56 protein-coding genes and 1 pseudogene (2 of these 57 cut by a window edge) are annotated in these 56,599 nt (G+C 69.5%); 14 read left to right on the top strand and 43 right to left on the bottom strand.

Features of this window, described 5'->3' with window-relative positions:
• The 13 genes from QM721_RS03705 to QM721_RS03645 all read right to left on the bottom strand — a co-directional run.
• Window positions 1–325: the 5' portion of a cytochrome c biogenesis protein ResB gene (locus QM721_RS03705; RefSeq protein WP_415119105.1), read on the bottom strand. It extends 1,283 nt beyond the left edge of the window; the window shows 325 of its 1,608 coding nt (coding positions 1–325); it begins with the start codon at window positions 323–325; the stop codon falls past the left edge of the window.
• Entirely contained in the window at window positions 325–1,035 is a 711-nt protein-coding gene (locus QM721_RS03700; protein WP_415120102.1) for a cytochrome c biogenesis CcdA family protein, read from the bottom strand. Before QM721_RS03700 ends, QM721_RS03705 begins: the two co-directional genes overlap by 1 nt.
• Before the next feature lie 50 nt (window positions 1,036–1,085).
• The gene (locus QM721_RS03695) at window positions 1,086–1,640 is read right to left on the bottom strand and encodes a TlpA family protein disulfide reductase (RefSeq protein ID WP_415119103.1); all 555 of its coding nucleotides are present in this window, start codon (window positions 1,638–1,640) and stop codon (window positions 1,086–1,088) included.
• On the bottom strand, window positions 1,640–2,290 hold the full coding sequence (locus QM721_RS03690; RefSeq protein ID WP_415119101.1) for a histidine phosphatase family protein: 651 nt from the start codon (window positions 2,288–2,290) through the stop codon (window positions 1,640–1,642). The genes QM721_RS03695 and QM721_RS03690 overlap by 1 nt, the downstream gene beginning before the upstream one ends.
• Window positions 2,291–2,346: 56 nt before the next feature.
• Window positions 2,347–2,586 (bottom strand): glutaredoxin family protein, encoded by a 240-nt coding sequence (locus tag QM721_RS03685; protein ID WP_415119099.1) that lies wholly within the window; start codon window positions 2,584–2,586, stop codon window positions 2,347–2,349.
• Window positions 2,587–2,595: 9 nt separating this feature from the next.
• The gene (locus QM721_RS03680) at window positions 2,596–2,697 is read right to left on the bottom strand and encodes a 30S ribosomal protein bS22 (protein ID WP_002550589.1); all 102 of its coding nucleotides are present in this window, start codon (window positions 2,695–2,697) and stop codon (window positions 2,596–2,598) included.
• A gap of 163 nt (window positions 2,698–2,860) precedes the next feature.
• Window positions 2,861–3,679, bottom strand: coding sequence for an ABC transporter ATP-binding protein (locus QM721_RS03675; protein ID WP_415119097.1), 819 nt, complete (start codon window positions 3,677–3,679; stop codon window positions 2,861–2,863).
• Window positions 3,676–4,752: a FecCD family ABC transporter permease gene (locus tag QM721_RS03670; protein WP_415119095.1), complete on the bottom strand. Its 1,077-nt coding sequence runs from the start codon at window positions 4,750–4,752 to the stop codon at window positions 3,676–3,678. Before QM721_RS03670 ends, QM721_RS03675 begins: the two co-directional genes overlap by 4 nt.
• Window positions 4,749–5,801, bottom strand: a complete 1,053-nt coding sequence (locus tag QM721_RS03665; protein WP_415119093.1) for a FecCD family ABC transporter permease — start codon at window positions 5,799–5,801, stop codon at window positions 4,749–4,751. Before QM721_RS03665 ends, QM721_RS03670 begins: the two co-directional genes overlap by 4 nt.
• A 6-nt stretch (window positions 5,802–5,807) precedes the next feature.
• Window positions 5,808–6,893: an ABC transporter substrate-binding protein gene (locus tag QM721_RS03660; protein ID WP_415119091.1), complete on the bottom strand. Its 1,086-nt coding sequence runs from the start codon at window positions 6,891–6,893 to the stop codon at window positions 5,808–5,810.
• Between the two features lie 156 nt (window positions 6,894–7,049).
• Window positions 7,050–7,262: a helix-turn-helix domain-containing protein gene (locus QM721_RS03655; protein WP_415119089.1), complete on the bottom strand. Its 213-nt coding sequence runs from the start codon at window positions 7,260–7,262 to the stop codon at window positions 7,050–7,052.
• 118 nt (window positions 7,263–7,380) lie between these two features.
• Entirely contained in the window at window positions 7,381–8,187 is an 807-nt protein-coding gene (gene proC, locus QM721_RS03650; protein ID WP_415119087.1) for a pyrroline-5-carboxylate reductase, read from the bottom strand.
• Complete coding sequence (locus tag QM721_RS03645) at window positions 8,184–9,218, bottom strand: aspartate-semialdehyde dehydrogenase (protein ID WP_415120100.1); 1,035 nt, start codon at window positions 9,216–9,218, stop codon at window positions 8,184–8,186. The genes proC and QM721_RS03645 overlap by 4 nt, the downstream gene beginning before the upstream one ends.
• A gap of 68 nt (window positions 9,219–9,286) precedes the next feature.
• Here QM721_RS03645 and QM721_RS03640 point away from each other — a divergent pair, with 68 nt between their 5' ends.
• Window positions 9,287–9,928 (top strand): peptidoglycan DD-metalloendopeptidase family protein, encoded by a 642-nt coding sequence (locus tag QM721_RS03640; RefSeq protein WP_415119085.1) that lies wholly within the window; start codon window positions 9,287–9,289, stop codon window positions 9,926–9,928.
• Here QM721_RS03640 and QM721_RS03635 read toward each other — a convergent pair.
• Window positions 9,910–10,674 carry a CPBP family intramembrane glutamic endopeptidase gene (locus tag QM721_RS03635; protein WP_415119083.1) on the bottom strand — a complete coding sequence of 255 codons (765 nt, stop codon included), beginning with the start codon at window positions 10,672–10,674 and terminating at the stop codon, window positions 9,910–9,912. The genes QM721_RS03640 and QM721_RS03635 overlap by 19 nt on opposite strands.
• Window positions 10,671–11,477, bottom strand: coding sequence for a sugar phosphate isomerase/epimerase family protein (locus QM721_RS03630; protein WP_415119081.1), 807 nt, complete (start codon window positions 11,475–11,477; stop codon window positions 10,671–10,673). Before QM721_RS03630 ends, QM721_RS03635 begins: the two co-directional genes overlap by 4 nt.
• A gap of 84 nt (window positions 11,478–11,561) precedes the next feature.
• Here QM721_RS03630 and QM721_RS03625 point away from each other — a divergent pair, with 84 nt between their 5' ends.
• The 3 genes from QM721_RS03625 (at window position 11,562) to disA (ending at window position 15,081) form a co-directional block, all read left to right on the top strand.
• A complete protein-coding gene (locus tag QM721_RS03625; protein ID WP_415119079.1) occupies window positions 11,562–12,197 on the top strand; it encodes a VOC family protein in 636 nt (211 codons plus the stop codon).
• Window positions 12,198–12,559: 362 nt separating this feature from the next.
• Complete coding sequence (gene radA, locus QM721_RS03620) at window positions 12,560–13,963, top strand: DNA repair protein RadA (protein ID WP_415119077.1); 1,404 nt, start codon at window positions 12,560–12,562, stop codon at window positions 13,961–13,963.
• 68 nt (window positions 13,964–14,031) lie between these two features.
• Window positions 14,032–15,081, top strand: a complete 1,050-nt coding sequence (disA, locus tag QM721_RS03615; protein WP_415119075.1) for a DNA integrity scanning diadenylate cyclase DisA — start codon at window positions 14,032–14,034, stop codon at window positions 15,079–15,081.
• A 19-nt stretch (window positions 15,082–15,100) separates the two neighbouring features.
• Here the strand turns inward: disA and QM721_RS03610 are convergent, their stop codons facing one another.
• Window positions 15,101–15,745, bottom strand: a complete 645-nt coding sequence (locus QM721_RS03610) for a hypothetical protein (protein ID WP_415119073.1) — start codon at window positions 15,743–15,745, stop codon at window positions 15,101–15,103.
• A gap of 67 nt (window positions 15,746–15,812) precedes the next feature.
• Between QM721_RS03610 and QM721_RS03605 the strand changes: the two genes are divergently transcribed.
• Both QM721_RS03605 and QM721_RS03600 read left to right on the top strand, forming a co-directional pair.
• Complete coding sequence (locus QM721_RS03605) at window positions 15,813–16,673, top strand: A/G-specific adenine glycosylase (RefSeq protein ID WP_415119071.1); 861 nt, start codon at window positions 15,813–15,815, stop codon at window positions 16,671–16,673.
• A gap of 58 nt (window positions 16,674–16,731) precedes the next feature.
• Window positions 16,732–17,241 carry a hypothetical protein gene (locus QM721_RS03600; protein ID WP_415119069.1) on the top strand — a complete coding sequence of 170 codons (510 nt, stop codon included), beginning with the start codon at window positions 16,732–16,734 and terminating at the stop codon, window positions 17,239–17,241.
• Between the two features lie 60 nt (window positions 17,242–17,301).
• On the opposite strand, the gene QM721_RS03595 is transcribed toward QM721_RS03600, so the two are convergent.
• The 13 genes from QM721_RS03595 to dacB all read right to left on the bottom strand — a co-directional run bounded on the left by QM721_RS03595 (window position 17,302) and on the right by dacB (window position 30,075).
• Complete coding sequence (locus tag QM721_RS03595; RefSeq protein WP_415119067.1) at window positions 17,302–19,794, bottom strand: ATP-dependent Clp protease ATP-binding subunit; 2,493 nt, start codon at window positions 19,792–19,794, stop codon at window positions 17,302–17,304.
• Window positions 19,795–19,970: 176 nt separating this feature from the next.
• Window positions 19,971–20,294 (bottom strand): histone-like nucleoid-structuring protein Lsr2, encoded by a 324-nt coding sequence (locus tag QM721_RS03590; RefSeq protein ID WP_415119065.1) that lies wholly within the window; start codon window positions 20,292–20,294, stop codon window positions 19,971–19,973.
• 185 nt (window positions 20,295–20,479) lie between these two features.
• Window positions 20,480–21,028 carry a hypothetical protein gene (locus QM721_RS03585; protein WP_415119063.1) on the bottom strand — a complete coding sequence of 183 codons (549 nt, stop codon included), beginning with the start codon at window positions 21,026–21,028 and terminating at the stop codon, window positions 20,480–20,482.
• A gap of 9 nt (window positions 21,029–21,037) precedes the next feature.
• A complete protein-coding gene (locus QM721_RS03580; RefSeq protein ID WP_415119061.1) occupies window positions 21,038–21,550 on the bottom strand; it encodes a DUF3180 domain-containing protein in 513 nt (170 codons plus the stop codon).
• On the bottom strand, window positions 21,550–22,122 hold the full coding sequence (gene folK, locus QM721_RS03575; protein WP_415119059.1) for a 2-amino-4-hydroxy-6-hydroxymethyldihydropteridine diphosphokinase: 573 nt from the start codon (window positions 22,120–22,122) through the stop codon (window positions 21,550–21,552). Before folK ends, QM721_RS03580 begins: the two co-directional genes overlap by 1 nt.
• Window positions 22,119–22,487 (bottom strand): dihydroneopterin aldolase, encoded by a 369-nt coding sequence (gene folB / locus QM721_RS03570; protein WP_415119057.1) that lies wholly within the window; start codon window positions 22,485–22,487, stop codon window positions 22,119–22,121. The genes folK and folB overlap by 4 nt, the downstream gene beginning before the upstream one ends.
• Window positions 22,488–22,508: 21 nt before the next feature.
• Window positions 22,509–23,306, bottom strand: a complete 798-nt coding sequence (gene folP / locus QM721_RS03565; RefSeq protein WP_415120098.1) for a dihydropteroate synthase — start codon at window positions 23,304–23,306, stop codon at window positions 22,509–22,511.
• Between the two features lie 66 nt (window positions 23,307–23,372).
• The gene (folE, locus tag QM721_RS03560; protein ID WP_415119055.1) at window positions 23,373–23,936 is read right to left on the bottom strand and encodes a GTP cyclohydrolase I FolE; all 564 of its coding nucleotides are present in this window, start codon (window positions 23,934–23,936) and stop codon (window positions 23,373–23,375) included.
• A 1-nt stretch (window position 23,937) separates the two neighbouring features.
• Window positions 23,938–26,070 carry an ATP-dependent zinc metalloprotease FtsH gene (gene ftsH / locus QM721_RS03555; RefSeq protein WP_415119053.1) on the bottom strand — a complete coding sequence of 711 codons (2,133 nt, stop codon included), beginning with the start codon at window positions 26,068–26,070 and terminating at the stop codon, window positions 23,938–23,940.
• 66 nt (window positions 26,071–26,136) lie between these two features.
• On the bottom strand, window positions 26,137–26,688 hold the full coding sequence (gene hpt, locus QM721_RS03550; protein WP_415119051.1) for a hypoxanthine phosphoribosyltransferase: 552 nt from the start codon (window positions 26,686–26,688) through the stop codon (window positions 26,137–26,139).
• 33 nt (window positions 26,689–26,721) lie between these two features.
• Window positions 26,722–27,678, bottom strand: a complete 957-nt coding sequence (tilS, locus tag QM721_RS03545) for a tRNA lysidine(34) synthetase TilS (RefSeq protein ID WP_415119049.1) — start codon at window positions 27,676–27,678, stop codon at window positions 26,722–26,724.
• Window positions 27,678–28,607 (bottom strand): zinc-dependent metalloprotease, encoded by a 930-nt coding sequence (locus QM721_RS03540; protein WP_415119047.1) that lies wholly within the window; start codon window positions 28,605–28,607, stop codon window positions 27,678–27,680. Before QM721_RS03540 ends, tilS begins: the two co-directional genes overlap by 1 nt.
• A 43-nt stretch (window positions 28,608–28,650) precedes the next feature.
• Complete coding sequence (gene dacB / locus QM721_RS03535) at window positions 28,651–30,075, bottom strand: D-alanyl-D-alanine carboxypeptidase/D-alanyl-D-alanine-endopeptidase (RefSeq protein WP_415119045.1); 1,425 nt, start codon at window positions 30,073–30,075, stop codon at window positions 28,651–28,653.
• 33 nt (window positions 30,076–30,108) lie between these two features.
• Here dacB and QM721_RS03530 point away from each other — a divergent pair, with 33 nt between their 5' ends.
• Window positions 30,109–30,657 carry an inorganic diphosphatase gene (locus tag QM721_RS03530; RefSeq protein ID WP_415119043.1) on the top strand — a complete coding sequence of 183 codons (549 nt, stop codon included), beginning with the start codon at window positions 30,109–30,111 and terminating at the stop codon, window positions 30,655–30,657.
• Window positions 30,654–31,148 carry a SixA phosphatase family protein gene (locus tag QM721_RS03525; protein ID WP_415119041.1) on the top strand — a complete coding sequence of 165 codons (495 nt, stop codon included), beginning with the start codon at window positions 30,654–30,656 and terminating at the stop codon, window positions 31,146–31,148. Before QM721_RS03530 ends, QM721_RS03525 begins: the two co-directional genes overlap by 4 nt.
• Before the next feature lie 15 nt (window positions 31,149–31,163).
• Here the strand turns inward: QM721_RS03525 and QM721_RS03520 are convergent, their stop codons facing one another.
• From QM721_RS03520 to QM721_RS03485, 8 genes and pseudogenes are all read right to left on the bottom strand, one after another.
• The gene (locus tag QM721_RS03520; RefSeq protein ID WP_415119039.1) at window positions 31,164–31,730 is read right to left on the bottom strand and encodes a hypothetical protein; all 567 of its coding nucleotides are present in this window, start codon (window positions 31,728–31,730) and stop codon (window positions 31,164–31,166) included.
• Window positions 31,731–31,836: 106 nt separating this feature from the next.
• Window positions 31,837–32,853, bottom strand: a complete 1,017-nt coding sequence (locus QM721_RS03515) for a zinc-dependent alcohol dehydrogenase family protein (RefSeq protein WP_415119037.1) — start codon at window positions 32,851–32,853, stop codon at window positions 31,837–31,839.
• 542 nt (window positions 32,854–33,395) lie between these two features.
• A complete protein-coding gene (yaaA, locus tag QM721_RS03510) occupies window positions 33,396–34,199 on the bottom strand; it encodes a peroxide stress protein YaaA (RefSeq protein WP_415119035.1) in 804 nt (267 codons plus the stop codon).
• Window positions 34,200–34,265: 66 nt separating this feature from the next.
• Entirely contained in the window at window positions 34,266–35,216 is a 951-nt protein-coding gene (locus QM721_RS03505) for an aldose epimerase family protein (protein ID WP_415119033.1), read from the bottom strand.
• A gap of 141 nt (window positions 35,217–35,357) precedes the next feature.
• Entirely contained in the window at window positions 35,358–35,525 is a 168-nt protein-coding gene (locus QM721_RS03500; protein WP_415119031.1) for a hypothetical protein, read from the bottom strand.
• A gap of 2 nt (window positions 35,526–35,527) precedes the next feature.
• Complete coding sequence (locus tag QM721_RS03495) at window positions 35,528–35,935, bottom strand: carboxyl transferase domain-containing protein (protein ID WP_415119029.1); 408 nt, start codon at window positions 35,933–35,935, stop codon at window positions 35,528–35,530.
• 143 nt (window positions 35,936–36,078) lie between these two features.
• Window positions 36,079–40,809, bottom strand: a pseudogene (locus tag QM721_RS03490) (biotin carboxylase N-terminal domain-containing protein); the annotation flags it as partial.
• Between the two features lie 266 nt (window positions 40,810–41,075).
• Window positions 41,076–43,286, bottom strand: a complete 2,211-nt coding sequence (locus tag QM721_RS03485) for a hypothetical protein (RefSeq protein ID WP_415119027.1) — start codon at window positions 43,284–43,286, stop codon at window positions 41,076–41,078.
• Window positions 43,287–43,560: 274 nt separating this feature from the next.
• On the opposite strand from QM721_RS03485, the gene QM721_RS03480 reads away from it, so the two are divergent.
• Window positions 43,561–46,752 (top strand): S8 family serine peptidase, encoded by a 3,192-nt coding sequence (locus tag QM721_RS03480; protein WP_415119025.1) that lies wholly within the window; start codon window positions 43,561–43,563, stop codon window positions 46,750–46,752.
• A 69-nt stretch (window positions 46,753–46,821) separates the two neighbouring features.
• Here the strand turns inward: QM721_RS03480 and QM721_RS03475 are convergent, their stop codons facing one another.
• Window positions 46,822–47,244 carry a hypothetical protein gene (locus QM721_RS03475; protein ID WP_415119023.1) on the bottom strand — a complete coding sequence of 141 codons (423 nt, stop codon included), beginning with the start codon at window positions 47,242–47,244 and terminating at the stop codon, window positions 46,822–46,824.
• A gap of 71 nt (window positions 47,245–47,315) precedes the next feature.
• Complete coding sequence (locus QM721_RS03470) at window positions 47,316–48,977, bottom strand: hypothetical protein (RefSeq protein ID WP_415119021.1); 1,662 nt, start codon at window positions 48,975–48,977, stop codon at window positions 47,316–47,318.
• A 206-nt stretch (window positions 48,978–49,183) separates the two neighbouring features.
• Between QM721_RS03470 and QM721_RS03465 the strand changes: the two genes are divergently transcribed.
• Both QM721_RS03465 and QM721_RS03460 read left to right on the top strand, forming a co-directional pair.
• The gene (locus tag QM721_RS03465) at window positions 49,184–49,504 is read left to right on the top strand and encodes a hypothetical protein (RefSeq protein ID WP_415119019.1); all 321 of its coding nucleotides are present in this window, start codon (window positions 49,184–49,186) and stop codon (window positions 49,502–49,504) included.
• Window positions 49,501–50,661: a hypothetical protein gene (locus QM721_RS03460; protein WP_415119017.1), complete on the top strand. Its 1,161-nt coding sequence runs from the start codon at window positions 49,501–49,503 to the stop codon at window positions 50,659–50,661. The genes QM721_RS03465 and QM721_RS03460 overlap by 4 nt, the downstream gene beginning before the upstream one ends.
• A gap of 20 nt (window positions 50,662–50,681) precedes the next feature.
• Here QM721_RS03460 and QM721_RS03455 read toward each other — a convergent pair whose 3' ends face one another.
• Window positions 50,682–51,668 (bottom strand): LacI family DNA-binding transcriptional regulator, encoded by a 987-nt coding sequence (locus QM721_RS03455; RefSeq protein WP_415119015.1) that lies wholly within the window; start codon window positions 51,666–51,668, stop codon window positions 50,682–50,684.
• Window positions 51,669–51,745: 77 nt separating this feature from the next.
• Here QM721_RS03455 and QM721_RS03450 point away from each other — a divergent pair, with 77 nt between their 5' ends.
• Window positions 51,746–53,401: a glycoside hydrolase family 13 protein gene (locus QM721_RS03450; RefSeq protein WP_415119013.1), complete on the top strand. Its 1,656-nt coding sequence runs from the start codon at window positions 51,746–51,748 to the stop codon at window positions 53,399–53,401.
• A gap of 338 nt (window positions 53,402–53,739) precedes the next feature.
• A complete protein-coding gene (locus QM721_RS03445; protein WP_415119011.1) occupies window positions 53,740–54,042 on the top strand; it encodes a SelT/SelW/SelH family protein in 303 nt (100 codons plus the stop codon).
• Between the two features lie 19 nt (window positions 54,043–54,061).
• Here the strand turns inward: QM721_RS03445 and QM721_RS03440 are convergent, their stop codons facing one another.
• On the bottom strand, window positions 54,062–54,475 hold the full coding sequence (locus QM721_RS03440; protein ID WP_415119009.1) for a hypothetical protein: 414 nt from the start codon (window positions 54,473–54,475) through the stop codon (window positions 54,062–54,064).
• A gap of 197 nt (window positions 54,476–54,672) precedes the next feature.
• Between QM721_RS03440 and ald the strand changes: the two genes are divergently transcribed.
• A complete protein-coding gene (gene ald, locus QM721_RS03435) occupies window positions 54,673–55,791 on the top strand; it encodes an alanine dehydrogenase (RefSeq protein WP_415119007.1) in 1,119 nt (372 codons plus the stop codon).
• A gap of 12 nt (window positions 55,792–55,803) precedes the next feature.
• Here the strand turns inward: ald and QM721_RS03430 are convergent, their stop codons facing one another.
• Window positions 55,804–56,304 carry a putative immunity protein gene (locus tag QM721_RS03430; protein WP_415119005.1) on the bottom strand — a complete coding sequence of 167 codons (501 nt, stop codon included), beginning with the start codon at window positions 56,302–56,304 and terminating at the stop codon, window positions 55,804–55,806.
• A gap of 33 nt (window positions 56,305–56,337) precedes the next feature.
• On the bottom strand, window positions 56,338–56,599 hold the 3' portion of the coding sequence (gene dcd, locus QM721_RS03425; protein ID WP_415119003.1) for a dCTP deaminase. It continues 314 nt past the right edge of the window; the window shows 262 of its 576 coding nt (coding positions 315–576); its start codon lies beyond the right edge, outside the window; the stop codon is at window positions 56,338–56,340.

Raw genomic sequence — 56,599 nt, 5'->3', positions numbered from 1 at the left:
GGTAGATGGCCGCGAACCAGGGCGAGGCGTACACGTCGAACAGGCCGATCGCGTCATAGAAGCCGCCCAACTGCGGGTTGTTGGCGATGAACTCACTCACCCGCACCGGCGAAGTCGGACGCTGCGGCAGCAGCGAACCGGGAATGGCCCCGAGCGCCAGCGCGAACAACAGCACCAGCGCGGTGCGCATCGAGGTGAGTTGGGTCCACAGCCAGCGCAGGGTCTCCGACCAACGCAGCCCGCCCGCCCGCCGCTGCGGGGGGACCTCGGCCCCGGTCTCGGCGTCCGCGGTCTCAGCGTCGATCAGGTACTTATCGGCAGGCATCAGATCACCGTTCCGAAGGAGGCGGCCCACTGCCGCAGCGAGGCCATCAGGGCATCCCAGCCACCGGTGATCAGCAGCACCCCGACGGCGATCATCATCAAGCCGCCGGCCACCTGCAACGTCCGGTGATGCCGGCGCACGAACGCCACGGTGCCGCCGAACCGGTCGAGCGCCAGCCCGGCCACCAGAAACGGCAGGCCCAGGCCCAGTGCGTAGGCCAGCGCCAGCACCGCGCCGCGCAGCGCAGTGGCCTCGTTGAGGGCCAGAGTGAGCACCACCTGCAGCGCAGGCCCGATGCAGGGCGTCCAGCCGAGCGCGAACACCACCCCCAGCAGAGGTGCCGCGGCCAGGCCCACCCGCGGCCGCAGGTTGAGCCGCACGGTGCTGTTCAGAAACGGCACCCAGCCGGCGAACACCAGGCCCAGCGCGATGGCCAGCACGCCGCCGATCAGGTTCAGGGTGCCGCGCCACCGCATGAGGGTGGTGCCCAGCGTGCCGAACAGCACCCCGCCCGACACGAAGACGATCGCGAAGCCGGCCACGAACAGCATGGTGCCGGCCAGCACCCGGCCGCGCTGCTGCCCCGACTGCAACTGGGCGGCGCTGAGCCCGCTGGCGTAGCTCAGGTAGCCGGGCAGCAGCGGCAGCACGCAGGGCGAGAAGAACGACACCAGGCCGGCCAGCACGGCCACGGGGACGGCCAGCGCCATTGATCCGCCGATGGCTTCGCGGGCCCAGTCGCCGATCTCAAAAGCGATCATCAGCGGCCCGCCGCCACGTCTTCGATCAGCCCGACCAGGGTGGACTCGGTGGTCTCGCCGAGCACCCGGGCGGCGATGCGGCCCTGGGCGTCGACGATCAGCGTGCTCGGAATCGAGCTGGGCGGCAGTTCGCCGGCGAACCGCAGCACCAGCTCGCCGGCCGGGTCGAACAGGTTCGGGTAGGGCACCTCGAACTCGCGGACGAAGGCCTGCGCCTGCGGCTTGCCGCTGTCGCGGGTGTTCAGCCCGACGAACTGGGCGGTCTGCGCGGTGCGGTTCGCTGCCCGCACCAGCGCGGGCGCCTCCTTGATGCAGGGTGGGCACCACGAGCCCCACACGTTGTAGACGATCACCTTGCCGCTGACCGAGGTGCTGCTCCACGGCTCGCCCTCAAGGGTGGTGCCGTCGATCTGCGGTGCCGCCACCCGCTGCTCCACCGCAATGGTGCTGATCGTGCCGTCGCCGCTGACGAAGCCGCCGTCGCTGCTCACCGACCCGGTGCACCCGCTCAGCGCGAGCACCGCGACGACGAGCAGGACGGCCAGCCGGCGCATCACGAACCGGGGCGGAACAGCACCGCCGACTTGGCCGGCACCAGGTCGGCGGCCGGCTCGGCGTAGTCGACGGCGACGATGCGGTCGTCGATCAGGGTGAACGAGGTGACGCTGGCCAGTCGGCATTCGCGCTTGCGCGGATCGTGCACCAGCGATCGTCCCTCGGCCGCGAGCCGCGAGATCCAGATCGGCAGCTCGTGCATCACGACCACCGCCTGGCCGCCGTCACCGGCGGCCACCGCCGCATCGGTCATCGCGGCCCGCACCCGGGCGACGATCGACGGGTACGGCTCGCCCCACGAGGGCCGCAGTGGGTTGCGCAATTGCCACAGGTTCTTCGGCAACAGCAGCTTCTCGTTGTACCTGCCGAAGTTCGTGCCCTCGAAGTAGTTGGCGGCCTCGATCACCCGCTCGTCGGTCACCACCTCGATATCGGGGTGGTTGGCGGCGATCGGGGCCATCGTCTCGCGGGCCCGCTGCAGCGGCGAGCAGCGCAGGTGGGTGAGCGGAACCTCGGCGAAGTGCTCGCCCAGGCGCTGCGCCATGGCCCGGCCGACCTCGCTCAGCCCGAAGCCGGGCAGCCGTCCGTACAGGATTCCGTCAGGATTGTGCACCTTGCCGTGGCGTACCAGATGAACGACGGATTGCATGGTGTCGGGTCGGCCTTTCGCTTGCTCGGCCTCCAACAATACGGGACGCCCCCGGCTCAGCCGGCCAGCGCGGCCCGTAACTGCTGCTCGTCGAGAAACCAGATGGCGAGCCGGCGATCGTCCACGAACGTCACCGGCACATGATCGGCGTGTTGGGCCAGCGCCGGGTCGGCATCGACGTCGCGAACGGCCAGGCCAGCACCCAGATCGGCGCAGACCCGCCTCGCCAGCGCCACGGCATCGTCGCACAGGTGACAACCGTCGCGCACGACGATCGTCACCCGCGGGCCGGGCATCGGCCGGTTTTACTTGCCGGCGCGGCGACGCTGAATGCGCGTCTTCTTCAGCAGCTTGCGGTGCTTCTTCTTCGCCATCCGCTTGCGGCGCTTCTTGATGACCGAACCCACGCTCTGACCTCTCGATGTCGGCCCACGGCGGGCCGGGTATACCTCGTTGCTGTGCGGGGCACGCCGCCCCGGTAGATCTGGCTGGGCATCCAGCCAACCCCGAAAGCTTACCGAGTGGTGGTTGGGCTTGTCGAAACCGCGCCATGACCCGCGCGCGGTCGGCTCAACCCGGATGCAGCGGTGCCGAGCGCGGATCGAGCGGAACCACCAGCGGCGTCGCGGTGACCGGGTCGTCGATCACCAGCGCCCGCAGGCCGAAGACCTCCTCGATGCACTCCACGGTGATTACCTGGTGCGGACTTCCTGCCGCAACCACCGTGCCGTCCTTCATCACGATCAGGTGCGAGGCGTAGCGGGCCGCCTGGTTCAGGTCGTGCAGCACCGCGACGACGGTCTTGCCCGAATCGTGGAAGGTGCGCAACAACTCCATCAGCTCGAACTGGTGGGCGATGTCGAGAAAGGTGGTCGGTTCGTCGAGCAGCATCACCGGCGTCTGCTGAGCCAGCAGCATGGCCACCCAGACCCGTTGCCGCTGCCCCCCGGAAAGCTCCTCGACCAGCCGTCCGGACAGTTCGGTCAGCCGGGTGACGGCCAGGGCATCGCGGACGGCGGCCTCATCGGCCTGGGTCCAGTGCTGGAACATCGAGTGGTACGGGGCGCGCCCGCGGGCGACCAGGTCGGCCACCCGAATGCCGTCGGGCGCCAGGGAGCTCTGCGGCAGCAGGCCGAGCTCGCGGGCCAGTTCCTTTGACCGGATGGCCTGCAGCGAGGTCCCGTCCAGCAGCACCTGCCCGGCAGCGGGCGCCAGCACTCGGGCGAAGGCGCGCAGCAGGGTGGACTTGCCGCAGCCGTTGGGGCCGATGATCGCGGTGAACGAGCCGTCGGGAATGCCGACGGTCAGGTTCTGCGAAACGATCGCCCGGTCATAGCCGATCGTCGCCTCCCGGGCGAGCAATCGAGGGGTGCTGGCCGAATCTGTCACCGTGGCACTCCTGCCTGAATGCGGGCTTCGCGGATGAGCAGCCAGATCAGGTAGATCCCGCCCACGCAGACCGTGAGCAGCCCGACCGGGATCGACCGATAGACCGACGAGATGTACTGGGCGAGCAGGTGTGCCGCACTGAGCAGCATCGCCCCCATGGCCGCCGCGGTCAGCAGGCTGACGCCGGGCGTCCGGGCGATCCGGCGGGCGAGTTGAGGTGCGACCAGGGCGATGAAGCCGATCGGGCCGGCCGCCGCCGTGACCAGGGCGGTGGTGGCGACCCCCACGACCAACAGTGCCAGGCGGGTACGCCCCACAGCGACGCCCTGGGTGGCCGCCGCGTCGTCACCCAGTTCGAGCGTGCGCAGCCCCGCCGCCAGCAGCCCGCAGCCGGCGACGATCGCCGCTGCCACCGCCAGCGAAGGCATCAGGCTCGACCAGGAAACTCTGCTGAGCGAACCCGCACCCCAAAAGCCCACCTGCAGGGCGTCGCGAATATCGGCTCGGGTGATCAGGTAGGTGTTGACCGAACCGAGTATCGACGCAACGGCAATGCCGACGATGATCAGCCGGAAGCCCTGCAGGCCGCGCCGGTACGCGAGCAGATAGACCGCCAGCGCGGTGAGCAGGCCGCCGAGCATCGAGGCGACCGCGATCGTCCAATGGCTCTGGGCCCGGAACACCAGCATCATCACGACCACGGCGGTGTACGAACCGGAATCGAAGCCGATCACGTCCGGCGATCCCAATGGGTTGCGGGTCAACGACTGGAAGATGGCACCGCCGATGCCGAGCATCGCGCCGAAGAACACGGCCGCGATCACGATCGGCAGCCGCCACTCGACGACCACCTTGGCTGCGAAACCTCCGCGGCGGCCGAGCAGGGCGTTTGCGACGTCGGCAACGGTGAGCGGGTAGTCCCCGAAGAACACCGCCCCTAGTGCCAGCAGCACCGCCGTGCCGAACAGAGCCAGCGTGGTGAGCGCCGAGCGCAACCCGATGCGCCCCGAGACCGCGGGGTTTCGCAGGGTGATGGCGCGGTAGCCGAAGTTCACCGCGGCGCGTCCAGTCACAGTCCGCTCGCCTTCCGGCGCCGGACCAGCGCGATCAGCACCGGCCCGCCGACCACCGCCGTCACGATGCCGACCTCCATCTCGCCGGGCCGGGCGATGATCCGCCCCACCACGTCGGAGACCAATACCAGCACGGGCGCGGCGACCGCGCTGCAGGCGACGATCCAGCGCTGGTCGGGGCCGACGAACCAGCGCACCACGTGCGGAACCATCAAACCGACGAACACGATGCCGGGAGCCAACGCGGCCGCAACCCCGGCGAGCAGGGTGACCGAGACCAGTCCGAGCAACCGGGTGCGAACCACGTTGGCACCCAGCGCCGTGGCGAGATCGTCGCCCAGCGCCAAGGAGTTGAGTGCAGTGGACAGCAGCAGAGCTAGGGCCAGTCCGGCGAGCAGAAAGGGCAACACGGTGGCGATGTCGTCGAGGCCGGCGCGGGTGATGGAGCCGGCCCCCCAACTGTTCACTGCCCGGAAGGTCTCTTGGTCGATCAGGGCGAGAAACGTCGACGCCCCGCCCAGTACCGCGCTGAGCGCGACACCGGCGAGCACCAGGGTGATCGCCGAGACGCCACGTCCGGCCGAACCGATGACGTAGACCAGCACCGTTGCGGCGGCGGCACCGGCGAACGATAGCCAGATGAACCGGTCGATGCTGGTCACTCCAAACAACCCGATGCCGACGGTGATCGCGAAACCGGCACCGGCGTCGACACCGAGAATGCCCGGGTCGGCCAACGGGTTACGGGTCAGCGCCTGGATCAGCGCGCCCGAGACGCCGAGCGCGGCACCGACGACGATGCCAACGACCGTCCGCGGAATGCGCTGGGTCCAGACGATGATCGAAGCGTCGGCTTCGCTTGGGTGGACGAGCCCTCGCCACACCTCGGCCGGTGGCAGCAGGTTGGCCCCCACCGCGAGGCTCACAGCGATGGCCCCCACCAGGGCGACCCCCAAAACGGCGAGTCCGACCGTGCGCCGAGCCGGCAGACCGGGCATCGCGGGCGATGCCGGCCCGTTCGGGGCGAGCACGGTCGGACTCGTTGTCATGGACGCTCAGGCGGCGAGGGTCGCCTTCAGCGCGGGAGCGAGCTTGCTCGCTGCCCACGTGCCCGACAGCGGGCCGCTGCGCGCCAGCGCCCACGGCAGGTTGCCGTCGTAGCTGACCCCGTCGATCACGAAGGTGTTGCTCTTTGACTGGTTGTCGATCAGGATCAGGTGATCGGCCTGCACCGCCTTCAGCTTCTTGAACAGCGGCTGCTTGGTGAGTTTGGCGTGCTTACCGCCGGAGTTGTCGGAGAAGATGATGACGTCGGCGTCGATCGTGGCCAGGAGTTCTTGGCTGACCTCTTGGCGGTACTTGAATGTGGCGGCGTTCGGGTTCTGGGCCAGCCCCATCCGCTCCAGCACCGACTCTGCCGGGCTGCCGACACTGGAGTGGAACTGCAGGCCTCCGCTGTCGCCGTAGTAGACGACATAGCTGGCGGTCAGCCCTGCGAGATCGGGATTCTCGGTGCGGAAGTTCGCAAAGAAGGCTTCCTCGTCATCGAGCACCTTCTGCGCGGCGGCCTGCAGGTCGAGCACCTCGCCGATCCGCCGGATGTTGGCCTCCCAGTCATTGGCCACGGTGCCTTCGGTGCCGGCCGACTGGTTGATCGCGAGAACCGGAGCGACTGTCGAGAGCTTCGCAAAGTCGTCGGTGAGGTCGGTGTTGAGCACGACGATGAGATCGGGCTCGGCCTTCGCGATCTGCTCGACCGGGAAGGTCGCGTCATCGGAGTTGAATCGGTTCGGGATCGGCTGGGACAACGCTTCCTCCAGCCACACATCCTTGGTGTACTCGTTGGCCAGAACCGGGGTCACACCGAGGGCTGCGAGGATCTCGGCATCGTCCTGGGACGGAGTCACCGCGGCGATCCGCTCCGGGCGCTGCTTGAGTTCGGTGCTGCCCCACTGGGTGTCGAGGGTGAGCGGGTAGGTCGTCTTGCCCTCGGCGGCCGGGACCAGGGCCGGGGTCGAGCTGGAGGCGGCGCTGCTGGCGGCCGGCGACCCGGACGTCTGGGCGGGGGCGGCGCAGGCGCTCAACGCCAGAGCGCCCGCGAACAATACGGCGCCGACGCGCGCCGCAGTGCGGTTCATCATGAGTTTTCCTTCATCGGTGTACCGGCGTGCGTGCCGGTTGGCGCTGATGGCCACGTAATTTGGTTAGGTTAGCGTAACCTAAATCTCAGGCTCGTTTCAGGGTGTCGCCACAACCCGGAACTCGCCCCGCAGCGATGCGGCCCCGGCCCTGCCCGCTCAGCCGGCGTCGTAGAACGAATCGCGCAGGTAGGCGTCCACCGCCCGCGCCGGCACCCGGAAGCTGCGTCCGAACCGGACGGCCTCGAGCTCGCCGGCATGAATCAACCGGTAGACCGACATTCGCGACACCCGCAACATTGCCGCCACCTCGGTGACCTTCAAGAGATTGACCGCCGACAGCGGCATAGCTGGGTTGGCGGAGTCGTTCATCAGCGCTCTTTCCGGTGCTCGGCACTCCGCCGATTCCCCCGGCGGCGGCAGATGTGAGCGACACCATACCTGCCGACCGGGCGCCAGGGCAGCCCCCTGATCGGGGTTGCCCACAGATTCACCCGGCCGGCGGGGCCAGTTCCCGGCTGCGGTCGCGAGCGGCCTCCATGGCGGTGATGAACGCCGCCTTGACCCGGTGGTCCTCCAACTGGCGCAGTGCCGCGGCGGTGGTTCCGCCGGGCGAGGTGACCTGCTCGCGCAGCACCGTCGGATGCTGGCCCGATTCGATCAACAGCTTGGCCGAGCCGAAGACGGTCTGCTTGACCAGAGCAGCGGAAATGTCGCGCGGCAGGCCGAGCATCACCCCGGCGTCGATCATCGCCTCGACCACGAAGAACAGGTAGGCCGGGCCCGAGCCCGAGATGGCGGTGACCGCGTCCTGGTACGCCTCCGGCACGGTGATCGCCTTGCCGAGCGCGGTCATCAACTCCATCGCGTGGGCCACGTCCGCCTCGGATGCGCTCGTGCCCGCCGATACCGCGGCCATCCCCTCGCCGACCAGGGCCGGCGTGTTCGGCATCACCCGGACGACGGCGGTGCCGTCGGGCAGGTGGCTCTCCAGTTGCGCGGTGGTCACCCCCGCGCACAGCGAGACCACCAGCGTTCCCGGCTTGAGCACCGAGGCGATCTCGGGCAGCACCGCACCGACATCCTGCGGCTTCACCACCAGGATGACCGTGTCCGCCTCAGAGGCCGCCTCGGCGTTCCCGGTCGCCCGGACGCCGTGCGCGGCGGCCATCTCGGCGCGCCGGAAGTCGCGCCGGTCGGCCACCACGATGTCGTCGGAGGACCAGGTGGCCCGCAACAATCCACTGACCAGCGCCTCGCCCATCACGCCGGCGCCGATCACCGCCACCCGGGTCATCGGTTCGTCACCAGCAGTTCGGCAACCTGGACGGCATTCAGCGCCGCACCCTTGCGCAGATTGTCACTGCTGACGAACAGCACGATGCCACGCTCGTCGGGAACCGACTGATCGGTGCGGATCCGGCCCACGAAGGACGGGTCCTTGCCGGCCGCCAGCCGAGGGGTCGGGACGTCAGCCAGGGCCACCCCGGGCGCGGTGGCGAGAATGCCGCGCGCTCGGTGCGGGCTCAGTTCCTCGGCGAACTCGGCGTGGATCACCAGCGAATGCCCGGAGAACACCGGCACCCGGACGCACGTGCCGGACACGGCGAGGTTGGGAATGTGCAGGATCTTGCGGGACTCGTTGCGGAGCTTCTGCTCCTCGTCGGTCTCGTCCGTACCGTCGTCCACCACCGAACCGGCCACCGGAATCACGTTGTACGCGATCGGCGCCAGGTACGGCGTGGTGTCAGCGACCTCGTCGACGCGTCCGTCCAAGGCGAAACCGGACGGGTCACGGACGTCCTGGGTCTGCGACACCAGCGCGTTGATGCCCTTCACGCCCGAACCGGAGACCGCCTGGTAGGTGGCGACGATCAGTCGCTGCAGGCCCGCCGCGTCGTGCAGCGGCTTGAGCACCGGCATCGCGGCCATCGTGGTGCAGTTCGGGTTGGCGATGATGCCCTTGGGCGGATTGACCGCATCCTCAGGGTTCACCTCGCTGACCACCAGCGGGACGTCCGGATCTTTGCGCCAGGCGGACGAATTGTCGACCACCAGCGCACCGGCCGACGCCACCTTGGGGGCATACTCGCGCGACATCGTGGCACCCGCCGACATCAGCGCGATGTCGAGCCCGGAGAAATCCGCGGTGGCGGTGTCCTCGACGGTGATCGGCGTGCCCTTGAAGTCGAGCGTCCGCCCGGCCGAGCGAGCCGAGGAGAAGAACCGGACGGAACTGATCGGAAAATCCCGCTCGACCAGCAACGACCGCATCACATTGCCGACGGTGCCGGTGGCACCGAAAACTCCCACACGCATGAGCACCAGCCTATCGGTGTGTACTCCTGACCTGCGCGCGTGCTCGGCGTGGACAGTGCAGGGACAATAATGACCCGGTGCCCACCACGATCGATCTCGCCTACCCGTTCACGGGGCGCTGGCGGGTGCGCAACAGTCCCGCGAACCGGGTACCCAGCCATGGGATCACCGTGTTCGCCACCTCATACGCGATCGACTTCGTGCCGGTGGACGCCGCCGGGCGCAGCGGTCCGGCCACCCTGGGCGCCCTGTTTTACCCGCAGCCGCCCGAGCAGTTCGTCGGGTTCGGACGGCCGCTGCTCGCTCCGGTCGCGGGCCTGGTCGTGGGTGCGTACGCCGCCGAGCCCGATCACCCGGCCTACCGCGGGCTGCCCTCGTTCGGCTACGCGCTGGCTCAGCGCCGCCGGGCCGCGGACGGCTGGGCGGCGCTGGCCGGCAACCACGTGATGATCGAGCACGCCGGGGTGGTCGTCGCGCTGTGTCACCTGCAGCAGGGCAGCCTGCTGGTCGAGGCGGGGCAACGAGTCGAGGCGGGCCAGCCCATCGGCCGCTGCGGCAACTCAGGCAACAGCACCGAGCCGCACCTGCATCTGCAGGCCCTCGACCACCCCGATCCGGTTCGGGCCGGCGCGGTGCCGATCTCCTTCGCGGGCGGGTTGCCGGGTAACGGCGAGGTGGTCGAGGTGACCCCCGGCCCGCCTCACAACCAGTCGACGTAGGGCGCGATCAGCGAGTAGCCGACGAAGGCCACCAGGTCGAGAATGATGTGTGCCGCCACCAGCGGCCCGATCCTCTTGAAGCGCAGGTAGAACCAGCCGAACACCGCACCCATCACCAGGTTGCCGACGAAACCGCCGAAGCCCTGGTAGAGGTGGTACGAGCCGCGGATCACCGCCGAGCCGATCAGCACGGCGGCCACCCCCCAGCCGGCCTGGGTCATCCGGGTGAACCAGTAGCCCACGATGACCACCTCTTCGAGCACCCCGTTCATCACCGCCAGACCGACCAGCACCGGGATCGTCCACCAGTTCTCGGCCAGGTTGGCCGGCTGCACGGTGGTGTTCAACCCGAGGGCGCGGGCCGCGAAGTACAACCCCAGCCCGGGAATGCCGATGCCGGCGGCGATCGCGAACCCCCAACCCAGGTCTTTGGCCGGCCGACTCAGGTCGAAGCCGATCCGTGCCCGGTCGCCGGTGAGCCGCAGCAGGTAGAGCGCCAACAGGGCCGGCACCAGCGGAAACACCATGCCCGCGAGCTGGTAGCCGAGGTCGAGCCAAGGACGGTCGGGGGTCACCGAAGCGTTGATCGTGGTGGTCTGCTGGCCCAGCGGTTGCGGCCGGGTCAGCTTGTCGGCGATCGACAGCAGCGAGTACACCGCCGACTGGCCCAGCGAGACGCCGAGCACCAGCAGCACCTCGGGGCCGGGCCGCACCCGCCCCGGCGCCTCGGCCAGCGCGTCGCTCACCGGGGTTCGCCGACGGTGGCCAGATGGGTGCGAGCGAAGGCCAGCGCCGCCCCCAGCGACTCTTCGCGACCGGCCCGGTCGAGGTCGTTGGTGTTCACCTCGAGCACCACATGGCCGGCGTAGCCGCACCGGGTGAGTTCGGCCAGCACCTGGTCGGCGCACTGGTTGCCTTGGCCGGGCAACAGGTGCTCGTCCTTGGCCGAACCGGTGCCGTCGGTCAAGTGCACGTGCGCCAGCCGCTCACCCCACGAGCGCACCAGGTCGAGCGAGTTCTGCCGGGCGGTCGCGGCGTGCGACAGGTCGAGGGTCAGGTGGTCGTAGTCGAGGTCGGACGGATCCCAGCTCGGCTTGTACGCCTTGAAGTCGCCGCCGCCGGGGGCCCGCCAGGGGTACATGTTCTCGACCGCGATGGTGACCCCGGAGCGCCGCACCAGCTCGCGCACGCCCTCGACGAACCGGGTGGCGTAGCTGCGCTGCCAGCGAAACGGCGGATGCACCACCACGACGTCGGCCCCCAGTTGGGTGGCGGCCTCGGTGGCCCGCTCGAGCTTGGCCCAGGGGTCTTTGCCCCAGACCCGTTGGGTGACCAGCAGGCAGGGCGCGTGCACCGCCAGCACCGGAACCTGGTGGTAGTCGCGCAGCCGCTGCACCGCGTCGACGTCGGCAGCCAAGGGGTCGATGCCTACCATCACCTCGACGCCGTCGTAGCCGAGCAGGCGGGCCACCTCGAAGCCGGCGGCGGTGTTCTCGGGGTAGACCGACGAGGTGGACAGCGCCACCTTGACGCCCGACGAGGCACTCACGCCCGCCATGATAGGCGGCGGTGAACCAGGACCGGCGCAGGCCCCGATTTCGCGTCCGGGGCACCCTCGGCTGAGAATGGGCTCATGCATGTCGATCATTTGACGTTCGCGGCTGGTCCGCGCGGCCTCAAGGCTGAGGTCGAGCGACTGGGCGACCTGCTCGGCGCCAAATTCCGCGACGGTGGCTTTCACCCCCGGTTCGGCACCCGCAACAACATTCTTCCGCTGGCCAATGATCGCTACCTTGAGGTGGTCGAGGTGCTGGAACACCCGGCCGCCGAGAAGGCGCCGTTCGGCCAGGCCGTCCGGGCCCGTTCCGAGATGGGCGGCGGCTGGCTCGGCTGGGTCGTCTCGGTGCCCGACCTGTCACCCTATGAGGCTCGGCTGGGCCGCGAGTCGGTGCGCGGCTCGCGGCACTTTCCCGATGGACGTCTGCTCGAATGGGAACAGCTCGGCGTGAAGGGCCTGATGTCAGACCCGCAGTTGCCGTACTTCATTCGCTGGACCAGCGACGAGTCCGTGCTCCCCCGGGCGCTGGCTGGCGACCTGCAATTGGCCGAGATCGAGATCGCCGGCCACGAGAATCGGGTCGAGGACTGGATCGGCGTCGAGGTCGACGGAAATTTCGACGGCGTCAACATTCGCTTCACCTCACCCAACGGGCAGCCGGGCATCGACGCCGCCACCTTCAACACCCCGCACGGGCCGGTGCGCATCTAACGCTGATTTTTCGCCGGTCGAGCGTGTCGAGACCTCGACCTGAGCACCCTCACGAGGGGTTTCGACACGCTCAACCAACGGTGAACGCATTACTCAGCGCTTCCCCAACGCCGGTCGAGCGTGTCGAGACCTCGACCTGAGCACCCTCACGAGGGGTTTCGACACGCTCAACCAACGGCGAACGCATTACTCAGCGCTTCCCCAACGCCGGTCGAGCGTGTCGAGACCTCGACCTGAGCACCCTCACGAAGGGTTTCGACAAGCCCAACCAACGGCGAACGCATTGATCAGTACACCCCTGGGGCGATCATCGCCGGGGACGCGGGCCGAAAACTGTCGGCGGCGCTGCGTAGCGTTCGGGCATGGCCAAAACCGCTGTCGCCCACCGTTGCTCCGAGTGTGGCTGGGTGAGCGCCCGCTGGGTCGGGCGCTGTACCCAGTGCCAGGCCTGGGGCGCCATGGCTCCGCACACCCCGACCCCCACCGCGACCGCTGCGGCACGGTCGACGACGGTGAGCGCGGCGCGTCCGATCGGTACGGTGCCGCTGCACGAAGCGGCCTCCACCCCCACCGGCGTCGCCGAACTCGACCGGGTGCTGGGCGGCGGCATCGTCGCCGGAGCCGTGCTGCTGCTGGCCGGCGAGCCGGGCGTGGGCAAGTCCACCCTGCTGCTCGACGTGGCCGCCCGCTGGGCCGGCGGCGAGCGGCGCACGCTGTACGTGTCGGCTGAGGAGTCTGCGGCCCAAGTGCGGTTACGGGCCGGTCGCACCGGCGCCCTGCACGAGCAGCTCTACCTGGCCGCCGAAACCGACCTCGGTGCGGTGCTGGCGCACATCGAACAGCTCGACCCGCAGCTACTGGTGCTCGACTCGGTGCAGGCGGTCACCGCCGGCGGCGCCGACAGGGTGGCCGGCGGCGTGTCCCAGGTGCGCGAGGTGACCAACGCCCTGGTCCGGGTGGCCAAGCAACGCCGGCTGCCGGTGATCCTGGTGGGCCACGTCACCAAGGACGGCACGGTGGCCGGGCCGCGGCTGCTGGAGCACCTGGTCGACGTCGTGCTGTCGTTCGAAGGCGACCGGCACAGCGGGCTGCGACTGGTGCGAGCCACCAAGAACCGGTTCGGCCCGGCCGACGAGGTGGGCTGCTTCGAGATGACCGAGGGCGGCATCCGCGAGGTGGCCGACCCCAGCCACCTGTTCACCTCGGCCCGCGCCGAACCGGTGCCCGGCACCGCGCTGACCGTCACCCAAGAAGGCCGGCGGCCGCTGCTCGGCGAGGTACAGGCCCTGGTGGCACCGTCAGCGGCACAGACCCCACGCCGGGTCACCCACGGGCTCGACAGCGGGCGGGTGTCGGTGATCCTGGCCGTGCTGGAGCGCAAGGCCAAGGTGCGGCTGCACAACAAGGAGGTGTACGTGTCGACGGTAGGCGGCGCCCGTGTGGTCGATCCGGCCGCCGACCTGGCCGTCGCGCTGGCGGTGGCCTCGGCGGCGGCCGAGCACGCCTTTCACCGTCCGCTGATCGCTCTGGGCGAGGTGGGCCTGTCAGGCGAGGTGCGCCGGGTGCCCGGCATCGAGCGCCGCGTGGCCGAGGCGACCCGGCTGGGCTTCGGCCTGGCGTTGGTTCCGCCGGGCAGCAACATCGGCCTACCCGGCCTTCGGGCGGTCGAGGTGGGCAGCGTGGCGGCGGCGGTCGACCTGCTGCAACTGCGGCCACCGAAGCGGCGCACTCCGGACGGGCCGCACCTGCGGCTGGCCGGTGGGTGACAGCCGTCCCAGCCGAAGGCCAACTAGACTGCGGGCAACCGCACCCGTACCAACGCCGAGGTCACCCTGTGAGCGCAACGCCCAATCGGCTCAGCCGCGCACTTGCCATGATCGCACCCGGAACCGAGGTGCGGGAGGGCCTCGACCGCATCGTGCACGGCCGCACCGGGGCGCTGATCACCCTGGGCAACAACGCCCGGCTGCAGGCGCTGGCCACCGGTGGTTTCGCCATCGATGTCGCCTTCACCGGAACGGCTCTGCGCGAACTGGCCAAGATGGACGGCGCGATCATTCTCAACGACGCGCTCGACCGCATCCTGTTCGCCGGCGTGCAACTGATGCCCGACGCCGCCGTCCACACCTCCGAGACCGGCACGCGGCACCGCACCGCCGATCGGGTGGCCACCCAGACCGGGGTGCCGACGGTGACCGTGTCTGCATCCATGTCGACCATCTCGCTGTTCGTCGATGCCCAGCGCTGGGTCGTGCAGCGTCCCGAGCAGTTGCTGGCGCGAGCCAACCAGGCCCTGGCGACGCTGGCCCGCTATGCCGACCGGCTCAAAGAGGCCACCGCCCGGCTGTCGGCAGCAGAGGTGCAGGACGCCGCGACCGTCCGCGACATCGTGCTGGTGGCGCAGCGACTCGAAATGGTGCGCCGGCTGCAACTGGAGGTGAACGGCTACGCGATCGAACTCGGCACCGACGGCCGGCTGGTGCGGCTGCAGTTGCGCGAACTCGTCTCGGGCCGCGACGAACTGGGCGGGCAACTGGAACGCGACTACGACGACGGCGTCGCGCCGCCCAAGCTGGCCACGCTGGCCGCCCTCGACACCGACGATCTAGCCCATCCGGCGCTGATCGCCCAGGCCTGCGGCCTGGGCGACGATCTGGGCCGGCGTGTGTCGGCTCGCGGGCACCGGCAACTGGCGCTGATCGCGCGGCTGTCGCCGTCGGTCGCCGACTCGCTGGTGGAGCACTTCGGCAACCTGCAGGGCCTGTTCGGGGCCAGCACTGCCGACCTGCTGGCGGTGCACGGCGTGGACTACTCGATCGCCCGCACGGTGCGCGAGGGCCTGATCAGGCTGGCCGAGTCGGCCTACGCCGAACGTCTGGACTGAACCGGCCGACGGGCCGGGCTCACTTGGTGATGGTGAACACGAACCGGCCGGTGGCCGACTCGCGGTAGAGCGCCGTGGCGATGTAGGTGCCGGCCCCCAACAGGCTCTTGGCCTGCCGGCAGTCCTCGGCCGAGCGGTACAGGCCCCAGGTCACCTTGAACTCGACCGAGGCCCCGGCCTTGAGAGTCTGCTTCTTCACCTCGGGCAGCCACTTCTCGCAGTGTCCCGTGCTCCAGATCAGGTCACTGCCCGACGCGACCCGCAGCACAAAGGTGTCATGGGTGATCTCCATCACGCAGGGCAGCGCCGTGTTGTTCACGGCGGTGACGCTGAAGGTCTGCTTGCTGCCACTCTTGACCGATTTGAACCCTTCCAGGGTCACCTGCACCCCGATCGGGTCGCACGCGGTGGGTGCGGTCGCGGTGGCCGAAGGGCTCGGACTGACACTGGCCGAATCTGACGGCGAGGCCTCGGGCGACGAGACGGTCTGGGTCGGCGACGGCGTCGTGACCTCGGGGGTGGCGGTGGTGCTGGGCTGACTCTTCGGCGTGAACACCCAGACCAGCAGGCCCAGCACGATCACCGCAATCAGCACCACCAGGCCCCGGCGGATCCAGTACACCGACGGCGGTTGCGGACCCTTGCCAGTCAGCACATCGCTCATGTCGCAAGGTTAGGCAGTGCCCCCGCGTTGCGAGGCGCACCACGCCGTGGCCGCCTACAGTGGGCCGGTGGACCGCACCCGGCTGACCAGCGCCGTCGTCGACTGGTACCGGCAGCACGCCCGGGATTTGCCCTGGCGCCGTCCGGACGCCTCGGCCTGGGCGATCATGGTGAGCGAGTTCATGCTGCAACAGACCCCCGTCGCCCGGGTGCTGCCCCCGTGGCGGCAGTGGCTGGAGCGCTGGCCCACGCCGGCCGCGCTGGCCGCCGAACCGGTGGGCGAGGCCGTCCGGGCCTGGGGACGCCTGGGCTACCCGCGCCGTGCCCAGCGGCTGCACGCCGCGGCCACCCAGATCACCCAACGGCACGGCGGCCGGGTGCCGTCGCAGTTGGACGAGCTGCGGGCCCTGCCCGGCGTGGGCGACTACACCGCAGCCGCGGTGGCCAGCTTCGCCTACGGCGCCCCGACGGTGGTGCTCGACGTGAACGTGCGCCGGGTGCTGGCCCGGTTGGACGGCGGCACCGACACCCCCGTCGGGGCGCCCACGGCCGCCGAACGCCTCCGCGCCGAGGCCTGGCTGCCCGAGCAGGACGCGGCCCTGTGGTCGGTGGCCGCGATGGAACTGGGCGCCCAGGTCTGCCGGGCCGGCCGGCCCGAGTGCGGGGCGTGCCCGGTGCGCACCGATTGCCGCTGGCTGGCCGCCGGGCGTCCGGCCGGGCCGCCGCGCCCGCGCCAGTCGTACGCCGGCACCGACCGGGCCGCCCGCGGGCACGTGCTGGCCAAGCTGCGAGCGCTGCCGACCGGAGCGTCGGCGGACGCCGCCACCCTGCTCGAGGGCTGGCCCGACCCGGCGCAGGCCGCGGCGGCCCTGCGTTCGCTGCTCGACGACCAACTGGTGCGACCCTCCCCCGGTGGGTTCGCGCTCTGACGCCCGGGCCGGGCGACGATCCCCCGGGCCCCTATTCTGGACGTTCAGGAGGGGATCGATGACCAACCAGCAGCACTCGCCGTGGGCCAGCGGTGAAGGCTTCGGTGCACCACGGCCGCAGCCCGACGAGCCCACCGCCGAGCAGAGTAACTACAGCAATGCGGGCCTGTTCGGCGAACCCACTCGTCGGCTCGAACCCACCGGCTGGTCAGAACCGCAGCACTTCTCGGCCCTGCCGCCGGCCCACCCGGCCCCGGTGCAGTTCGGCCACCCCGTGCCCTACGGCTACGGTGAGCCGGCACTGCCCGAGCACCCCAACACGACGCTGGTGTTCACCCTGGGCATCATCGGGCTGGCCACGAACCTCTTCTTTCTGCCGGTGGTCAGCCCGGTCGCCTGGTACCTGGGCGCCAAGGCCAAGCGAGAGATGGCGAACTACCCCGGCGTGTACCGCGACAGCGGACGACTGACCGCCGGCTTCGTGCTCGGCGTGATCGGCAGCCTGTTTGCCCTGGCTGTGCTCATCTTCATCGTGCTGATGGTTGTGGCCGCGATGGCGTGGCACTGAGGGCCAGGACACGCCACGACGCCCCCGCCGGCGGCTGCTGGCGGGGGCGTCGTGTCGAGGTCAGTTGGTGAGCTCGGCGGGCACGTCGGGTAGCTGGGCCTTGGGTACGCCGTCGAAGGTGAACGGCAACTCCGAGCCGTCCGGCGCCACATCGACCACAACGATCTCGCCGGGGTGGATGTCGGCGAACAGGATCTTCTCGGCCAGAATGTCTTCGATGTCGCGCTGAATCGCCCGGCGCAGCGGACGGGCACCCAGCACCGGATCGAAGCCCCGCTTGGCGATCAACGCCTTGGCCGCCTGGGTCAGTTCGATGCCCATGTCTTTGTCGCGCAGCCGGGTCTCGATCTCGGCGATCATCAGGTCGACGATTCGCTCGATATCGGCCTGCGACAACTGGTGGAACACCACGATCTCGTCGACCCGGTTCAAGAACTCGGGGCGGAAGTGCTGCTTGAGCTCGTCCGACACCTTCGCCTTCATCTTCTCGTAGCTGCCCACGCTGTCTGCGGACTGGCTGAAGCCCAGGTTGACCGATTTGGAAATGTCACGGGTGCCGAGATTGGTGGTCATCACGATCACCGTGTTCTTGAAGTCGACGACCCGGCCCTGGGCATCGGTGAGCCGGCCTTCGTCGAGAATCTGCAGCAGCGAGTTGAAGATGTCGGGGTGCGCCTTCTCGATCTCGTCGAAAAGCACCACGCTGAACGGCTTGCGCCGCACCTTCTCGGTGAGCTGGCCACCCTCTTCGTACCCCACGTAACCGGGCGGCGAGCCGAACATACGCGAAGCGGTGTGCTTCTCGGAGTATTCGCTCATGTCGAGGGTGATCAGGGCGTCCTCGTCGCCGAACAGGAATTCGGTGAGCGCCTTGGTCAACTCGGTCTTTCCGACGCCCGAGGGGCCGGCGAAGATGAACGAGCCACTGGGCCGCTTCGGATCCTTCAGGCCGGCCCGGGTGCGCCGGATCGAACGCGAGAGCGCCTTCACCGCGTCGTGCTGGCCGATGTAGCGCTTGCCGAGCTCGTCTTCCATCTTGAGCAGTCGCGACGACTCCTCTTCGGTGAGCTTGAACACCGGAATGCCGGTGGCCGATGAGAGCACTTCGGCGATCTCTTCTTCGCCGACCTCGGCCGGGACGTCGGAATCGCCGACCTTCCAGGCCTCTTCCTTCTCGGAACGGGCGATCAGCAACTTGCGCTCGTCGTCACGCAGCCGGGCGGCGCGCTCGAAGTCCTGCGCGTCGATCGCGGCCTCTTTCTCCAGCCGCACCTTGGCGATCCGCTCGTCGAACTCGCGCAGGTCGGGCGGGGCCGTCATGCGGCGAATCCGCAGCCGCGCGCCGGCCTCGTCGATCAAGTCGATGGCCTTGTCGGGCAGGAAACGGTCAGAGATGTACCGGTCGGCCAGCTGGGCTGCCGCGGTGAGCGCCGCATCGGTGATGGTGATCCGGTGGTGCGCCTCGTACCGGTCGCGCAGGCCGCGCAGAATGTCGATGGTCAGCGCGATGGACGGCTCGGCCACCTGAATCGGCTGGAACCGGCGCTCGAGCGCGGCGTCCTTCTCGATGTACTTGCGGTACTCGTCGAGGGTGGTGGCGCCGATGGTCTGCAGCTCGCCGCGGGCCAGCATGGGCTTGAGAATCGAGGCCGCGTCGATGGCACCCTCGGCGGCACCCGCACCCACCAGGGTGTGGATCTCGTCGATGAACAGCACCACGTCGCCGCGCGTCTTGATCTCTTTGAGCACCTTCTTGAGGCGCTCCTCGAAATCACCGCGGTACCGTGAGCCCGCCACCAAGGCACCCAGGTCGAGAGTGTAGATCTGCTTGTCACGCAGGGTCTCGGGAACATCGCCACGGACGATCGCCTGCGACAGGCCCTCGACCACGGCGGTCTTGCCGACACCGGGCTCGCCGATCAGCACCGGATTGTTCTTGGTGCGCCGCGACAGCACCGTCATCACCCGCTCGATCTCTTTCTCGCGGCCGATGACGGGGTCGAGCTTGTTCTCACGGGCGGCCTGGGTGAGATTGCGGCCGAACTGGTCGAGAATCGAGCTGCCCTGCTGCTGCGGGCCCGACTCGGGCGCGCCAGCGGTGGCCGCCTCTTTGCCCTGGAAGCCGCTGAGCAACTGCAGCACCTGATTGCGCACCCGGTTCAGGTCGGCGCCGAGCTTGATCAGCACCTGCGCCGCGACGCCCTCGCCCTCACGGATCAAGCCGAGCAGAATGTGCTCGGTGCCGATGTAGGGGTGGTTGATCTGCAGCGCCTCACGCATCGACAACTCGAGCACCTTCTTGGCCCGCGGCGTGAACGGAATGTGGCCGGCGGGGGCCTGCTGGCCCTGGCCGATGATCTCTTCGACCTGTTCACGGACGGCCTCGAGCGAGATGCCCAGCGCTTCGAGGGCTTTGGCGGCCACACCCTCACCCTCGTGAATCAGGCCGAGCAGAATGTGCTCGGTGCCGATGTAGTTGTGGTTCAGCATGCGGGCCTCGTCCTGCGCCAGAACGATCACCCGTCGTGCACGGTCAGTGAACCGGTCGAACATATGCGTACTCCTCACTCCGGCCGGGGCCGGGTGGCGCTCCGGCAGGATCGGCGATCCTGCCCGTGCACCCACAGTCTATGTAACCCCAGGCGTGCCGCATGTGTTCCGAATACGCCAACGGCGAACGGCTCCGGGAATGTCCCGGAGCCGATTGACGGATCGATGCCGACTATGCCTCAGCTATGCGCCCGATCGAATGCCTCGCGAACCTCGGCGGGCACCCGTCCGCGGGCCGAAACGACGTAGCCGTTCTCGCTCGCCCAGGCCCGGATCTCGCTCGCCGAACTGCCGCCCACCTTGCGCCGGGCACCGGTCTTGCGACGGCCGCCCACGCGCCGACCAGCGGCCACGTAGGGTGCCAACAGGTCGCGCAGTTTCTGTGCGTTGACTTCGGAAAGATCGATCTCATAGCTGACCGAATCGACCCCGAAGACAATGGTTTCAGCCGCTTCGCTGTTGTCGAGGTCGTCTTCGAGTCGATAGACGATGCGTTGTGCCATTCGTAAACCTCCCACTTTGAGTGATATCTCCACCCTGGCTGATCCCCACGTCCAGGCGGAGTGCGACACAACCATACCGCTGATCAAATGCCATGCAAACTCACCGCCACATTATGACGGCAAATGCACGATTTGATGTTTCGGGGCCAGCTGTCGCCTGTGCCGAAGGCGTCGAGCGTATTCGGTCAGGCCGGACGCCGCATCGCGGGTTCGTCCGAAATACGCCACAGTTCGCGCGCGGTCACCCAGGGATCAGGCGTTCCGGGACGCTGCGCCATCTCGACCACCGCAGCGGGCGGGTTCAGCACCGCCTGCAGTTCGAGTTCTACCCGCAGCGCCTCGTAATTGCCCTTCAGGGTGGATAGTTCCTGCTGCAGCCGGCAGCCATGCAGCCGGGCCTGATCGAGCCGCTCGCTCATTTCGCTGAGCCGCACCGCGAGACTGTCGACCACAGCCCGCTGCCGCCTGCGCTCGGCGTGCAGTTGCTCTGCCTGCTCCATCGCCTGGCCCAGTTCGGCGGCGAGCCGAAGCCGCTCGACGGCCCGGCTCTCACGCCAGGCCAGCAGGCACGCCAAGGCCGCACCGGCAATGAGGGCGGCGGCCGCGACGCCCCGGCTCAGCGGATCACCGACGATCACGATCGGGGTTGCCGAGAAACCGACGACGGCGAGCACCGTCCACGCCGCGATCTGCCCTCGTGCGGGGCGCCGAACACGGCTCGAGTGGGCCTTCACGAGGGCAGCCTAACCGGGACTGCGGCCGGCTTCGGGACTAGCTGCGGGCGCGTCGTGCGAATCGTTGTCGGGGGGCACCTGGCAGGCCCGTTCGAGCGCCCGGCCGGCCAGCACCAGGACCACGCTGAGCACCGCCACCACGGTGGCCGCGATGGCCCGCTCCCGCGGCAGCGTGGCGTCCAGGTTCGGCAGGGCGCGCAGGGCGAGCGTGGCGTAGCCGGCCGCCAGCCCGGTGCCGCCGATCATCGCCGCCTTGCCGCCCAGCAGCAGGCCGACGGCCCGGGACGGCTCGACAGGCTGCCGGCGCACCTGCACGGTGCGGTGCGTCCAACGGGCCGCCAGCCCGGTGGCCAGCGCCAGCACCGCCACCACGGCCCCCGCGAGCAGCGGCACCGGCGGCACCGGCCGGCCGAATCCCTCGATCGCCGAGAGCACCAGCCAGGTCAGCCCGCCGCCCACGATGGCGGCGATGACCAGCGCCGTGGCGCTGGTCGGCTGCACCGTCGGGCGGCCGACCGGCATCACAGTTCGATCGCCAGATCGTCGCGGCGGCGAACGCCGGCCCGGCCCAGGTGAGCAAGCAGGTCGCCGACAGCACCTCGCAGCGGCAGCACCGCCGACGGGTCGATGTCGAGCCACGGAGCGAGCACGAAGGCGCGCTCATGAGCCCTGGGGTGGGGCAGGGTCAGCAGTGGCGTGTTCTTCACCCGCTCCCCCACCACGATCAGGTCGACGTCGAGGGTGCGCGGCCCGCCGGGCACCTCACGGGTGCGGCGATAGGCGTTCTCGACGGCCTGGGCGCGCTCGAGCAGCACCAGCGAGGCCAGCGTCGACTCGGCCCGCACCACGGCATTGAGAAACTGCGGCTGGTCGAGCACCCGGCCCACCGGGTCGGTCTCGTACACCGGCGAGACGTCGACCACATTGAGGGTGGGCGTGGTGTTCAGCGCGTCGACGGCGGCCTGCAGATAGCCGAGCCGGTCGCCGAGATTCGATCCGATCGAGAACACCACCGGACGAATCGGCACCATGCCGGCCAGGGTGTCGACATCGAGGTCGAGGTGGGCGTTGGGGTGATCGTCGGTGTAGCTCATCGGGAACGTCTCCTGGTGATGGTGACCGCGATATCGGCCAGTTCGACGGGCATGCCGGCCTCGGGCTTGTGCACGGTCACCTCGACCGCGGCCATCAGCGGGTGGCGCAGGCAGGTGCGGGCGATTCGTTCGGCCAGCGTCTCGATCAGGTTGACCGGTTCGCCGGTGACGTCGGCGGCGATCGCGCGGGCCAGCTCGGCATAGTCGACGGTGCTGGCCAGGTCGTCGCAATCCCGACGCGGCAGCAGTTCGCAGATCAGGTCGACGATGAAGGTCTGGGGGTGCAGGCGCTCGAAGTCGTAAACGCCATGGGTAGCGCTGAACCGCATGCCAGCCAAACGTACCCGGTCGGGAACCGCCTCCATGCACTCACCTCCGAATCGAGGTTACTCCACGCCACGACGACCCTCGGCGGCGAGCCGTCCGACCACCGCGATGGCGTCGCGCTGGGCGCGTGCCGTATGCGTGCGAACCGCCCACACGCCGCTGAGCGCCAGCAACGTGGTCAGCGCGAGAGTGGCGTCGTCGCGCTGCTTGGGGGGGCGTTCGTCGAGCAGGTCACCGAGAAACCGCTTGCGTGAGGCCCCGATCAGCAGCGGACGGCCCAGGCTGGCGAGAGCGTCCAGACCGGCCAGCAGCGCCCAGTTGTGGTCGGCGCTCTTGGCGAAGCCCAGCCCCGGGTCGAGCACCACCTGGTTCAGATCGATCCCCGCATCGAGGGCGGCATCGAGTCGGCTGCCGAGCTCGCGACGGACCTCGGCCACGACATCGTGGTAGCTGGCCAGGTTCTGCATCACGTCGGAGGGGCCACGCCAATGCATGGCGATGTAGCCCACGCCCAACTCGGCGACCGTGCCCAGCATGTCTGGGTCGCTGAGGCCGCCCGAGACGTCGTTGACGATCACCGCCCCCGCCTCGACAGCAGCCCGGGCCACCTCGGCCCGCATGGTGTCGACGCTGATCACGGCCCCGGCGCCAGCCAGTTCGCGGATCACCGGAAGCACCCGGTTCAGCTCACCAGCGGCATCGACCCGCTGGGCACCGGGCCGGGTCGACTCGCCCCCGATGTCGATCAGGTCGGCGCCCTGGGCGAGCAAGTCGAGGCCGTGCGCGATCGCCCGCTCGGTGGACTGGTAGTCGCCGCCGTCAGAGAACGAATCGGGGGTGATGTTGACGATGCCCATCACCAGGGTGCGCCCCTGGTCGAGAAGCTGCCGCACGCCCCCAGCCTACCGGCGGCGGGCCGCCGATCAGCCGATGATCAGGCTCATCGCCTCGGCACGGGTGGCCGGGTTGCGCAGCGTGCCCCGCACCGCCGAGGTCACCGTGCGCGCGCCCGGCTTGCGCACTCCGCGCATGGTCATGCACAGGTGCTCGCAGTCGATCACCACGATCACCCCGCGGGGCTGCAGGTGTTCGACCAGCGCATCGGCGACCTGGGTGGTCAGTCGTTCCTGCACCTGCGGCCGCTTGGCGAACACATCGACCAGCCGGGCCAGCTTGCTCAGCCCGGTGATCCGGCCCTGCACGGCCGGTATGTAGCCGATGTGGGCAACCCCGGTGAACGGCACCAGGTGGTGCTCGCAGGTGCTCCACACCTCGATGTCCTTGACCAGCACCAACTCGTCGTGGGCGATGTCGAAGGTGGTGCCCAGCACGTCGCCGGCCGTTTGATCGAGGCCCTCGAACAGCTCGGCGTAGGCGCGAGCCACCCGCGCCGGGGTGTTCAGCAGCCCCTCCCGATCGGGGTCCTCGCCGATGGCGAACAACAGTTCGCGCACCGCGGCGGCCGCCCGAGGCTGGTCGACCGGCACGTCAGCGACCCTGAGGCGGGTTCCAGCTTGGGTTCTGCTGGCTCGGCGGCTGATTGTCGTACGGCCCCGGGCCGTACGGCGCCTGCCAGGGCTGCTGCCCGGGCGGCCCGTACGGCGGCTGCGCGCCATCGGCACCGGGGCCGGTCGGCATCGGCACCTGGATCTTGCCGTTCGGGCCCACCAGCGGCGCCCCGTAACCGGGTTCGGGCTTGGGGGCCGGCGGCGGCGGGTCGACCGGCGGCAGATCGGACGGCAGCCGCGTGTCGGACCCCGTCCAGGCCGGGCGCTTGGGGTGACGCTGCAGCGCCTCGAAGATCGTGGCCACCTGCTCTTTGTCGAGGGTCTCTTTCTCGAACAACTGCCGCACCAGCTCGTCGAGCACCGCGCGGTTGGTCACCAGGCAGTCGAACGCCTCCTGGTGGGCGTTGTTGATCAGGGCCGCCACCTCTTCGTCGATCGCCGCGGCGATCGCGTCGGAGTAGTCACGGTGACCCGAACCCATGCCGGCCTGCATGCCCAGGAACGGCTCGTCCGAATCGCTGCCCAGCTTCACCGCACCCAGCCGCTCGGTCATGCCGTACTTGGTGACCATCGCGCGCGCCGTGTTGGTGGCCTTCTCGATGTCATTGGCGGCACCGGTGGTCGGGTCGTGAAAGACCAGCTCCTCAGCGGCCCGTCCGCCCAGCATGTAGGCCAGTTGGTCGAGCAGCTCTCCCCGGGTCTTGGAGTACTTGTCGTCGTCGGGCATCACCATGGTGTAGCCCAGTGCCCTGCCGCGCGGCAGGATGGTCACCTTCTGCACCGGGTCGGTGCCGGGCATGGCCGCCGCAACCAGCGCGTGCCCGCCCTCGTGGTAGGCGGTGATCAGCAGTTCGCGTTCGTTCATGATCCGGCTGCGCTTCTGCGGCCCGGCGATCACCCGGTCGATCGCCTCGTCGAGGTGCAGCTTGGTGATGTAGCGCTGGTTCTGCCGGGCGCACAGCAGGGCCGCCTCGTTGAGCACGTTGGCCAGGTCGGCGCCGGTGAAGCCCGGGGTGCGCTTGGCCACCGCCTCCAGTTCGGCGTCCGGGGCCATCGGCTTGTTCGCCGCATGCACCCGCAGAATCTGCAGCCGGCCCTTCATGTCGGGCGCCTCGACCGGGATCTGGCGGTCGAAGCGGCCCGGACGCAGCAGCGCCGGGTCGAGCACGTCCGGACGGTTGGTGGCCGCGATCAGCACCACGCCGCCGCGCACGTCGAAGCCGTCCATCTCGACCAGCAACTGGTTCAGGGTCTGCTCGCGCTCGTCGTGGCCGCCGCCCATGCCGGCGCCGCGATGCCGTCCGACGGCGTCGATCTCGTCGATGAAGACGATCGCCGGGGCGGCCTCCTTGGCCTGCTCGAACAGGTCACGCACGCGGGACGCGCCGACGCCGACGAACATCTCTACGAAGTCGGAGCCGGAAATCGAGAAGAACGGGACGCCGGCCTCGCCGGCCACGGCGCGGGCCAGCAAAGTCTTGCCGGTGCCGGGCGGCCCGTAGAGCAGCACGCCCTTGGGGATTTTGGCCCCGACAGCCTGGAATTTGGCCGGCTCGGAGAGGAACTCACGAATCTCTTGCAGTTCTTCGATGGCTTCTTCGCAGCCGGCCACGTCGGTGAAGGTGGTGCGCGGAGTGTCTTTGGTGGCCAGCTTCGCCTTGGACTTGCCGAAGCCCATCACCCGGTTGCCGCCGCCCTGCATCTGGTTCATCAAGAAGAAGAAGATCAGCCCGATCACCACGAACGGCAAGATGGTGAACAGCAGCGTGGTCCAGATGCCCTGCTGCGGCACCTCGCCACGCCAACTGTCGAGGGTTCCGGCAGCCACCCGCTGGTTCAGCCGGTCGATGATCTCCTGGCTCTGGGTGCCGATCCACTTGGCCTGCAGCTTGGAATCGGTGTCTGCCTTGGTCTCGACCCTGATGGTCTGCTCGCCCTCGACCAGCACCACCTCTTTCAGCGGGGTGTCGCTGTTGATCAGGGCAACCACCTCAGAGGTCGGCTTCTGCTGGTACCCGTTGGCACCGTTGAAGTAGTCGACCAGCAGGGCGACCCCGAGAAACGCCAAGATGATCCACAGGATCGGGCCCCGGAACAGTCGATTAACCTTCATTACCCACCTTTGTTGAGCGCGGCACCGCCGCCGATCCCCAAGAATAGACGGGCGCGGACGCGATGCTCAGGAGTAGACGTGCGGGGCCAGGGTGCCCACATCGCGCAGGTTGCGGTAGCGGCCGGCGTGGTCGAGGCCATAGCCCACCACGAACTCGTTGGGCAGGTCGTAACCGACGTATTTCACCTCGAGCGGGCTGCGCAGCGCCTCGGGCTTGCGGAACATCGCCATCACCTCGATCGACGCCGGGTTGCGCGATTTCAGGTTCTGGATCAGGTAGGCCAGCGTCAGGCCGGTGTCGACGATGTCTTCGACCACGAGCACGTGGCGGCCCTCGAGGTTGGTGTTGAGATCCTTCAGAATGCGCACCACACCTGAGCTCTGGGTGCCCGAACCGTAGGACGAGATGGCCATCCAGTCCATCTCGCAGTGCCGCTTGAGGGTGCGCGACAAGTCGGCCATCACCATGATGGCGCCGTTCAGCACCCCCACCAGCAGCAGGTCGCGACCCGCGTAGTCGGTTTCGATCTCGGCGGCCAACGCAGCCAGCCGATCCTGAATCTGGTCGGCCGTGAAGAGCACCTCGGTGAGGTCGGACTGAATGTCGCTGGCGTCCACGAACCGCACCTTAGCGGACTCTGCTGGGCCCGATCACCCGTGGGCGGTCGCAGACCCCGACGACTCCGCCACCAGCGCCCCCGCCCGGCGCAGCACCCGTAGCCCCGGCACTTCCACCCAGCGTTGGCCGTGCCAGTCGGTGACCAGGGCGGCGACGGCGAGCAGGTGACCGCGGCTCACCTCCTCCGCCCCGCGCCGCAACAGCCAGGCCCGCAGCAGCCGGTGGCGCAGGGCCGGTGCCAGACCGGTCAGTTCGGCGCAGTCCAGCTCGGCCCCGGTGACCAGCGGGGTCAGGGCGTCGAGGGCATCGGCATCCTCGCGGGCCAGTTCGGCGGTGCGGGCCAGCGCCTCGGCGATACCGGGGCCCAGCTCGGCCTCGAGCACCGGCAGCACCGTGTGCCGCACGCGCACCCGGGTGAACCGCTGGTCGGCGTTGTGCGGGTCGCTCCACCACGTGAGGCCGTACTCGCGGCAACTCTGTTCGGTGACTGAACGGCGCAGCCCGAGCAGCGGCCGGGCGAAATGGCCGCGCGCCGCCGGCATGCCGGCCAGGGAGCGCGGACCGGACCCCCGGGCCAGGCCCAGCAGCACGCTCTCGGCCTGGTCGTCGAGGGTGTGGCCCAGGTAGCAGCGCTCCCCTTGGTGCAGTTCGGCGGCCAGTGCGGCGTAACGGGCGTCGCGAGCCGCCGCCTCGGGGCCGGCCCCGTCACTGTGCACCCGGACGGTCAGCACCCGCGCGGGCAGGCCGAGCCGGCCCAGTTGGGCGGCGACGACCCGGCTGTGCTCGGCCGAGCCCGGCTGCAGCCCGTGGTCGACCACCGCGGCCCGGACGGTGCAGCCGGTGCGGCGCGCCAGAACCACCGCAGCCGTGGCCAGCGCCAGCGAGTCGGCTCCGCCGGAGCAGGCCACCAGCACGTTCTCGCCCTGGTGCGCAGCGATCACCGCCCGAGTCACCGACAGGCTTGCCGGGCCGAGGGTTCGCCGCGCCATCAGCCCACCCGCGCCGGAACCCGGCGCAGCCACTGTTCGGCGTCATGCAATTCGGCGGCATGGGGCAGCAGCTCCGCGGCGCTGAACGCCAGGTTGAGGGTGTCGAGTCCGGCCCGGTCGATCACCGCGCGGCAGAACGCGGCACCGTGCCGGTACTGCTCCCGCTTGGCCCGCAAGCCGAGCAGCCGCGACAGCAGTTGCACCGGGCCGAAAGCGTCACGGTGGGCCTCCATCGCGGCTCGGAGCACCTGCACCTGCGGCACCAGCCGGGGGGCGGCGCGGTCCATCATCACCTCGGCGTGCCCCTCCAGCAGCGACATCGTGGCGGTGATTTCGTCGAGGGCGCCGGCTTGCCCGGGCTCGTCGGCGTCGGCGAAAAGCTCGGCCGTCAGCTGCACCAGGTGCGCCGCCAGCCAGGGTGCGGCCTCGAACTGGGCCCGGTGGGTCTGCTCGTGCAGGCACACCCACTGCCGAAAGCCGTGCGGCTCCACACCCATCGACCGCTCGGCGGCCACGATGTTGGGCGCCACCAGCAGCAGCCGTCCGGGCGTCGTGTACGGGTCGAACTGGCCCAGAATGCGGGTGGCCACGAACGCGAAGGCGCCGCCGAGCTGAGCACCGGCAAGCCGCGCGCCGACCTTGGCCCCCAGCGACGACGCAGGCTGCTGCCCGGCCGCCTCGAACATGGTGCGGGCCAACTGGGTGGCGGCCCGCACCCAGGTTTCGCGCCCCACCACCAGCACCTCGGACGAGCGGGGTGCCGGCAGCAGAGACGCCGACGCGACGGCCTCGACCGCTCGCTCGGCGGCCACCCGCAGGTCGGCCACCACGCCGGCAGCCTCAGCCCGGTCGACCGCCACCCCGGGGTGGACCAGGAACTCACCGACGTCGGCGGCGAGGCGCCAGTCGATGCCGGGAACCGCGCTCATGCCGGCGAGTCTAGGCGTGACCCGGGCAGCCCCGATCGAGGCTTCAGCAGCCGCACGCGGCCCAGGCGGCGGTGGTGCGGTCCATCCAGTCCCGGGTCTGGTCCGGACGCACCACGTCGTTGGCCAGCAGCGCGAACACCAGCGGGGTGCCGTCCGCGGTGATCAGGTAACCGGCCAGTGTGCTCACGTCGCGCAGGCTTCCGGTCTTGGCCCGCACCACCCCGCGCCCCGCCCGTTCGTTGCGGTCGTCGAAACGTTCCTCCAGGGTTCCTGAGACCCCGCCGACCGGCAGCCCGAGCAGCAGCGAGCGAAACCGTGGCTCGTTCACCACCAGTTTCATGGTCGTGGCCAGCACTCCGGGCGAGACCCGGTTGTTGCGGCTCAGGCCGCTGTTGTCGTCGATCACCATGCCGGCGCGCCACAACCCGAGGGTGCGCAATTCGGCCCTCACCGCCGCCTCGGCGTCGGCGAAGCTGCCGCCGCGATCGCTGACCACGCCGACCTGCCGGGCCAGCGTCTCGGCGGCCACGTTGTCACTGAAGCGCAGGGTGTGCTCGATCAACTGCTCGACCGTCGCCGACCGCGCCGAGGCCAGCTCGGCCGCGCCCTCGGCGGCCGACATCGCCTTGGTTCCGGCCACCGAGATGCCCTGCTCGGCGAGCCGTTCGCCGAAGCGCTTGGCGGCGCTGGCGGCCGGATTCTGCTGCGCCTCACCGGTACTGGGGTTGAAGCCCGAGTCGACCATCAGGGCACTGATCGGGGCCACCGAGTAGCGGTAGTTGTCGGTCCAGTGCCGATGCCACCCGGCGCCCTCGAACAACGACGCGTCGTAGCCGAGAGTGACCTTCTTCACTCCTTGCCGCTTCAGCGCGGCCGCGGTGTCGACGGCCAGTTGCTGCAGCGAGGCACGTCCGGTGCTGCGGGCGTCGCTCAGCAGTGGGTCGCCGCCCCCGCGCAGCACCACCACCCCGGCCCGCGGGCTGACCACCGAGGTGGTGAAGGTGCGGTCGTTGCCGAGAATCTCCAGCGCCACCACCGCGGTGAGCAGTTTCATCGTGGAGGCCGGCAACAACGGACGGTCGGCACGCGAGACCAGCGTCTTGCCGGTGGCCGGGTCGATCAGCACCACGCCCGGGGTTCCGGACGCCGCACCGGCCAGCTTCAGAATGCGTGCCGCCAAGGCCTTGGCCGCCGGCGCGGTGGCGGGGTCGAGATCGTCCAGGGGCAGCGCGGGGGGTGCCGCGGTCTGCGGCGACTGCCAGGCCGCCGGCGCCGTGCGGGTGACTGTGGCCGTGGGCAACACCGCCGCACGCCACTGCGGCACCGCCAGCAACGCCGAGGCGGCCACCACCACGACGGCCAGCAGCACCAGCAGCAGGGTTCGAACCAGACCCGCGCCCGTCCGGGCTAGCCGTTGCGGCATGTTGCCCGGGGGTGGGTTGGCGATAGGCTCCACGGTGACATCCACACCATCATGACAGCCATCTGAAGGGAACCGCCCGTGGTCGACTACACCCGCCCCAAGATCCAGCCGAGCCTGCACTTCGACGTGACGATCGAGATTCCCAAGGGCACCAAGAACAAGTACGAGATGGACCACCACACCGGTCGCATTCGGCTCGACCGCACCCTGTTCACCTCGACCCAGTACCCCAACGACTACGGCTTCATCGAGGGCACGCTCGGTCAGGACGGCGATCCGCTGGACGCCATGGTGCTGGTGCCGGAGGCCACCTTTCCGGGTGCGCTGATCGAGTGTCGCGCGATCGGGATGTTCCGGATGACCGACGAGATGGGCGGCGACGACAAGGTGCTCTGCATTCCGGTCGCCGACCAGCGCCAGGACTTTCTGACCGAACTGAAGGACCTGCCGCAGCTCACCCTGCTCGAAATCGAGCACTTCTTCGCCGTCTACAAAGACCTTGAGCCTGGCAAGTCGGTCGAGGGCGCGGTGTGGGTCGGCCGCACCGAGGCCGAGAAAGAGATTTTCCAGAGCTGGAAGCGCGCCAGCGGCACCGACTTCGAGAACGAATTCACCCGCACCGAGTGAGAACCCTGCACCTGATGCGGCACGCCGAGGCGCAGTGGCACTCGCCCGGCCCCGGCGGCGACCATGCGCGTCCGCTGAGTGCGCGTGGGGTGCAGCAGGCCCGTTCGGTGGGCGCCCACCTGCGCAGCACGGGCGTCGACCTGATTGTGGCCTCGTCGGCCACCCGCACCCGCCAGACGGCACAAGCACTGGGGCTCGGCGTGCCGGTGTGGACCAGCGACGAGATCTACAACGCGGGGGCCGATCAGATTCTGGGTCAGGTGACGGGGGTGCCCGAGGGCTACAACTCGGTGGTGGTGATCGGTCACGCGCCCGGCATTCCGGCGCTGGTGCACCTACTGGCGGACGCGTCGTCGGAGCCGTCGGCCCGGTCGGTGATCGCGTATCGCTTTCCGCCGGCCACGCTGGCCAGCCTCACCGTGCACGGATCATGGGCCAAGCTGCGCGGCGCCACCCTGGTCGCCGCCCGGATTCCGGTCGACCCCGGCTGACCCGCCCGGCACCGGCTAGCGGCGCAGGTAGACGGTCACCTCGTCGCCGCCGCTGCACTCGATCAATCCCTTCACGGTGCACACCAGGGTGGTGTTCTTCTTGGTCTGCGGGTCGGTGACGGTCACCCGGAATGTGGCAGGCAGATCGGTGCCCAGCGTACGGACCGCCGAGAGCACCCGACGGGCCAGCGTGCAGTTGGTCGTGGCGCTGCGGGCCACCTCGGGGGTGCACACCGTCGTGTTGCGCGGCAGCGCCGTGCTGAGCGGCGTCGAGCTGGCCGACGTCGTCGGCGTGCTATCGCTGGCCGGACGTCCGGTGGCCACCGTCTGCCCGATCAACCAGGCCAGGCTGACCACGGCCGCGACCAGCGCCACGGTCAGCATCACCAGCGCCGCGGTGTTCTTGAGCTTGTTGTGGCTGGGCCAGTTGAGGGTGAACCGGGCCGTCGCGTCGGGGTCCCAGTCGGGGCTGGACGGCGACGAGGGCGACTCGGAGTCATCGGCTGCGACCGGCTGCCCGCAGCCGGCGCAGCGGTCGACGGCTTCGTCGAGCCGCTGGCCGCAGGCCTCGCACAAGCGCATGGATTTCCGATCAGGGTGCGGACGGGTTGCCTGATCGATTCTGGCACAGCCTGTGAAACGACCCCGACGGGTGGGCGGGCCGACGCGTTGCCCTCGTCGCGTTCCCCTACGGCCGCAGCAGCACCTTGATGGCGCGCCGGGAGTCCATCGCCGCGTAGGCCTCGGCCACCTGGGCCAGCGGCAGTTCGAGGTCGAAGACCAGCCCGGGCTCGATCGCCCGCGCCAGCACATCGGTCATCAGGTCGGGCAGGTACTGCCGCACCGGGGCGACGCCGCCGCGCACGCCCACGTTGCGATCGAACATCGAGCGCACCGGAAACTCCACGCCGTGCGGCACCCCCACGTAGCCGACCATTCCGCCGGCCCGCACGCTGCTGAGCGCCTGCAGCATGGCCTCACCGGTGCCGACGCATTCGAGCACGACGTCGGCGCCCACGCCGTCGGTGAGCTCCCTGACCCGGGCCACGCCGGCGGCGTCGCGCTCGGCGACGATGTCGGTGGCGCCGAACCTGGTGGCCAGTCGCTGCCGCGGCTCGTGCCGGCTCATCGCGATCACCCGCGAGGCACCCAGTTGCGCACTGGCCAGCACCCCGCACAGGCCGACCGCCCCGTCACCGACCACGGCCACCGTCATGCCCGGTTGCACACCGGCCATCACGGCGGCGTGCCAGCCGGTGCCCATCACGTCCGACAGGGTGAGCAGGCTGGGGATCAAGTCGTCCGCCGGCAGCTCAGGCGTCGCGACCAGGGTGCCATCAGCCAGCGGCACCCGGAGCAGTTCGGACTGGCAGCCGTCATACCACCGCACGTCGTCGCACGCCGACTGAAAGCCGGCCCGGCAGTTGGGGCAGGTGTTGTCGCAGGCGAAGAACGGGCCGATCACGAACTGCCCGGGCGTGATACCGACGACCTGATCGCCGACCTGTTCGACGATGCCGACGTACTCGTGGCCGATCGGACGGGGCCGGGTGACCGGGCTGAGGCCACGGTAGGGCCACAGGTCTGAGCCGCACACGCAGGTCGCGACGAGGCGCACGATCGCGTCGGTGGGCTGTTCGATCGCCGGGTCGGGGCGGTGCTCGAACCGCACGTCGCCGGCAGCGTGCAGGATGGTGCCGTACATCGGGCCACCCTACTGCGCACGGCCCCGCGCACCGCAGCGGAGGGGAACATGGCAGTACCGAGCCGATGCTCGATGCGGTGATCGTCCGCGCTGTAAAGGGGCTCTGCGCTTTGGGGGTCTGTGTGGGTGTTCGCAGGGTTTGATCTCCCGGCTCACCGTGCCGACACACGGTGGGCAGTGCGTGGTTCACACGTCGAGCAGTCCATCGTTGCTGACCGGCGTTTGCGGCTCTCCAGACCGAACGGTGCACCCGTCGTGAAATGACGCCGGATTCTCATACCGACGAAGCCTGCTGAGCGTTGGCCGCTGCCAAATCGGACGTCATTTCACGAGCCGACACCGATCAGGACGTGGCCAGAAACTGTCGGCGGCACCGGTCAGACTCAACCCAGGATCATCGATCACATCGGCATCAACGTGGCGGGCCTGGCCGCCGCCTCACGGTTCTACGACTCAGTGGCCCAAATACCACGACGGCTACGACGGGGCCTTCGTGCGCGACCCTGACGGCAACAATGTTGAGGCCGTCGTGCACCACTGACTCACACGGCAACCGTGGGACGGTCTTCGTAGCTGCGCACGAACACCGGCTGCTGCGGGGTCGAGCGGGCGCGGTCGTAGCGGTAGCCGGCCTCGGCGAACCGGGTGACGGCGCCCGGCGTCCGGGCTCGCTCGCGCACCAGCCAGCCGGCCAGCATGCCGCGGGCACGCTTGGCGAAGAACGACACCACGCTGCGCCTGCCGGCCGCATTGGTGTCTTCGAACCGGGGTGAGATCACCGGGCGGTCGAAGTCGGCGAACCGAACCGAGCGGGCGTACTCGTCCGAGGCCAGGTTCACCACCACCTCGGCCCCCGGCGACTCGGCCAGGTCGGCCCGCAATAATTCGGTGATCCGGTCGCCCCAGAACTGGTACAGGTTGGTGCCGCGATCGGTGGTGATCGGCAGGCCCATCTCGAGCCGGTAGGGCTGCATCAGGTCGAGCGGGCGGAGCACCCCGTACAGGCCCGACAGAATGCGCACCGTCTTCTGGGCAGCGGTGTAGTCGCGCGCGGCCCACAGCCGCCGCACCGCCAGGCCTTGGTACACGTCACCGGCGAAGGCCAGCACCGCCGGCCGGGCGTTGCGCGGCGTGAACGGCGTCTCGAAGTCGAGGTAGCGCTGAGCGTTGAGCGCGGCGAGCTCGTCCGAGATGTGCATCAGCCCGGCGAGTTCTGCGGGGGACCTGCCGCGCATCACCTCGATCAACCGCTGCGACTCGGCCAGCAGCCGCGGCTGCGTGTGCTTGCGGGTGGGCAGGGCCGAGTCGAAGTCCAGCGACTTCGCGGGCGAGAGCAGAACCAGCACGGGCCAACGGTAGCCAACCACGACGGGCGTCGCGCGCATCGCGGTGAGCGTGGAAGCAACCTTGGGTCAGCCGCCGTGCACCAGCCACTCGGTGGTGGTTCGGTACACCTCGCCCGGACGCAGCACCGCTGAGGGAAAGCCGGGGTGATTGGGCGCGTCGGGGTAGTTCTGCGGCTCGATGGCCACCCCGGCACGACCCAGCGCCTCGCCGGAGTAGAGCTGCACCGCTGGGGCGTCGCTGCGCACCGTCAGGGTGAGACCGTCCGGCCCGACCAGCCGGACGTGCTCGCGCAGGCCCTCGCCATCGACTACGAAGTTGTGGTCGAAGCCGCCGCCCAAGGCGCTGCCGTCGGCTTGGGCCGCGGCCAGCGCCGGCCCCAACAAGACGCCCTCGCGAAGGTCGAGCGCGGTGCCGGCGACAGCGGCCAGCTCGCCGGTGGGAATCAGGTCGGGCCGCACCGGGGTGTATGCCGACGCAGCCACGGTGAGGGTGTGGCCATCGATCGTTTCACCGCCCAGCCTGAAGTAGGGGTGGGTGGTGAGGTTGATCACGGTGGCGGCGTCGGTGGTGGCCTGGTAGTTGACCCGAGCACCGCCCTCGACCAGCTCGTAGTGCGCGATCACCGCGAGGCGACCCGGAAACCCCTGATCGCCGTCCGGGCTGACCAGGCCGAAGCTGGCCGAGTGATCGGTCACCGCCTCGATGGTCCACAGCCGTGTCGCGAAGCCCGCCGGACCGCCGTGCAACTGATTGCCGTGCTCGTTCGCCGCCAACTGGTGGCGCAGGCCGTCGAGAACGAAGCTCGCACCGGCGATGCGGTTGGCGTAGCGCCCCACCGATGCGCCCAGAAAGAACGGGTCGTGCCGGGTCACGTCACCACGCGAGAGCACCAGGTTGCGCCGTCCGCCGGCGGCGTCGTGCACCTCGAAGGCGTGCAGACTCGCGCCCAGCGGCAGCAACTCCACGGCCAGCCCGTAGCCCTCGAGCCGAATCACGTCCTTGCTCGTGCTGGTCATCTGCTCAACCGGCAGCCGGGCTGACGTCGACCAGCAGCCCGTCGGCGAGGCGTTCCAGGTGGGCGCGATCATCGCCGCTGAGGGTGAGCACAAGGGTGGCCATGCCCGGATCGTAGCCGAGCCACCCCGACCGCTCTGGGCTCAGCGGGACTGGTGGGCCTCGATGGCCGCGATGATCTCGGGACGCAGCCGCGTCGGGTTGATCACCTTGTCGACCGAGCCGACCCGGGCTGCCCGCTGAATGTTGTGCACCCCGTCGAATTCCGCCGCCACCTCGCTGATCTTCTCGGCCCGCACTGCGGCGCGCACGTCTAAGAGTTCAGCCTGCAAGCCCGGACGCTCCAACGGCCCGGCCGAGCGCAGCCGCGCCTCGAGGTCGCACACTCGAGGGTCGGCCGCGGTGCGCTTCGCGACGTCACCGGCGAACACCACCGCGGCCGCGGGGCCCCACCGATCACCGAGGCGAACGAACCCTCGAGCGCCAGCACCGTCATATTTTCGTTGAGCGTCTTGGAGAACACCACGAAGGCACCGCCGTGGTAACGCGAGATCACCACGAAGACGATCGGGCCGTCGAAGTTGACCACTGCCCGTCCGATCTCGGCGCCGTACTCGAGTTGCAGGTTGCGCATCGATTCGGGCGATCCGTCGAACCCGGACAGGTTCGCCAGCACCACCACCGGGCGATTGCCGGACGCCGCGTTGAGCGCCCGGGCCACCTTCTTACTCGACCGCGGGAACAGGGTTCCGGCGGTGTAGGTGTCTGGGCCATCGGTGGGCGGAAGCCGGCCCGGGGCACCGGCTTGGATTCGATGCCCACCAGGCAGATCGAATGCCCGCCGATCCGGGCGTCCATCACCACTGCCGTCTCGGCATCCGCCATGCCCGCCCAGCGCTCGCTGCGGGGATGGTCGGCGTCGGTGACGGCAGCCATTACGGTGCGAATGTCGAAGGGCTTCTTGCGGTCGGGGTTGGCGGTGAAGATCTCGCCGACGGTGGCGAACTCGCCCTCGTGCGGGTAACCGGAGACGTCCCGGTCACAGGGGTCGGACGTGGGCATGCGGCGCGGCCCAGACTCGCCCGGCATCACGTAGGTGTGGTCGTAATGCCCCATCAGAATGCGGAAGGCGCCCGGCAGGTCGCTCGCCCAGTACTGGGCCTGCCCGTTCGGCCCCATCACCCGGTCGTAGCCGCCGATGCCGAAGTTGTCTTCGGCCGACACGCTGCCCGAAAAGTCGAGGGTCTGCTTGCCGGTGAGCACCATGGCCGAGTCGGGCGTCATCACCAAGATGCCCTTGGTGTGCATCAGCATCGTGGCCTCGGCATTCCAGTACGGCTGGGCGCCCACGTTGATGCCGGCCACCACCACGTTGATCTCGCCGCCGGCCTGGGTGAACTCGATGATTCGGCGCAGCGCGGCACCCACCCAGTCCATGTTCTCGGTGCCCGAATCCATCGAGATCCGCGCTCCTGAGCTGAGCGTGAACCACTCCACCGGAATCTGCCTGCGTTCGGCGAGGTCGAGCGCGGCGATGATCCGCCGGCATTCCGGTTCGGCCACCGCCCCCAGCCCGCGGGTCGGGTCGCCCGACAGCGCCACCCGGGTGAGGCCCTCGGGGTACCCCGGGGTGGGCGTGGTGACCAGCGCGCAGATGATGCCGGCCCGATTCAGCCCGGGCGCGCGCTGCACCGGCACCAGCACGTTGTGCTCATCAAGGTCGAGTTCGGTGATCGTGCCGCCGCGGCCGGCCAGCACGTCGCTGAGCTCGTAGGGGTACACCAGGCCGCGGCGCCGGGCGCGCAGCACCCGTCCGGCGTAGTCGTCCAGCGGTTGCAAGGGCTCCGTGGGCGGCGGCTCAATAGCGGTGGCCACCCCCGAGCCGGGCCGGTAATGAAACCGCACCGTCAGCGGAATGACGCCCGCGCCCGGCTGGTTGAAACGCCCCTGGGCCAGCACCTCTTCGATGCCGGTGCCCTGGCCGAGCGGCGTGATCTTGGCCTGCAGCGCCGCGATGTCTTTGTAGTCGAGATCGATCACCGGCCACACGTGTACCCAGACGTGGTTCATGTCGAGCCGGTTGCCCTCGCTGCCCCGGGCCGCGCGGGTGCGCCTGATCGCCTCCAGGCAGTTCTCGACCGCGCGTTCGGCGTGCGGCAGGCCGACCAGCCGTCCGCTCACGTCGCGCACCGGTGCGAGTTGGCGCACCTGCGCCATCGCCACCAGGCGGCGGTCGGCCGGGTTCGACTTGGCCACGCAGTCGAACAGCAACACGTCTTCAGGTGCCGGCAGCCGGGTGACGTCGAACTCACGCAACCGCCACAGGTCGAGCCGCCGGGCCACCATCGGGTGCACGCCGCGAATCCGGGTGTCTTCGGCGATCTCGCCGCCGGTGGTCCAGCGAAAGGTCAGGTAGCGGGGTTCCGAGCGGTGATCGCAGACCGCCACCACGATCCGGCGGACGGTCTGGACCAGTGACCAGTCGGCCAGTAACGCCTCCAGCACGGCGCCGGCTCGATCGACGTCGGGAGCGTCCGGCCACGAGATGTACAGCTCGACCACGGCGTCTTCGCCCTCGGCGTACTCACCGAGCAAGGCGCGCACGACCGAGCAGACCGGTCCGTCACCGGCGAGTTCGTCGTAGCGGCCGAGCGTCGACACCACCCGGGTGGGACTACCCTCGAGCCGATAATTGCCCACCGCCGTCGCGCGCCCGTCGACGGTGCGTCCGCGCAGGTCGTGCAGGCCGAAGTCACCGTAGTGCTTGCGCGCCAGCACCTCGAGCATCGGCTCTTCGGCCGGCACCCCGGCTTCGAGGCGTTCGGCCAGAAAGCCGACGGTGTGCTCGGGAATCTGCGACAGCGCCGCTATGCGCTCGTCTCGATCGGCCGCCTGCGGGTTGGCGGCCAGCGCCGCCACCTCGTCGCGCACCCCGTCCAACACCCGGTTGCGCTCGGCGTCGACCTGCGGCTGGTCGAACCAGCGGAACCGAATGCTGCGGGCCAGGTCGCCGACCACGGGGAACCGCCGCTGGGTGGCCCGCACCAGCCGCTCGAGTTCGGCCCGAGCCAGGGTGGCCACGTCGGCCGAGGGGGCCGGCTCGGTGATCCAGCGTTCCAGCAGCGAGCTGATCACCTGCACGTCGGAGGCGAACCGCTGCTGCGCCAGGAAGACGCGGAACACCGCCTGTTCCAGCGCGGGCGTGCGGGTCAGGTCGTCCACCCAGTAGTGTCCCAGCACCTTGGCCAGCCGGGCGGTGAACTCGGTGGGCAGCCCGGCTCGCTCGGCATCGAGGCTCTGCAGGTAGCGGTGAAAATGCTCGCGGTCGCTGTGCACCCGCAACTCGGTGCTGGCGTGTTCGCCCGCCGGACGGTTGCGGCTCAGCTCGGCCACATCGGCGAACAGGCCTATCAGCGGAATCTCGCCGGCCATCACGTCGACTCCGCCGGCCTGCAGGTCGGCCCGGGCCGCCAGGTACTGCGCCAGCGGGCGGTAGCCGGGGTCGGCGTCGAACCCCATCACCAGCGCCGACAGGTCGGCGAGCAGCCGGCGCGAACGCTCGCCGGGGTCGGTGATCGGCCGGCACTGCGGCAGCTCCAGGCCCGGACCGGCCTGGGCCGCGGACTGCTCGTTGGGCCCGTCGTCGTCGGCGACCGGTTCGAGCCGCAGCAGCGGGGCCATGGTCTCGACCTGGCTGCCGGTCATCACCAGCAACTCCTTGACCCGGCAGGCGAAGGGGGCGACCAGCACCGTCTCCATCTTCATCGACTCCAGCACCAGCACCGGCGCCCCGGCCGGCACCTGCTCGCCGACCGCCGCCGGGGTGGCCACCACGAGCGCCGGCGCGGGCGAGCGCAGCACCCCGCCCTCATCGCGACTCACCCGGTGGGTGACGCCGTTCACCTCGACCAGGTGCACCGGGCCATGGGTGGCCGACACCAGCCGGAACCGTTCGTCGCCGACGGTGAGCCGGCTGTGAAAGTCGTCCAACCGCTGCAGCGACGCGTCGACGACACTGGCGGCCTCACCCTGCGCGACCCGTACCCGGTAACGCTCGGGGCCGATCCGGAACGCCGTCGCCTGGTAGGTGACGCCGCGCAGCTTGAGGTCGACGGCGCGTCCGACCGAATGCTGCACCTGCGGGCGTCCGCCGTGCGCGGTTTCGAGCAACCGGGCGATCTCGACCTGCTCGGCGTCGGAGTAGGCCTGAATGGCCGAGGCGACCAGCGCGATGCCCGAGTGAGCGTCGCTGACCAGCCGGCCCTCGCCGCGCACCCGGTCGATCCAGCCGGTGTCGGCCCACTCGACGCCCGGCGCCCCGACCACCTCGGGCTGGTCGAGCAGTTCGAGCACGAAGCTCTTGTTGGTGGCACCGCCCTCGATCACCACGGTGGTCTCGCCCATGGCCCGGCGCAATCGGCCCAGGGCCTCGGTGCGGTCACGTCCGAACGCGATGATCTTGGCGATCATCGAGTCGAAATCGGCCGGAATGCTATCGCCCTCGGCCACACCGGTGTCGACCCGGATGCCGGGGCCGGCGGGCAGGTTGAGCCGGGTGATCCGACCCGGAGCGGGGGCGAAGTCGCGATCGGGGTCTTCGGCGTTCAGCCGGGCCTCGACGGCATGCCCGAACTCGGTCGGGCGCTGGGTGAGCCGGTGGCCGGCCGCCACCTGAAGCTGCGCCTTGACCAGGTCGAAGTCGTTGGTCACCTCGGTGATCGGGTGCTCGACCTGCAGCCGGGTGTTGACCTCGAGAAAGGCGAAGGCGCGATCCTGCGGGTGATAGAGGAATTCGACGGTGCCGGCACCGCGGTAGTCGACCGCCAGTGCCAGCCGCTCGGCGGCCGCCTTCAGCTCGTCGGTCTGTTCGCGCTCCAGCAGCGGCGAGGCCGACTCTTCGATGATCTTCTGGTTGCGTCGCTGCACCGAGCAGTCCCGCACGCCCAGCGCCCAGGCGGTGCCCTGACCGTCGGCGATCACCTGCACCTCGACGTGCCGGGCGCCGGTGACCAGCTTCTCGAGAAACACCACGCCCGAACCGAAGGCCCGCTCAGCCTCGTCACGGGTGCGCTGATAGGCATCGGTGAGGTCGGCGGCGTTCTCGACCTTGCGAATGCCGCGGCCGCCGCCCCCGGCGGTGGCCTTGAGCATCAACGGGTAGCCGATCCGCTGCGCCGCGGCCAGCGCGTCGTCAAGGGTGTCGACGCCGCCGCGCGACCAGGGCGCCACCGGCACCCCGACCTCTTCGGCGATCAGCTTCGAACCGATCTTGTCGCCCAGTTTGCGCATGGCCTCGCCCGAGGGGCCAATGAACGTGATGCCCAGCGACTCGACCAGTTCGGCGAAGGCGGCGTCTTCGGCGACGAAGCCCCAGCCGACCCACACCGCATCGGCCCGAGCCTGGGTCAGCACGTCGGCCAGCAGCTCATGGTTGAGGTACGGACGCTTTGAGGCCGGCCCCAGCGGGTAGGCCTCGTCGGCTTCGCGGGCGAACATCGCGGTGCGTTCGGCGTCGGTGTAGAGCGCGATCACCGTGATCGGATCGGCACCGGGGTGCTCCGCGTTCAGGTCGCGGACGGCGTGGATCAGCCGCATGGCCGCCTCGCCCCGATTCACGATCGCGATGCGTTTGTACACCCATGCCTCCTCACGCTTGCCCCCGGGTACGCCTGGCGAGCTCTGCCTGGGCGCGGTTGGCAGGCCCGCCTACGAAATCTTCCACGTCTGCGCGTTGATGGCGAGACGACCCGAGCGACAAGTCGCAGATTGACCGGTGCCGTCACGCTTGCGCTGTGCAGATGCACCAAGCCTCAGCAGCCAGGTTTGGCAGGTTCCTACAAGCCCCGGTTCAGGTCGCCGCGTCACAGGCCGTGCTGCCGGCGCAGTGCCTTGGCCGCTTTGGACGGCTCGCGCGAACCCCACCAGTCACCGGCCTGCCAGCGGGCGGTGGCGAGGTGGTCGAGCGCGTCCAGATAGTCGTTGAGGTAGGTGGCGGGATCAGCCTCGTAGCGTCCGCGGAGTTCGTCGACGAGCGCCTCGGTGGCATCACGTGTCTCGCGTCGTCCGCTGGCCTGCTCGACGCTCTGCCGCGCCTGTTCGAGGGCGTCCTGCTCAGTGGCCAACTGCTCGCGCTCGGCCAGCTCGGCCGCGGCCAGTTCGGCGGCCGGCCGTTCTGCATCTACCCGCTGGGCCGCTAGTCGTTCGCGTTCGGCCGCATCCTCGTCACGGCGGGCGGCCCGTTCCTGGTCAGGGATTCGTTCCCGCTGTGAAGTGTCGGGAGTCGGTTCGTCCACGGTCTCGACAGGCTCGACCATCGAGTCCGGTGCGACAGGCCCGACCATCGAGTCCGGTTCGACAGGCTCGACCATCGAGTCCGGTGCGACAGGCCCGACCATCGAGTCCGGTTCGACAGGCCCGACCATCGAGTCCGGTTCGACAGGCCCGACCATCGAGTCCGGTTCGACAGGCTCGACCATCGGCTCGGTCGCGACCTGCTCCACCACCGCTTCGGCCTCAGCCAGGGCCTCCTGCTCGTACACCTCGATCTGCTCGGTGGCACGCTCGGCGTCGCGCACCGCCTCGGCCTGTGCCAGTTCGCGTTCCAGTTCGGCGGCCTGTGCCGTCTCGAGTGCCGCCAACTCGGCGGCCAACCGCTCCAGCTCTTCACGTTCTGCCCGCTCGGCAGCGGTCTCTTCGCTCACCCGGGCGCGCAACGCGGCCTCGCGTTCGGCCGCCTCACGCTCGGCCTGCCGCTCGTGCTCGGCGATTCGCTCGGCCCGGCGGCGCTGCTTCTCCAGCCGCTCGATCTCGGCCGCCTGCGCCGCCTGCTGCTCGGCCAGCCGCCGCGCCTGCGCCTCGTCGGCGGCCTGCCGCCGCTGACGCTCCACCCGCTCGGCGGCCTCGCGTTCGGCGCGCTCCCGCTCCGCCGCCTGCACCTCGGCCCGGTCGAGAAGTCGGGCCTCTGCCTCGGCGCGCAACCGCTGCTCGGCGGCGTCCGCCGGCCCGCGCCAGGCCGCCAGGCGTCCGCTCGCCTCGCCCTGCGCGCCCACCCGAACACCGAACACCTCGGCTGGCGGCAGCGCGGCCCACGACGTCTGGGCGCCCAGCGGGGTACGCACCCGCGAGTCCGGACGCGCCTCATCGCCCTCACCCGCGATCGACGCGGCCAACTCGGCCGCGTCGTCGGCCTCGGCGCGACGGCCGCAACTGCGTAGATCGTCGGCCAGATCGCCAAGCGCCGTGACCAGCAGCGGCTGCAGTGCCGGACGGCGCACTGCCAGTGCCCCGAGCAGATCGACCAGGCGTCGCCGCAGGGTCAGCCCCACAGCGTGGGCACCGATCAGCAGCACCCGGTCGGCGGTTTCGCTGTACAGCCCGAACAGCGGCTCGCTGAGTCGCTCGAGCAGCGCCGCCGGAGCTCCCGCCGGGTGCTGCAGCACCGGCAGCGCCTCGGCGTCGTAGCGCTCCACCGCGCGCAGGTCGTGCTCCACCGACGGCTCCGGCCAACCCGCGGCCCAGCGGGCCTCGGCGGCGGCGCGGTCGATGTCAACACCCAGTTGGCCAACCACGCCCACCGCCACTGCGGCGTCGGCCCGTGCGTTGGCCGCCGCGAGATCGCCGCCGGCCAGGGCAACCCTGGCCCAGGTGAGCAACGCCCAGCCGATGGTCGCTGGGTCGAGGGCGGCGTCCAGCTCCAGCCGGCTCAATTGCCCTCGCAACGCGAAGGCGGCCGCCAAGCTCTGCTCGGCGCCCTCGGCCAGGCCCGCTGCGGACTGGATCACCGCCAGGTGCACCAGCGCCGTCACCGAGCGGACGGCATCGCCGCGCGGGGTGTACGGCCCCACCGGACCGTGCTGTGCCAACACCTTCGCCGAGAGCATCACGGCCTCTTGTGCGCTCGGTGCCGCTTCGGCCCAGGCGTGACCGGCCAGCCGGTGCCCGGTCAGCTCGACCAGTGCATCGGCCACCCGTCCCAGCCGTTGCGGGTCACCCCCGGCCCAGTCGCGCAGCCGTTGCACCTCTGAGGTCAACCTGCGGGTGCGTTGGGCAAAGGTGTCTGTGTGCTGATTCATGGGTTCCCTGGTAGCTGGCTCTACCCAATTGCACCATGCCGGGCAACGTGAGTCACACCCACAAGACGCCGCCGCGATGCTCACAGCGTCAACCGGCCACCCGCAGGTAACGACTGCGTCAACCTTTGGCCCCACCCTGCCGTGAGCCCCGCCCAACCTCTCAACCTCACCTTGGGTGATTCGTTGACTAGCAACCTGGCGGCTACATAGCGTCGTCTTGGTGGGCGCCACCCTCTGCGCTCCGAGCACCCTTTGCAGAAAGGCTGGGCACATCTTGCTACGGCGGAAACTACTGATCGCCACGGGCGCACTCGCCTTGACGATTCCCTCCATCGCTTACGCCGACACCGGCGTCGACCGCTTCGACGACACCCCCACCAAGGGCAAGATCGACTCCACGTTCGTGCCCGGCTACGCCGACAAGAACTCCAAGGTGACCGTCATGGTCGAACTGACCGGAGACCCCGTCGCGGTGGTCGAGGCGCAGAGCGGCCCCGTGTCGAACGCCCGCGCCACGCAGATTCGCACGCAGCTAAAGAAGTCGCAGGATCAAGTCAAGGCCGACATTAAAGACCGCGGGGGCAAGGTGCTGTCGCAGATGCAGTCGGCCTACAACGGCATGCGGGTCACCCTGCCGCGTTCGCAGGTGCGGGCCGTCTCGCAGCTCGAAGGGGTGAAGTCGGTGACCCAGGCCCCCGTGCACACCCTCGACAACACGGTCAGCGTGCCGTACCTGGGGGTGCCCAAGGTGTGGCAGAGCACCGGCTACACCGGCAAGAACGTCAAGGTGGCGATCATCGACACCGGCATCGACTACACCCATGCCGACTTCGGCGGCCCCGGCACCACCGAAGCCTACGAGACGGCTCACGCGAACGAAACCACGACCGCCGACCCTGACCTGTTCGGCCCGACTTCGGCCCGGGTCAAGGGCGGCTGGGACTTCGTCGGCGACTCGTACAACGCCGATTCGAGCAGCGACAGCTACCAGCCTGTCGCCCACCCCGATGCCAACCCGCTGGACTGCCAGGGGCACGGCTCCCATGTGGCGGGCACCACGGCCGGCAGCGGCGTGAACGCCGACGGCACCACTTATACCGGCCCGTACGACACCTCCACCACCAGCACCAGCTTCAAGGTGGGCCCGGGTGTGGCGCCGGAGGCCGACCTGTATGCGCTGCGTGTGTTCGGCTGCGACGGCTCCACCGACGTGGTCACCGAGGCCATCGACTGGGCCGTCAAGCACAAGATGCAGGTGATCAACATGTCGCTGGGCTCCTCGTTCGGCAAGGCCAGCGACTCCGACGCGATCGCCGCGCAGAACGCGCAGGCGGCCGGCGTCGTGGTGGTCGCCTCGGCCGGCAACAGCGGGCCGAACCCCTACATCAGCGGCAGCCCGGGCGTGGCCAAGGGCATCATCAACGTAGCCGCGGTCGACTCGACCGCCCTCTTTTCGGGTGCCGTGCTGAGCTTCAACGGCACCACGCTGGACGCGATCAACGCCAACGGGGCCGACCCGCTGCCCACCGGTCCCTTCACCATCGTGAACACCAACTCACTGGGCTGCGACACGGCCTCGTTCACCGCCGCGGGCATCACCCCGGGCGGCAACCAGATCGCCATCGTCACCCGCGGCACCTGCGCGCGGGTGGCCAAGGCGATCTTCGGCCAGCAGGCCGGCGCGGCCGCGGTGATCATGGTGAACAGCGACACCAGCTACCCGCCGTACGAGGGTGCGATCACGTCCAACCCCGATGACAGCACCGCGTACACCGTCACGATTCCGTTCCTGGGCGTGCCCAGCACCGACGGCCCCGCGCTAATCGCGGCGGCCGGCAAGAGCGTGACCCTGGCGGCCAAGTCGCTGACCAACCCCGGCTTCAACGACTATGGCTCGTTCAGCTCAGGTGGCCCCCGCAACGGCGACAGCGGCCTGAAACCGTCCATCTCGGCACCCGGGGTGAGCATCAGTTCGGTGGCGGTTGGCACCGGCACCGAAGCAGAGGTGATGTCGGGCACGTCGATGGCGGCCCCGCACGTCGCCGGCGTCGCGGCCCTGGCCCGGCAGGCGCACAAGAAGTGGACCGCCAATCAGATCAGCAGCGCCCTGGTCAGCACCGCCGACTACAAGAAGCTGGCCGCCTACCGGCTCACCCTGGGCGGCGGGCTGGTCGACGCCAAGCAGGCGGTCGACACCTCGGTGTTCGCCATCGGCGACCAGTACAAGGTCACGGGCGGCACAGTGTCGGAGGCCACCCTCAGCTACGGCTTCGCCGAGTCGAGCACCAGCTTCTCCGGGGTGAAGAAACTCACCCTGGTGAATAAGGGCAGCAAGCGCGCCATCTTCGTGCTGAGCAACGCCAAGACCAGCCAGAGCGTCGCCGCGTCGATCACATTCAGCAAGAAGGTCGTCGTGGTGCCGGCCAAGAGCAGCCGCACCGTGCGGGTGAAGCTCAAGGCCAAGGCGTCCAAGGTGGGCAGTTCGCTGGGCGACGACCAGTTCGGTTTCAAGGAGGTGTCGGGCAACATCAAGATCGCCACCAACGGCAAGGGCACGCTGTACGTCCCCTACCTGCTGGTGCCACGCGCCTCGGCCACGGTGGCGGCCAAGCAGACGGTGACCGTCTCGCCCGGGCTGACCACAGGCGTGACCATCGACGGTGGGGGCACGAACCAGACGAAATCTGCTTCGCCGTCACCGACCCAGAGCACGAACTCACCGTCTGCCTCACCCAGCGCGACACAAAGCACCACCTCGCCCACGCCGGGCAAGGCGAACGTCAAGCTGACCAACCCCAAGGGTGCGCTGCCGGCACTGGCCGACTTCTACACCTGGGGGCTGAAAGACCCCAAGGATGTCAGCTCGGGCACCGGCTTCGACCTGCGCGCGGCCGGCGCGCAGTCGATCGATACCGGCGACGACCAGTTGCTGGTGTTCGCGGTGAACAACTGGACGCGCTGGTCAACTGCGGCCACCCAGGAGTTCGACGTGCTGATCGACGTCGACCAGGACGGCACATTCGACTGGGCCGTGTTCAGCTTCGACTCGGGCGCTATTCGCGACGAGTCTGCCGACGGACTGACCGAGGTGTTCCTCTACAAGATCGCCACCGGCGACCTCTACGCCTCTGGTTTCCTGGCCCAGGCGCCGACCGACAGCAGCACGATTCTGCTGCCGGCCTACGCCTCTGACCTGGGCATCACCGGTGCCTTCGACTACTCCGTTGTCAGCTACGACGCGACCGGCACGGATTCGGACGAGTTCGACTCGGTGGCCAGCTATGACCCCTTCAACAAGGCGATCAGCAACGGCGACACCGTGACGGTGCCGGTCAACGGCACCAAGACCGTCGGCCTGACCTTCGACCCGACCCAGCTCGCCACCCAGGATCCGCTGGGCACGATGGTGGTCGTCGTCGACAACAAATCGGGCAAGAACGAGGCGCTGCTGCTGCCGGCGCCCTGACCTTTCACCCGCAACGCCGACGCCCCCGGGATATTTCCGGGGGCGTCGGTCGTCTTGCCGAGCCGCTCGTCAGCGGGTGGACGACGTGGCGGCTGGGCCGTTCTCGCAGAGCCGCGGACTGTCGGTGCGGCCGAAGCGGTAGTCGTAGCGGGTTCCGGCGACCTCGACCAGCACCCGCATGCCGTTCACCTGCGCCTGCGGGTATTGCTGGCCCGGCTGCGGGCAGCCCAGCGAGCCGTCGCTGAAGGTGACGCTGTGGGCGCTGATCACCCGCAACGGGTCGGACGCCTTGCCACGCTTGCTCAGATCGTCGCGAATGGCGCTCAACCGGGCCTCCGACAGTGCGGTGGGCACGCCCGAGGGAGCGCTCACCGAGGGCAACGGCTCGGTGGTCTGAAACCGGGTGGCGGGGTTGCTCGGCCTGGCGTCGGGGGTGGTGGCGGTGCAGGCGCTCAGCAGCAGCAGGGCGGCGATGAATCCGATGCGGCGCATCCACCAAGTCTAAGGACAACGCTGATTTTCGCTGGTCGAGCCTGTCGAGACCACAGCGAAGCCCGTATCCGTCAGCCGGCCGAGCGCAGGAATTTCTCCAGCAGGGCCGCCGATCGTCCGTCGGAGTCATACACGGCGACCGCCAGGTCGCCGTACAACGCGACGGCCCACAGCCTGCCGTCCCCCGCCGCGAGCACCGGGCCAGCGGGCAGGTCGGCCAGAGCGTGTAGCTCGCCGGTGACCACAGACGCCCTCATCTGCCGCCGGATCTCTTCGACCTCGTCGGGCCGCAGACCGTCCGCGATCGCTGGGGGCTGCTCGTCGACGAAGAGTTGAGGGCGGATGCTCAGCCCCGCCCCCACCGACGCCGTGGCGGCGGCCAGCGAGAAGGCTGAGAGCCGCAGCGTGCCCCCGTCGGTTGCCGACAAGAACACCGGCACGTCGATGCCGGCGTCTCCGGTCAGCCCCAGCGCCGCCACTGCGGCCGGCAGACCATCGGCCCGCAACCCGGCCACCACGTCGACCGGCGCGAATGCCTCCGGGTAGATATGCCTGCTGGTCGCCGTGGTTGTGCCGGGGCTGCTGGCCAGCACCAGCAGGGCTGCGTCCGAAGGCCGGACGGCGACCACCGCCCGCCGCTCCCCGGTGCCGATCAGCGACTCGGCACGCTTCTGCAGCCCGGCCGACACCGTGATGCGCAGGGCCTCACCGTTCGCCGCGGGCACTCGGAACAGTTCCCGCGGCGCCTCCGGGTGGCCGTCGGGGTAAGCCTGCACGACGAACCCGGTGAGGCCCATCAGCGTGGCGTTGCGGGTCTTCTGCAGCCCACCCAGGCCAACCAGATCGCCCTCGCGAATAGTGCCCGAGGACGCCTTGATGATCTCGCCGGTGGCCTGGCCGACACTGCCGAGCAGGGCCCGCGCGAAGCTGCTCGACACAGCCAGCGGACGCACCGCGTCGATGATGAGCGTGCCGGGCACGGCCCGGGCCTTGGCCAGGATGCCCCACTCGTCGGAACCGACCGCGCGCACCACCGCTGCCTCGACGTAGGCCTTCGGGCCATAGCGGGCGACCGTGGCGGCGAAGTCTTCGGGGTCGATGCCGACCGCCTTGGCGAGCGCGCGGGCCGCAGCAGGCTGCTGGTCGGGGGCCACCTGGGTCTTGTCGAGGCCGATCCGCTTGGCGTCGGCATTCCAGACCAGCCGTTCGTCGTCGTCGCCGGTGATCTCGCCCCGCACCGGGGCCAGCCGGACGGCACGCAGCCGGTCGCCCGGTTGGAGCCCCGAGGCGATCAGGTCACGGCTCCACACCGCACTCCAGCCGTCGCTGCCGCGAACCAGTTGCAGGTAGGCGTCCTGAACCCAATGGGGCTTTCCCTCGTGAATGGTCCAGTCGGCCTGCAACCGCGCAGTGCCGCGGCTGTTCTGCTCATCGAGTTGCACGTTCTGCACAGTGATGACCGGTCGCAGCACCCCCATGCCGCGCACGGTGGCGGTCAGGTCATCGACCTCGGCCGGCCCGACGGTTGCTCCGAACGCGCCGTCGCCGATGGTGTGGTCGACCAACGCCTCGGCGGCCCGTTGGGCGGCCACGGTGGCCGGTCCCAGTTGATCGGTGGCGGCTCGCCAAGCGAAGAACCCGCCTGCGGCCAGCACCACCACCAATGTGCCGATGCCGCAGGCCCAGATGATCCGGCGGCGCGGTGAAGGCACGGCGGGGCCCGAGTCGTCCATGCGACCAGACACTACGCGCTCGCGCCGACAGCGTGTCCTGCACCGATGCGTGCCCGGGCGCTGGCCCTTGGGAAATCTCAGCGCTCATCTGGCTCCCTCTGGCGGTAGCTGATCAGGCGTTCCTTCCGACTTCCTTGCGCGACCCAGTGGACTCTGCTGTGATCAAGATCAGCGCACTCCAGCACGAGACCCCCAGGAGCACCAGCGTGTACCTGACCACGGACCAGAGCGTGGCCACCCAGACCAAGGTCGCCAACTACGCCTACGACACCTACCTCGGGCAGGCGTACAACTACCTGTTCATCAGCAACAAGCTGCCCGACGGCTTCACGATCAAGACCTCGACGAACATCACCTACAACCTCAACCCGGCCGATCGCACGAACTGCAGCGAGCTGGTGTGGGGCGCTTACAAGAAGAAGTCAGGGCTCGATCTGGACGGCTCGACCGGCGGGGCGGGCGATGTGCTCGCGGCCTACCCGTGGGATATCGACAAAAGTTCGCACACCACCCGTTACACCCCGTGAGGGCACGCTGGACGGCGCTGCTGGCCGCGGTGAGCGCCCTGGCCTTGCTGGCGTCGGGCTGCACAACCCATTCGGACGTGCCCGAAGCCACCGCTGTGGGGTCGGCCGACCTGGCCGTCTACATCACCGAGTTCACCAACGGCGTCCCGGCGAGCGGCCGGGTCGTGCTCTATGACCACACCGGCCCGATCGCCATGGTGAACAACTCCGGAATCCGAGTACCCGACATGATCTGGGACCAACACGGCCTGTTCTTCCTCGACATGACCACCACCTACCAACTCTCCGATCACCTCGAGCAGCAGGTGCGCGAACAACGCAACGGCAGACCCGACGACACCCTGGTCTCAATGACCGGCAACGGCAACGGCAGCCGACTGGTGCTATTCAACGACGGCCTATGGGACGGCCACAACCACTTCGGAATCGGACTGTTCGACGGCACCCACGAGACATCACACGCAGTACTGCTCGACAGCCTCGGCGGCGCCGTCTCCTGGTGCGCCAACTCATTCTGGCTAGCAACCGAACTGGGTGGTGGCGATATGCGGGATCGGTCGGCGTTCTTCCGACTGACCAACGGGCCCATCGCCGCGCCCCAACAACTCGGAACGACACGAACCGGCGTGACCCTCGACAGCCGCAACACCCCATGCCACAGCGATCGAATCATCACCCTGACATACCCCACAGCAGCCGACAATCAACCCTTGGAAATCTGGCAGACCCAACTCAGCGACGGCTCCGTGACCCGCACCCCACTCATCGACCAACACCACAAACCCATCCGACTCCCCCTCAACGCCCACCGCAGCTCATCCACAGCCCCCCGCTGGCTCGACGGCAACACCCTGGTCTGGATCGACAACCTCGGCGTCGCCCATCGCTCCGACCTCACCACCGGAATCACCACCACCATCCGCGACGGCATGATCGCCAACGTCGCACCCACCCGCAACTGGGTCCGCACCGGCAACTGGCTCGTCGCCTACGAACCCCTCCCCGACCGCACCGGAACCCTCCACATCTACTCCATCGACAACAACCTCACCCAGGTCGAAACCCGCACCCTGCCCAAACTCGCCGACCTCACCCCCTCAGACCAACGCGTCATGGCCATCGCCATCAGCCCAACCTTCACACCCCACAACCCCTGACTTCAGGGCGAGGCGCGCCACTACCGGGCAGGGCCCGTACTGCGCCGCACGACCAACCGCACCGGCAGTAGCACGTCGGCCGGTTCGGCCACCGCAGCATCGGACCGGTGCGCGATCGCTTGGCGCAAGAGCCGGGCTGCCGTGCGGCCCTTGACGTCCACGTCCTGGGCCACGGTGGTGAGGCCCAGGCCGGAGGCCACCGGGTGGTCGTCGAAACCGACCACCGACATCTCGCCGGGCACGTCGAGACCCAGGTCGGACGCTACCGCGAGGGTCTGCGCCGCCACCAGGTCAGAGACGCAGAGCACCGCCGTGGGTGCCACCCGACGCAACAGGTCGGCGATCGTCGCGGCGTTGTCGGCGAACGGCTGCACGAAGCCGACCACCGGCTTGATGCCGCCGAGACCGGCCAGCCAACCGGCCAGACGCTCGTCGAGCGGCTGCTCGCTCTTTCGTTGCGACCCGGCGCTGGCCAGCAGCAGCACCCGGCTGTGACCCAGAGCCACCAGGTGCTCGGCGGCTGCCCGGGCTCCCCCACGGTCGTCGATCGTGACGTTGGGGCCGTCCGGCCACACCATCTCGACGCCGACCACGGGCACCCCCCGCCCGCGCAGCCACAGCATGGCGTCAGCCTCGGGCGACGACGAGTACGCGACAGCACCGTCCATCGGCACATCGTGCGCGGGCACGGTGGGAGGCAGCAGGGTGAGCGCCAATCCGTCCGCGGCCAGTTCGTCGGCCAGCCCGCCGAGAAAGCGGGCGGTGACGGCGTCCGAGAGGGCCAGTCTCAGCGGCTGCGTCCACAACACCCCGATCGCGCCGGACGTGCCGGTGGCTAGCGAACGGGCAGCCGGGTCGGGGCCGTGGTAGCCGAGGGCGACAGCCTGCGCCAGAATACGGTCGCGCAGCTCTGCCGATAGCTGATCGGGGCGCGAGAAGGCGTTTGACACGGTCATGCGGCTAACCCCGACGCGATCGGCGATCGCTTGCAGCGTGACCTTGGCCATGACCCCTCCGACGACTTGTGCGACGCTCCGGCTTGCACTAACTTTACCGGTACAGACTATACCGGTAAAGGGGAACGATGGACGGGCGGAACGCTGGTAACGACTGGTGGCGGCATGCGGTGGTGTACCAGATTTATCCGCGCAGCTTCGCCGACGCCAACGGCGACGGAGTGGGCGACGTGGCGGGCATCCGCAGCAAGATTCCGTATCTGGCGGCGCTCGGCGTCGACGCCATCTGGATCAGCCCCTGGTACCCCTCGCCGATGAAGGACGCCGGCTACGACGTCAGCGACTACCGCGACATCGAGCCCATCTTCGGCACCCTGGCCGAAGCCGACGAGCTGATCGCCGAGGCCCATGCCGCCGGCATCAAGGTGATCATCGACATCGTGCCCAACCACACCTCAGACCAGCACGTGCTGTTTCAGCAGGCCCTGGCCGCGGCTCCCGGCGCCCCCGAGCGCGAGCTGTTCGTCTTTCGCGACGGCCGGGGCGAGGTCGGCGAGCTGCCCCCCAACGACTGGCAGAGCACCTTCGGCGGCCCGGCCTGGACCAGGGTTCCGGACGGCCAGTGGTATCTGCACCTGTTCACCCCCGAACAGCCCGACGTGAACTGGCAGCACCCGGCCATCAGGGCCGAGTTCGAGCAGACCCTGCGGTTCTGGTTCGACCGCGGCATCGACGGCTTTCGCATCGACGTGGCGCACGGTCTCGAGAAGGACTGGAACCTGCCCGACCTCAACGGCCTGCTCTTCCCGCTCGACGAGGGCGCCGAGCACGAGCACCCGCACTGGGACCAGCCGGCAGTGCACGACGTCTTTCGGCAGTGGCGCGCGATCGCCAACGAGTACACCCCCGCCCGCGCCTTCTGCGGCGAGATCTGGGTCGGCCGGCCACACCGGCTGGCTGCCTACCTGCGCGCCGACGAACTGCACACCGCGTTCAACTTCGAGTTTCTGCAGGCCGCCTGGCTGCCGGAACGGTTGCGCGGCGTGATCGAGGCGACGCTGGCCAACCACGCCGCCGTCGGCGCCCCGCCCACCTGGGTGCTCGGCAACCACGACGTGCTGCGTCCGGTGTCGCGCTACGCCCGCGAGCAGACCGCCCTGGCGCCCGACGCCCACAACCTGGTGAACTTTCAGCACCTGAGCGCCGACATCGACCTGGGCCGCCGCCGCGCCCGGGCCGCCGCACTGCTGATGTTCGGCCTGCCGGGAAGCTCGTACGTCTACGAGGGCGAAGAGCTGGGGCTGCCCGAAGCCGAAGACATTCCGGCCGACGCGCTGCAAGACCCGATCTGGACCATGTCGGGCCACACCGACAAGGGTCGTGACGGCTGCCGGGTGCCACTGCCGTGGACCGCGCAGGGCCATTCCTACGGCTTCTCGCCCGAGGGGGGCGCGCAGCCGTGGCTGCCGCAGCCCTCGGACTGGGCGCCGCTGGCCGCCGACACCCAGGACGGCCAGCCCGGCTCGACGCTGGAGCTGTACCGGGCTGCCCTGCACCTGCGCCGGGCTCTGCCCGAGCTGGGTGACGGTGAACTGACCTGGCTGGACGCCCCGGCGCAGGTGCTGGCCTACGCCCGTCCGTCGGCGGACGGCACCCGGTTCGAGAGCTGGACCAACTTCGGCACCGAGTCCGTAGCACTGCCCGCGGGCGAGGTGCTGCTGACCTCGGGCGACCTGGTCGACGGGCTGCTGCCGAGCGACACAACGGCCTGGCTCAAGGCCTGATCGTCGCCCTCTGGGGAAGCGCCGAGCAACGCGCCCACCGCCGGTTGAGCCTGTCGAAACCCCTAGCCCCAGCGCCTTATTTGAGGTCTCGACAAGCTCGACCAGCGAAGCAGCAGCGCTGCCCCGGAAGATCTGGCACAACGCGTGTATCAGGACCAGACAGGCCTGCACCTAGTCGTTGAAGTCGCTGATCCCGAGGGTGCGGGGGACGAATCGGCGCTGCGACTTGCGGGGGGAGCGCATGGTGCGCGACGCACCGGCGGCCGGGACCTTTCGGGGGACAGGGGCGGCCAGCCGGGCGTCGCGCACTGCGCCGCGTCATCGGGCAGAATCGAACCGTGCCCCAGCGTCAGGATCGTCCGATCGTCACCATTCGCTACTGCGTGGGGTGCCGCTGGCTGCTGCGTGCGCAGTGGTACCAGGGCGAGCTGCTGCAGACCTTCACCGACGTGCTGGGCGGGGTGCTGCTGGTGCCGAGCAGCGGTGCGATGTTCCGCGTCGAGGTGGGTGAGGTCACGGTGTGGAACCGCAAGACCGACGGCGGCTTTCCCGACATCACCGTGCTGAAGCGCCTGGTGCGCGACCTGGTGGCGCCGACGATGAGCCTCGGTCATTCCGAGGCCGCGCAGCCGGCCCCGTAGCGAACAGCCGCTGGTTGACCTACGTCGAAACCCATGGGCCAAACGGCATATCCGAGGTCTCGACAGGCTCGACCAGCGAAAATCCAGCGTCTGCCTCAGGCACGTTCGCAACCTCGGCCACGGCGATCCCGAGAGCCAGTTCAAGCGCCCGCACCGAGCTCGCCAGTTCATCGCCAGCCGGGGCACCGCTGCCTGCGAACAGCGTGACGGGCAGCACCCGGCGCCGGGCCGTGCCGGCCAATCGCCAGTGGGCGCGCAACCGATCGTCCAGCAGCACCGGGGAAAGCAGCAGCCCGTTGCTCTGCTTCCACAGCACCTCGTAGTGGTCGGGGTCGACGAACCGGGCCCACCCGGCCCAGCAACCCCACCACATCGCCCGGTTCGACGCCGAGGGGGAGCTGCCGCGCGAGGAGTGGGCGCCCGACGACGACATGCACGGCCAGGTCGCTCCAGTTCAGCATGGCGCCAGCGCAGAACCGGTGCCAGCGGGCATGGCCATTTCACCCGTCCCGACGCGCGATCTGCCCCCCACCGTGGCGTGGCGAGCACCGCCCTACACTGCTGTTCACCACCGCCCCGACCGTTCGCGGCACCCCCATCCGCGGCCGGCGCACACGTTCGAGGAGCCCCATGAAGGTTGCAATCCCCACTGAGGTCAAGAACCACGAATACCGCGTCGCCATCACGTCGGTGGGGGTGAACGAGCTGGTTCGCCGCGGGCACCAGGTGTTCGTGCAGTCCGGGGCCGGCCGCGGCTCGTCCATCACCGACGACGAGTACACCGCCCAGGGCGCGACGATTCTGCCCGATGCCGACGCCACCTGGGCGGCCGGCGAGCTGGTGATGAAGGTGAAGGAGCCGATCGCGAGCGAGTACGGCTATCTGCGCGACGACCTGCTGCTGTTCACTTATCTGCACCTGGCCGCCGACCGGCCGCTGACCGAGGCACTGCTGAACGCGGGCACCACGGCGCTGGCCTACGAGACCGTCCAGCTACCCAGCGGCATGCTGCCGCTGCTGTACCCGATGTCTGAGGTGGCCGGCTGCCTGGCCCCGCAGGTGGGTGCGCACGCCATGATGAAGGCCGAGGGTGGGCGCGGCGTGCTGATGGGTGCCGTCGGCGGCGTGCCGAACGCCAAGGTCGTTGTGCTCGGCGGCGGCGTGGCCGGCCAGAACGCGGCCAACATCGCCTTGGGCATGGGCGCCAACGTGACGATTCTCGACACCGACCTGGAGAAGCTGCGGATGACCTTCTGGCGCTTCGACAACCGCATTCAAGGCATCGCGTCGACGGCACTGAGCGTGCGCGAGCAGGTGCTGAGCGCCGATCTGGTGATCGGCACGGTGCTGATTCCCGGCGCGAAGGCGCCCAAGCTGGTGACCAATGACCTGGTGGCCGAGATGAAGCCGGGCTCGGTGCTGGTCGACGTCGCCATCGACCAGGGCGGCTGCTTCGAAGATTCACACCCCACCACCCACGCCGACCCCACCTTCACGGTGCACAACTCGGTGTTCTACTGCGTGGCGAATATGCCGGGCGCAGTGCCGAACACCTCCACCTGGGGTCTGACCAACGCCACACTCCCCTACGCCGCGCAACTGGCCGGCAAGGGCTGGCGACAGGCCTGCGCGGAGTCGCCGGCGCTGGCCCTGGGGCTGAACACGGTGGAGGGCGCGGTCACCTGCAAGGGCGTCACGGACGCCTTCGGCGACCTGCCGTCAGCGACGCCGGGTGACGCGCTGGGCTGACCGCGGCCGGCTTCAGCAGTCGAAGACCGACCAGCAGAGTTCGTTACGCAACCGCTGGTCGTCGAGCACCAATTCGCGGATCGCGTCCGGCAACTGATCGTGTTGCCACCGGCATTCGAGGCCTCCGGCGGCCTCGCCCCCGCCCACCGGAGCAGCGTCTCGCACCGCCCTGATCGCGTAGGCGGCGGCGCCGAGCTCATGCGCTGCGACATGGGCGACGACCGCGGCCTGGCCGGCCGCGTAGGCGGCATTGCGGGCCGCTCCGCGCAGGTCACGGGCGGCACCCATCGCGTGGCCTCCCGCCGCACGCGCCCGCATCATCGTCACCTCGCCGCGCGCCCAGGCCCGAGCGTGCTCGATCGCCTGCCGCGGTCGCACGTCGTCCGGCCGGGCTGCCTCGAACAGCGGCAGCACGTGCTCGGCACACGACGCCGCCCACAACGCCAGCAAATGATGGTCCGGGTCGGTCAGGGTGCCCCCACGACGCACCGTGATGAAACGTGGGTCACGCACCTGCGGCAGGATCATGCGGCCCCTCGGCGCCCGTCAGACGTCCGCCCGGTGAAAGTTCTGAAAGCTCCGGCTCGCCGTCGGCCCCCGCTGGCCCTGGTAGTGCGAGCCGTAGACGGCCGACCCGTAGGGGTTCTGCGACGGGCTGGAGAGCTGAAAGAACGCCAACTGACCGATCTTCATGCCCGGCCACAGCATGATCGGCAACGTTGCCACGTTCGACAGCTCCAAGGTGACGTGGCCGCTGAAACCGGGGTCGACGAAACCTGCGGTGGCGTGGGTGAGCAGGCCGAGGCGT

Origin of the sequence: Micropruina sp., from assembly GCF_047602085.1 — a bacterium.
Classification (GTDB): Bacteria; Actinomycetota; Actinomycetes; order Propionibacteriales; family Propionibacteriaceae; genus Micropruina.
This window is presented reverse-complemented; position numbering and strand designations above follow the sequence as displayed.

What these genes read in the sequence shown, in the direction of transcription:
- QM721_RS03700 (WP_415120102.1), bottom strand. Translation starts at nt 1,035, where the DNA reads ATGGCGCTGGCCGTCCCCGTGGCCGTGCTGGCCGGCCTGGTGTCGTTC.
- QM721_RS03695 (WP_415119103.1), bottom strand. Translation starts at nt 1,640, where the DNA reads ATGCGCCGGCTGGCCGTCCTGCTCGTCGTCGCGGTGCTCGCGCTGAGC.
- QM721_RS03690 (WP_415119101.1), bottom strand. Translation starts at nt 2,290, where the DNA reads ATGCAATCCGTCGTTCATCTGGTACGCCACGGCAAGGTGCACAATCCT.
- QM721_RS03685 (WP_415119099.1), bottom strand. Translation starts at nt 2,586, where the DNA reads ATGCCCGGCCCGCGGGTGACGATCGTCGTGCGCGACGGTTGTCACCTG.
- QM721_RS03665 (WP_415119093.1), bottom strand. Translation starts at nt 5,801, where the DNA reads ATGACAACGAGTCCGACCGTGCTCGCCCCGAACGGGCCGGCATCGCCC.
- QM721_RS03660 (WP_415119091.1), bottom strand. Translation starts at nt 6,893, where the DNA reads ATGATGAACCGCACTGCGGCGCGCGTCGGCGCCGTATTGTTCGCGGGC.
- QM721_RS03655 (WP_415119089.1), bottom strand. Translation starts at nt 7,262, where the DNA reads ATGAACGACTCCGCCAACCCAGCTATGCCGCTGTCGGCGGTCAATCTC.
- proC (WP_415119087.1), bottom strand. Translation starts at nt 8,187, where the DNA reads ATGACCCGGGTGGCGGTGATCGGCGCCGGCGTGATGGGCGAGGCGCTG.
- QM721_RS03625 (WP_415119079.1), top strand. Translation starts at nt 11,562, where the DNA reads ATGCATGTCGATCATTTGACGTTCGCGGCTGGTCCGCGCGGCCTCAAG.
- radA (WP_415119077.1), top strand. Translation starts at nt 12,560, where the DNA reads ATGGCCAAAACCGCTGTCGCCCACCGTTGCTCCGAGTGTGGCTGGGTG.
- QM721_RS03610 (WP_415119073.1), bottom strand. Translation starts at nt 15,745, where the DNA reads ATGAGCGATGTGCTGACTGGCAAGGGTCCGCAACCGCCGTCGGTGTAC.
- QM721_RS03600 (WP_415119069.1), top strand. Translation starts at nt 16,732, where the DNA reads ATGACCAACCAGCAGCACTCGCCGTGGGCCAGCGGTGAAGGCTTCGGT.
- QM721_RS03595 (WP_415119067.1), bottom strand. Translation starts at nt 19,794, where the DNA reads ATGTTCGACCGGTTCACTGACCGTGCACGACGGGTGATCGTTCTGGCG.
- QM721_RS03590 (WP_415119065.1), bottom strand. Translation starts at nt 20,294, where the DNA reads ATGGCACAACGCATCGTCTATCGACTCGAAGACGACCTCGACAACAGC.
- QM721_RS03580 (WP_415119061.1), bottom strand. Translation starts at nt 21,550, where the DNA reads ATGCCGGTCGGCCGCCCGACGGTGCAGCCGACCAGCGCCACGGCGCTG.
- folK (WP_415119059.1), bottom strand. Translation starts at nt 22,122, where the DNA reads ATGAGCTACACCGACGATCACCCCAACGCCCACCTCGACCTCGATGTC.
- folB (WP_415119057.1), bottom strand. Translation starts at nt 22,487, where the DNA reads ATGGAGGCGGTTCCCGACCGGGTACGTTTGGCTGGCATGCGGTTCAGC.
- folP (WP_415120098.1), bottom strand. Translation starts at nt 23,306, where the DNA reads ATGGGCATCGTCAACATCACCCCCGATTCGTTCTCTGACGGCGGCGAC.
- ftsH (WP_415119053.1), bottom strand. Translation starts at nt 26,070, where the DNA reads ATGAAGGTTAATCGACTGTTCCGGGGCCCGATCCTGTGGATCATCTTG.
- tilS (WP_415119049.1), bottom strand. Translation starts at nt 27,678, where the DNA reads ATGGCGCGGCGAACCCTCGGCCCGGCAAGCCTGTCGGTGACTCGGGCG.
- QM721_RS03540 (WP_415119047.1), bottom strand. Translation starts at nt 28,607, where the DNA reads ATGAGCGCGGTTCCCGGCATCGACTGGCGCCTCGCCGCCGACGTCGGT.
- QM721_RS03520 (WP_415119039.1), bottom strand. Translation starts at nt 31,730, where the DNA reads ATGCGCTTGTGCGAGGCCTGCGGCCAGCGGCTCGACGAAGCCGTCGAC.
- QM721_RS03515 (WP_415119037.1), bottom strand. Translation starts at nt 32,853, where the DNA reads ATGTACGGCACCATCCTGCACGCTGCCGGCGACGTGCGGTTCGAGCAC.
- QM721_RS03505 (WP_415119033.1), bottom strand. Translation starts at nt 35,216, where the DNA reads ATGACCAGCACGAGCAAGGACGTGATTCGGCTCGAGGGCTACGGGCTG.
- QM721_RS03485 (WP_415119027.1), bottom strand. Translation starts at nt 43,286, where the DNA reads ATGAATCAGCACACAGACACCTTTGCCCAACGCACCCGCAGGTTGACC.
- QM721_RS03475 (WP_415119023.1), bottom strand. Translation starts at nt 47,244, where the DNA reads ATGCGCCGCATCGGATTCATCGCCGCCCTGCTGCTGCTGAGCGCCTGC.
- QM721_RS03470 (WP_415119021.1), bottom strand. Translation starts at nt 48,977, where the DNA reads ATGGACGACTCGGGCCCCGCCGTGCCTTCACCGCGCCGCCGGATCATC.
- QM721_RS03455 (WP_415119015.1), bottom strand. Translation starts at nt 51,668, where the DNA reads ATGGCCAAGGTCACGCTGCAAGCGATCGCCGATCGCGTCGGGGTTAGC.
- QM721_RS03450 (WP_415119013.1), top strand. Translation starts at nt 51,746, where the DNA reads ATGGACGGGCGGAACGCTGGTAACGACTGGTGGCGGCATGCGGTGGTG.
- QM721_RS03440 (WP_415119009.1), bottom strand. Translation starts at nt 54,475, where the DNA reads ATGTCGTCGTCGGGCGCCCACTCCTCGCGCGGCAGCTCCCCCTCGGCG.
- ald (WP_415119007.1), top strand. Translation starts at nt 54,673, where the DNA reads ATGAAGGTTGCAATCCCCACTGAGGTCAAGAACCACGAATACCGCGTC.